The organism is Rhizobium sp. 862_C5_N1_2 (assembly GCF_051811205.1).
GTDB lineage: Bacteria > Pseudomonadota > Alphaproteobacteria > Rhizobiales > Rhizobiaceae > Rhizobium > Rhizobium leguminosarum.
Genome location: NZ_JBPWPT010000001.1, coordinates 1,911,967 through 1,969,160, shown reverse-complemented (window position 1 = coordinate 1,969,160; position 57,194 = coordinate 1,911,967). Strand labels below are relative to the sequence as shown.

Below are 57,194 nucleotides of genomic sequence, written 5' to 3'. Positions count from 1 at the left end.
GGAATCGATTTAAGGAGTCCTCGCTTGGCAGGAACCTACGCTTGATGGGTTCGATCTGTGCCGAATGAATGGTAAGCTTGCCACCGAAGCTCTGCGCGAAAGGCGGCCCGAGACCGCCACACAAGCTCGCCACGCGCAGCCAGCAGCGTCGTTTTCTTGACGCGTACGGCGAAGGTGTGCTCCACCTCGGCTTCGACGTTCCAGAATGCGACGAAGCTGACAAGGCCGGCGCGAAGGGTTGAGGGAAATCATGACGAAAATCGATCTCAATTCTGATCTGGGGGAGGCCTTTGGACCTTGGCGCATGGGCGACGACAAGGCGATCCTTGACGTCGTCACCAGTGCCAACATCGCATGTGGCGGCCATGCCGGAGATCCGGCGACCATGGTGGAGACGCTGGCGCTCGCAAGCCAACGGGGCGTCGTCGCCGGAGCTCATCCGGGCTTTGCAGATCGCGAGGGCTTCGGACGACGCCTGATCCCCTTGAGCGTCCGGGAAGTGGAGCAGCTTGTGGCGACGCAGACAGGGGCGCTGATGGGCGCTGCGGCTCTGGCGGGCGCCCGCATCCGTTACATCAAACCGCACGGCGCACTCGCCAATTGGGCGGCCGACGAACGGCCGGTCGCTGACGCGATCATCCGCGCAACCCGAGCGGTCTCGCCGGAACTTGCCGTACTGGCGATCTCCGGGACGGAACTGGAACATGCGGCCCGCGATGCTGGCATGACCGTCTTCAGCGAGATTTTTGCCGACCGCGGCTACCTCTCCACGGGTCGGCTCGTTCCGCGCAGCTTGCCGGGAGCAATGATCGATGATCCCGCGCAGGCAGCTTCGAGATTGATCGAGTACCTGTCCAGCGGCCTCATGCCGACGGTCGACGGCGTTCCGATCCCTCTCGATGCGCACTCGATCTGCGTTCACGGGGACAGCCCAGGAGCGCTCGCCATGGCCGTCCACGTGCGAAGGGAATTGCAAAAGGCAGGCATCGAGGTGGCACCATTCCTCCAACCGACACAGGAAAACAGGTGATGGCCAAAGGCTATCTTATCGCCCGGGTTACCGAGCCGGATGCCTACGGGACCTGCGCGCGAGCCGCGGATGCGGATTTCATTCTGATCGAAGGCGCCGACTGACGTGTCACAGACCCCGTTCGCAGCGTCCGGCACCGGTCCGAACTACCGTCCGGTGGGCGGCCACGCGGTGCTCGTCGAATTCGGCGCGACCATCGATAAACGGATCCACGATCGGGTCGTCAAGTTGGATGCCGCCTTGAAGGCGGCACCCTTTCAAGGATTCGTCGAAGCTGTACCGGCCTATGCCAGCATTCTCGTATGCTTCGATCCGCTCGTGGCCGATCACCGCACGACGGAGGCGGCCATTGCCGAGCGTCTGGGAGCTGAGGTTCCAGCGACGATTGGAGCGATGCGCGAAGTCGAAGTCTGCTACGATCCTGATCTTGCGCCCGACCTTGCCGCCGTCGCCGAGGCAAGCGGATTATCGCCGGAAGACGTTATATCCGCCCATCTCTCGGGCGACTACAGCGTCTTCTTGTACGGCTTCGCTCCGGGATATGCATATCTTGCAGGCGTGCCCGAAGCCATTCAACAGCCGAGGAAGCCGGCGCCCATTCGCGGCATAGCTGCCGGAAGCGTGCTGATCGCGGGGCCGCAGTGCCTGGTGAGCACGCTCACCATGCCGACCGGCTGGTGGATCATCGGCCGCTCGCCGACGAAGATCCTCGACGCCGCGTCCGACGACCGTCCGTTCCTTTTCGACGTCGGCGACGCGGTGCGTTTCCGCCGCATATCGAGAGCCGAATTCGACGCGAGGTGCCCCGAATGAGCGAAGCCGTCCTTGCAATCGACTTCGCGGGTCCTCACGTCGCGGTCCAGGACGGAGGACGTCACGGATTGATGCGGTATGGCGTTCCGGCCTCCGGTCCGATGGACAGGACCTCGTTTGCAGCCGCCAACGCCGCCGTCGGCAATCCTGCTGGTCAGCCAGCAATCGAAGTCTCCATGGGCGGCCTGGTTCTCGACTGCCTGTCGGGAGAGGTTACATTCGCCGTCGCGGGAGGAGGCTTCATCATAGAGCATGCCGGCGACAAGCGCGGCGCGTGGATGGTCGCCACCTTGAAGGCCGGGGAACGGCTGGCAATCCGTCCGGGACACTGGGGAAGCTGGACCTATCTGGCCTTCGCCGGTCATATCGAGGCGAAGACCTGGCTGGGCAGCATGTCGACTCACAGTCTCTCCGGCCTCGGCGGCGGGCGCCTTGCAGCCGGTCAAACGCTCACTCTCGCCGATCCGGAAGTGCGAAATGATCGAAATGGTCCGATCACATGTCCGGTCATCGCAAGACCGCGATCCGAGCTGCGTGTGGTGGTTGGTCCACAGGATAGGTTCTTCTCGAAAGAAACCTTGTCGAATTTCCTATCGTCGCCCTTCCGCCTGAGCGACGCCTATGATCGCATGGGAGTACGCCTCCAAGGTCCGTCGCTTGCGCCAAGCGTCGCGTTGGACATGCCATCGGAAGCGATCGTCCGGGGCTCGGTGCAGGTGGCCGGAGATGGCGTCGCCACCATTCTGCTGGCCGATCACCAGACGACCGGAGGCTATCCCAAGATCGCAACGGTGGTGGATTCGGATCTGGACGCTTTCGTCCAGCTCCGCCCACGCGACCATGTCGGTTTCCTGGCCGTGACACCCCAACAGGCGGTCGAGCACATTCGACTTCGGGCTGCGACGATGTCCCGTTACCTCGCGGCAGTCCGCGACGGACCATGCAACGCCATTATATAGGCGTGTCGATCTGAAGGGCAGGGCGGCGATAGACGCTTGGAGCTGCCGTTAGCTCGAAGTAGTGTTCAGAAAATCCAGATTCAGTTCGGGGGCACCATGGATTTTCTGAATGTCGCGGCGATCGTTTTCTTCATTCTCGTCTGGGTGGCGGTCGAGCCTTTGATGGCAGCAGGGTGGCCGAGGAGGAACGATAGCCTTTCCGTTGATATGGTGCGCGTTCGCGCGGCCTGGATGCGGGAGGTCCTGACGCGAGACAACAACTTCATCGGCGACGCCGCGATCCTGGGACACACGATCAATTCAGCATCCTTCTTCGGATCCGCCAATCTCATCGTCATCGTTGGGCTCAGCGGCGCGCTATTCATGGAGCCGAACTATGGATCGGGTGGCCTGATTGCGATGTTTGCGGCTCAGGACCCGGCATGGTTTTTCCAGTGCAAGGTCCTCCTGATCATGGCCACACTGCTGCGGGGACTATCCGATTTCATCTGGGCGGTCCGGCAGATCAACTACTGCCTGGCGGCGATCGGGGCGAGCCCATCCCGCGATGAAGACCGGGACATCGCCAGCTGGACGAACGCCCTGACCCTGGTTTTGAACCCTGCTCTTCGATCCTTCAGCGTTGGTGTCCGGTCCTACTACTTCACCGTCGCAGCCGCCTTCTGGTTTATCGGGCCAATCCCTTTCGTTGTGGCGACCATCCTCAGCGTCGGCGTGTTGATTTGGCGTCAATCCTGGTCGGATGCTGCAAAAGGGATCATGGCCATACGGAAGCTGCTTGACTAGAGCCAAGCCTTAAGCTGGGCTGAACTGAAGCGATATCTTACTGGCGGTGTCCGATGGATCGTCTAGAAGCGATGCGCATATTACTGGCCGTCGTCGACGCCGGAAGCATCTCTGCCGGCAGCAGGAAGCTGAACGCGCCCTTACCCAGCGTCAGTCGCAAGGTGGCGGACCTTGAACGACATCTTGGGGCGAACCTGATCGTCCGCACCAGCCGCAATCTTCAGCTCACCGATGCGGGGCGCGACTATGTCGACGCCGCCCGAAAGATCATGACGGATTTGGAGGAGGCCGAACGAAGGGCGTCCGGGGAATACCAGACTCCCAGAGGCGTGCTGACGATCACGATGCCGATCGAATACGGGAGCCGCTACGTGCTGCCCGTTGCGCTGAGCTTCATGGACAAATATCCCGAGGTATCGCTGAACCTGCTGTCGCTCGACCGCACGGTCGATCTCGTGTCCGAGCAGGTGGATATCGCGATCCGTCTTGGTAACCTCGCCGACAGCTCGCTCCATGCCGCCAAGGTCGGGGAATTCCGCCTGATGACTTGCGCGAGCCCTGCCTATCTCGAGCGGCATGGCATGCCGGAGCGTCCCGGCGATCTCATCGATCGCGACGGGATCATCTTCAACAAGCGGACATTCTTCTGGACCTTCGACGTCGACGGCACGCCGATTGAGGCGGTGCCCCGCAACCGGCTGGAGGTGAATACCGCGGCGAACTGTGTTGCGGCGGCCGTCGGCGGGGCGGGGATCGCGCGGCTGTTCGATTATCAGGTTCCCGACGAGCTGGCGTCTGGCACGCTCGTTCCCATCCTCCGCAATTTCGACGGCGCGCCGCAGCCTATTCATATCGTCTACGCCCGCCAGGGGCTTCTCGCCTTGAAGGTACGGGCTTTCGTCGACTGGGCATTGCCTCACTTGCGCGCTATCTGAAAACGAAAATAATCAAACATTATCTGAATGATGTGTTGATCTCTTCAACCGTTTGTTTCGAGTTCTGAAGATGCGGAAAGTGGCCGATACCTGACAGGATATCGACTCTTGCACCGATCTTGCCGGCGAACTCGATGCCCATCTCCCTTGCAATGTAGATGTCCTTCTCGCCCCAGATCACCTTCACGGGCGTCTTCAGGCGGGAGAGGTTGGCCTCGAGATAATGCTGATCGCCGGTGAAATTCGCGTAGTAGTGGGCGAAGGCATCCGCTGAAGTCATCCCGTCAAGGCTCCACGAACGGGTCATGTCCCGCTGGACGTCAGCCGGCAGATCGAATTGTTCAGCGGGAGATAGGCCGCGCCTGTGCACGTTCTGGAGGATCTCGTCGCTCGTCTTGTTCATGTAGGCACGGGTCGGCGAGGCGGTCGGCTCGGCTTTAAGGTTCTGCAGGTTCTCCCACATGTAGTGCGGCCGGTCGAACGGCGCGAAGTCTCCGACGATGATCTGCCTGGCGATCATCGGCTCGTCGAGAGCAAGCAGCAGGACGGGGAGGGCACCGATGTCAGTGGCGTAGATCACGAGCTTCGACCGATCGATGCCTGCCCGTTCGATATAGGCCTTCAACACCTGGGCGTACGCCATCGGCGCATAGGAAAACCGTTCCGAAGCCGGGCGCGACGACTGCCCGTAGCCCGGCCAATCGAAGGCATGGACGTCGTAGTCGTGAGCAAGCGTTGTCGCGATGTCGTTCCACACCGTCAGCGTTTCCGGAAACCCATGCAGCAAAAGCACCGTGCCTTTTGGCGCGGGGGCGCGGACAATCATCCTCCTCAGCGTGAGGACCTCATCGATCTCGATGAAGTCGACGGCGTCTTGCGCGGCCTCTCTGGACGCGGAAGTGAAGGCTCCAGCCGCCTGGGAATAGAGAGTTGCTGCGGCCGATGCAGCATTTACGGTTTTGTCCTTAGACATAGGATGTCCTTTCTGAACGGCGGTCAGCCAAAGCCCAAAAGCCGGCTGTCGCCACAAATAATTGAGCACGGCGTCAACCCGCGGTAGCCGGAGAAAGTGAGAGGAACCCTCTCGACGGCGGCACGCCGAAACCCGGCAGCCCAAGGCTGACATCTGAACGAGAGGGTGCCTCTCACTTTGGCGAGGTGCCGGCCGGCCATCGACCCGCCCAAATATCCACCAGCCGCCGATTTGAGACAGCTCGTTGGCGTTTGCGTGCGGAAGGCAGAGCGTCGGCCGCGACAATATAAGGAAGAACTGATATGAACGACATTTCCCAAAGCAGACAAGTTGCGGCCGCCCCCGACAAGGTCCGCAGCCTCCCGGGGCCACGCCACTGTCGGCACGAATGATCTGGATGCCGCGTCGGTATTCTACGACAAGCTTCTGGCCGTGTTCGGGATCGGACGAGTCCTCGTCCAGCCCAACCGAGCCATCTACTACGGTCATCGCACGCTCGAATTCGGCATCATCAAGCCGTTCGATGGCCGCCCTGCCACCGTCGGCAACGGTGGAATGATTGCTTTCGAAGCTCCGTCCCGTTCAAAGGTCGACGAAGCCCATGCAACGGCATTGGCGGCGGGTGGCTCGGACGAAGGAGCGCCTGGCCCACGTGGCGAGAATGGCACGGGTCCTTACTGCGCATATTTTCGCGATCCGGAAGGCAACAAGTTTCTGATCTTTCGTTCCGGAGCTGACGAGACCTGACGTTTTCGGCATTGAAGCGGGGCAGGGCCATCGTTTCCCCTCCCGCCCCAGGAAGACCCTCGATGTCATGAAAGGACACGTGCCATGGCACTGCCGAACTCTTTGAAACACAGGGATATATCGCGACGCTCGCTGTTGTTGGGGGTTGCCGCGGCCGGCATATCCGCCGCTCTCCTTCCACGCACGTCCGCCGCTGCAGATGTCGTCGTCGCCGCATCCGGAGAGATCCGACCGTTCAAGGTTGAGGTCTCCGAGGCGGCGCTTACAGACCTCAGGCGGCGTCTCACCGAGACCCGCTGGCCCGACGGCGAAACCGTGATGGATCGTTCGCAGGGCGTCCAGCCGGACAGGCTGAAGGAACTGGTGCGTTACTGGCAGTCGTCCTATGACTGGCGGAAGGCAGAGAGCAGGCTGAACAGTTTTCCACAGTTTCTCACCAATATCGATGGACTGGACATTCATTTCATCCATGTCCGCTCCCGCCATGAAAACGCGCTGCCGCTGATCATGACCCACGGCTGGCCGGGTTCGGTCTTCGAACTGCTTGACGTCATCGGGCCGCTGACGGATCCGACGGCGCATGGCGGCAGGGCTGATGATGCCTTCCACCTGGTGATCCCGTCGATTCCAGGATTCGGTTTCTCCGGGAAACCACCAGCAACAGGTTGGAACCCCCAGCGGATAGCGGCTGCCTGGGACGTGCTGATGAAGCGGCTTGGCTATGACCGCTATGTCTCGCAAGGCGGCGACTGGGGCGCGATCATCAGCGACGCCCTGGGTCGCCAGGCGCCCGATGGGCTACTCGCGATCCACGTCAACAGGGTCGAGCGTGCGACGACTTTCCCAGCGGACGCAGCGCAGGCTCTTAAAAATGGAGGGCCGGCTCCCGATAGCCTGTCTCAGGATGAGAAGGTCGTCTTCGACGAGGCCCGGGACTTCCTCAACAACGGCTTCGGCTACGCAGCGATCATGAGCACACGGCCGGAGACGGTCGGCTACGGGATTGCGGATTCTCCAGTCGGCCTCGCCGCCTGGCTTTACGACAAGATCGCCGACTGGGTGTATACACGCGGCGATCCCGAACAGGTTCTTGGCAAGGATGCAATCCTCGACAACATCACACTGTATTGGCTGACGAACACCGGCCCTTCAAGTGGTCGGATCTATTGGGAAAACGTCATGTCGGGCGCCAAGCTCACGGCCGTCAAAGTACCGGTCGCCGTCACGGTGTTCCCCGGCGAGGTCTACAAGCCGCCAAGGCATTGGCTGTCGAAGGCTTATCCGAAGCTCATCTACTACAATCGCGCCTCCAAGGGCGGTCACTTTGCTGCCTGGGAGGAGCCGGAACTCTTCAGTCAGGAGATCAGGGAGGCCTTCAGAAGCTTGCGGTCTTAACGCCGCCTGGCCTTTGGTTCGCAGTCAGCGTCCCCGAGACCGGTTCGTCGATTGACGTTGGTCGTGCAACGCTTCACAAAGTCCGAAGTTTCGACCAATCCGGCAAAAGCGACGACACCATCGCGGGGACCACGGCCACATGCGCATCATCGACGACCGTCATCCCCTCCGCAGAGTGCGTGCATTCGTGGCGGTGGTATTTTCAACGCTTCTGCTGGCGAGCGCAAACCCCGCCTCGGCGGCTGAGCCGACCAATTCCTCGGCGCCGATCCGGGTTATTATCGAATTGCCGAATGATGATTCCGGACGAGCGCTGGTCGGCCGGATCGTTCCGGGCAATCAGGAACCGGCGCAGCCGGTGGCAGTCTCGCAAGAGGCGGCACCGACTTCGATTGCCACGTCACTACAGGATTTGCGCCAGAGGTTGCTGACACTCGTCGATGCCGTTCCGACCCTTCCCGGGCAGATCCAGTCGGCGATCCGGGTCTTCCAAACGGATGATCGTATCGAACCTGTCGGCCTGATCTTGGCGGTCATACTCTTCGTCGCAGGCGGGTTCGTTGCGCAGCGCCTTGCCTGGTGGTCAGGGCGAGGGCTGCTCCATTTTGTGCTGAACGCGCCTGCCGACACCGTTCGGCAACGGATCAAGCTCCACGCCGCCCGGCTTTCAATGGGTCTTCTCGCGTTGGTCGGTTACCTGATCGGAAGTCTCGGCGCGTTTATCCTCTTTCCATGGCCTGCCGTGTTTCGCGATATTGCGCTCATCCTGCTATCAGCCGCGCTCATGGTGCGCCTTGGCGTGCTTGTGGGCCGTATTGTCATCGCGCCAGGCGCCCGTCTGCCGCATATGCGGCTTCTGACGCTTGTCACCTCGCTTGCCTGGTTCTGGTACTACTGGCTCCTCGGAATCGTCGCAGTGCTGGCGGCTGGCTGGGCCACCATTGAAGTGATGGGGACGATCGGGGCTTCACCCATCTTGGCCGACCTCTTTACCGCAGCATGGCTTGGTGTCGTTTCAATCGCTTTTATCGTTATGATCTGGCTGCGGCACTTTCGTTCTGACGGGCCGCCCGTGAGCCGGCTGGTCTGTGTCGCCTTCAGCGCGAGCATCCTGCTATCGTGGCTGTTATGGGTATCCGGGCTCCGCGCTGCATTCTGGACGGTGATCATCATTACGCTTCTGCCGCTTACCGTTTCGGTGGCTCATGATATCATTCGTCGCATTATTCAATCCGGGGAGGGGCAGGCGGTCGAAGATCCGGCCATCGTCGGATGGTCCGTTGTCATCATGCAAACGCTGCGGAACGGTCTCATTGTGGTCGCCGCTCTCCTCATTGCCCGCGCGTGGAATGTCAATCTCAGTGACCTCGCCGCAGCCGAAACGGTGACCACGCGCTTGATCCGCGCCGGAATCCGCATCGTTATCGTGCTGCTGGTGACCGACGTTATCTGGAAGCTCGCAAGCACGCTGATCGACAGTCAGATGGCGGTGGCGTCGCGAAGCGTGCGGGAAGGGCATCAGGAAGGACCCGATGCACGCCGGCGTCAACGGTTGAATACCCTCCTGCCCATTCTTCGCAATGTACTGTTCCTGGCGATCGGAGCCGTCGGCTTCCTGATGATCCTGGATGCCGTCGGCATCCAGATCGGACCGTTGCTGGCAGGTGCTGGCGTCGTCGGCATAGCCGTCGGGTTCGGCGCCCAAACACTCGTCAAGGACATTATCTCCGGCGTCTTCTATCTGTTCGACGATGCTTTTCGCATCGGCGAATACATCCAGGCGGCAAAATATAAAGGAACGGTCGAAGGTTTCTCGCTGCGATCGATCCGCTTGCGCCACCATCGCGGTCCGGTCACCATCGTTCCCTTCGGCGAACTGGGCGCGGTGCAAAACCTCAGCCGCGACTGGGTCATCGACATCATTACGCTCACCCTGAACTATGATAGCGACCTTGAGGAGGTCCGCAAGACCATCAAGCGCATCGGCGTTGAGCTTCTGGAGGATGCCGAACTCGGTCCTAACATCATCGAGCCCTTGAAAATGCAAGGGATTGAGCAGATGGCGGACTACGGCGTGCAAATTCGGCTGAAATTCATGGCAAAACCCGGCGAACAGTTCGGCGTTCGCCGAAAGGCGCTCGCCATGCTCAAGAAGACATTCGCGGAAAAAGGTATCCAGTTTGCAACGCCGACGGTTCATGTTTCCGGCGGTCCCGCCGATGCCGCGGCTTCTGCTGCCGCAACGGAGCTGCAAAGACCATCGAAAGTCATCTCGACACTTGAGGAATAGCAACGGTGAGCGGACAGGCGAGCTTTCCGTCGAATACCGTCAAAGCAACTCTCTGACCCGGACGTTGCGGCCAAGCGCGTCGTCCGAGACACGGGTTTCGAAAGAGTTTGTCGGCTGGGATCAGTTGTTCCATGAGGGCACGTTCACCGATGAACTCGTCGATGTGCTGGATCGTCAAGACGCAAATTCGAGCAGGTCGATTTTAAAAGAGTGGGCCTTTGAGATGGATGACGAAGGTATGCCATTGTAATCAAATGGCATCCTTCTGTTCCATAATCTATCTTATGCGATCGATTGATGTAGCCGGGTACATTCTATTTCCAAGTGCGACATGCTTATAAAAACAATGGCTTCGCCTTGGAGATATATGCATGTCCCTTTGCTATTCGCAGCTCACCCTGCCTGATCGCAAGCGTCTTTTTCATCTTAGAGAACGCAAGGTTTCCGTCTCGGAGATTGCCCGCCAACTCGGTCGTCATCGTTCGACGATCTATCGCGAGCTTAAACGCAATACGTTCCAGGATCACGAATTTCCGGAATACAGCGGCTATTACAGCGGTATCGCCAACGACATGAGCAAGGAGCGCCGACGACGGCTGCGCAAACTCAGACGCCATCCGCATCTGCGCGATCTCGTCATCGACCGGCTGAAGGCGCATTGGTCACCTGAGCAGATCGCTGGCCGGCTTCTCGCCGATGGCGTCAGTCCTGTGCGCATTTGCCCGGAAACGATTTATCGTTTCATCTATTGCAAGGAAGATTATCCGCTCGGGCTGTATCAGCACCTGCCGGAACGACGGCGCAGGCGTCGGCGCCGCGGCGCACGCAAACCGCGCGACGGCTTAATCCCGCTCGACTACAGAATCTCCCAACGACCTGATTTTATTGATGATCGATCACAGTTCGGGCATTGGGAGGGCGATCTCCTGATCTTCCGGCGTGAACTCGGAGAGACCAACGTCACCTCTCTCGTCGAGCGCAAGAGCCGCTATACGGTGATGATCAAGAACCGCAGCCGTCACTCGCGACCGATCATGGACAAGATCATCCATGCCTTCTCACCATTGCCGTCTTTTGCACGCCGAAGCTTCACCTTTGATCGCGGCACGGAGTTCTCCGCTTTCAGGGCTTTGGAAGATGGGATCGGCGCCAGGAGCTGGTTCTGCGATCCCAATTCGCCTTGGCAGAAAGGCGCTGTCGAGAACACCAACAAGCGCATTCGACGCTTCATGCCTGGCGATACGGATCTGTCCAATGTCGCTCAGAAGCAACTTGTCGACCTCGCCCATCAGCTGAATTCGCTGCCAAGAAAGTGCTTGGGCTACAAAACACCGGCCGAGGTCTTCATGGCGCATTTGCGTGAATGCGGCTGATCCCCTACCCTTCAAACGCCCATGTTGCACTTGGTGTAGATTCTCCAGGGGTGGGTTCAAGTTTGAAGCGCGACTTGCGAAAGATGCCAATGGGTTATCGCTCGCAAGGAAAGCGCAATGAGACACACCTACTCCCATATCGACCTGGATGAACGCCGCAAGATCGCTCGCTGGCGGATGGCCGGCATCAGCGTCGAGATCATCGCTGAAAAACTTGGACGGCATCGCTCAACGATCTTTCGTGAGCTCAAGCGCAACATGTTCGTCGACAAGCTGATACCGGATCTCAACGGCTATTACTGCGTGACGGCCCATGACATGGCTTGTGAGCGTCGTGCCAAGTTGCGAAAGCTGGCTGAATGCTGCCCTCCTGAAACGGATTATTTCAACGGGGCAAGGTCACGATACTCATTGCCCCATCCACTGACCTAGTCCTGATTGGCAACCACCGGCAAACTGCTTTCGTTCGAAAGACGGGTATCGGTCTGCCGGGCGGCAGAGACAAGGCGGCGCTTTGCGCGGATCGCGTGCCATTGTTGGTCGATCAGAACGCCGATGAGGATCACGCCACCCATGACAGCGAAATTCAACGACGAAGGGATACCAAGTAGATTCACGAGATTCTGCAACTCTTGGAGCAGGACCGTCCCCAGCACGACGCCGACGATCGATCCCTCGCCGCCGCGGAGCGAAAAGCCGCCTAGTACGGCAGCGGCAATCGCGTAGAGTTCGTAGAACTGGCCATGGCTCGCCGGCGAGATCGAGCGTGTGTACATGGCGAAATAAATTGCCGAAAGCGCCGTTAGCAGCCCGCAGATGACATAGGCCGACATGACCATGCGGCCGGTACGGATACCAGAATAGCGGGCCGCCTCCTCGTTCTTGCCGATTGCGTAAAGATAACGCCCGAAGACAGAGCGATGCAGCATGACCCACATGACCACGGCAATGATGACGAGTGCGATGAAAGTGTTGGGAACGCCGTAAAACCGCCCAGCGGTGAGGAATTCGAGGTCTGGGAAATTCTGGCCGAAAGCAAAGCCCGCCGTTCCGTCGGCCGTATAGAAGCGCGCTGCCCCACGATAAATCAGGAGGCCGCAGAGGGTGACGACGAAGGGCTGCAGGTTGAGCCGGGTGATCAGCCAGCCGTGGACGGCGCCTATGACCGCGCCAAGCACGAGAATGAGCGGCAGCGCCAGCATCCAGGACATATCCTGGACCGCGATGAAATCGACGAACAGCACGCCGAGAAGCGCGACGAGCGAGCCCACGGAAAGCTCGATACCGCCGGTAATGATGACAAAGGCTTGGCCAATCGACAGGATGCCGAACAGGCCGATCAGGTTGGCGGTGTTGGCCAGGTTGATCGGTAGCAGGAAGCGCGGATTGATGATGGCGACGACGATGCCGACGACGACGATCAAAAGCAGCAGTCCGAGATCTTTTTTGATCATTCGAGATCCATCCCCGATACTTATTTATATTGGCCGCAGCCACTATTTTACCCGTTTGCCGACAGCAAGCAAAAGGACGCTTTCCTGGCTGATTTCGTCCTCTTCCAATATGCCGGCGATCTGGCCCTCGTGCATGACGGCGATGCGGTCAGAAACGCCGATCACCTCTTCCATGTCGCTGGAGATCATCAGGATCGCCACTCCGGCATCGGCAAGCGCTCGCATCAGGCCGTAGATCTCGTTCTTCGCGCCGATATCGATGCCGCGCGTCGGCTCGTCGAAGATCATCACCCTCGGGCTCATCGACAACCATTTGGCAAGCACTACCTTCTGCTGGTTGCCACCGGATAGAGTGCCGGTTCGCGTCGAAACGGAGGGCGCCTTGATACCGAGGCGAACGCGCTGTTTTTCGGCCGCCGCCTTCTCCTGCTCAGCGGAGAGCATGAAACGGCTGGAGAGCTTGGGGAGATCGGCAAGGGTTATGTTCTGGGCGATCGGGAAATCAAGAAGAATGCCGTTGCGCTTGCGATCCTCCGGCACCAGGAAAATGCCCCGAGCGACGGCGTCCCGGGCAGACCCGATCGCAATTTGCCGCCCGTCCTGAAGAATGGCTCCGCCGTAGCTCCGGTCGATGCCGAAGAGTACTTTTGCAAGCTCGGTGCGGCCCGACCCAACGAGCCCTGCAAGCCCCATGATTTCTCCATACTGGATTTCCAGATCAACGGGACGCCCGGGATAGGCCTCGGTGCGCACGCCGCTTGCCTTCAGCGCCACCGAGCCGGGCGAGCGCTGCGGTTTTGCGGTCCGGGCCGCAAGCACCCGGCCGATCATCAGCTTGACCATCTGGTCGTGGCCGATGTCTTTCTTGGCGAGCGTGCCGACGAGCGTGCCGTCGCGCAGGACTACGACGCGGTCTGCGACGCGCTCAACCTCGTGGAGGCGATGCGAGATGAAAATTACGCTGATGCCATCCGCTTTCAGCGATTTGATAATGCTCAGAAGCCGCTCGGTCTCGGCCAGCGGCAGGCTGGACGTGGGTTCGTCGAAGATGACGAGCCTGGCGTTGATGGACAGCGCCTTGGCGATTTCCACCATCTGCTGCTCGGCAAGGGAAAGCGATGCCACGGGTGTATCGGCGGAAAAATGAGCCCCTACCCGCTTCAAGAGCGGCTTCACCATGTCTCGCAGTCGATCGCGATCGACGAGCTTGAAAGGTCCCGCCTTCAGCGGTTCGCGGCCCAGGAAGATATTGGCGGCAACGTCGAGATTCTCAAAGAGATTGAGTTCTTGGTGCACGAAGGCAATGCCGGATGCGATGCTCGATTCTACAGTGAGGAAACGAAGCTCCGTGCCGTCGAGCAGGATCGTGCCTCGGTCGGGGGCGATCACGCCGCCGAGAATCTTCATCAGCGTCGATTTTCCAGCCCCGTTCTCGCCGACGAGGCCGATGACCTCTCCTGGCATGATGTCGATCGACAGGCCCTCAAGCGCAACGACGCCCGGATAGGTCTTGCCAACGCCGGAAAGCGACAGGAATGGCGTTGCAAGCGCGTCCGGTGACGGGATGTCGGAGCTGTGGTTCATCGCCTGTCCATGGCTGCCAATGGCTGTGTCGGCATGAGACGTCTTTCGCGGCAGCGGCAAGTGCCACCGCCGCGAAGGAGGATTATTTTCCAGACATGGCCTTCAGGCTGGCGGCATACTTGTCGACGTCATCCTTGCCGATGATCACCGTCGGGATGATGATCAAGCCGTTGCTGGGAACGCCTGATTTGTCGCCCTTGAGGTAGGCCGCCATCAGCTTCATGCCCTGATAGGCCCACTCGAACGGCTGCTGCACGACGGTCGCTGCGATCGTGCCTTCCTTGACGCCGCCGAGCGTGATCGGATCGTCATCGAAGCCGACGACGGTGATCTGGCCGAGTTTGCCGGCGTCGCGCAGCGCCTCATAGATGCGCGGCGTATTGTAGGAGTAGAAGCCGACCATGCAGGTGACGTCGGGGCTGGCCACCAGCGCGTCCTCGACGTTCTTCTTTGCGCGCGTCTGGTCGATATCGTCGCCGCGTACATCTGTCAGCTCGATCTTCGTGCCCTTCAAGCCGTCCTTCATGCCCTGGATGCGTTCTTTGGCATTGTCGGCGCCGAGCAGGCCGACGAAGCCGATGCACTTGCCGCCGTCCGGCATCGCCTTCTTGGCGATTTCGGCCGCTTGCAAGCCGGCGTCGATATTGGACGAGCCGATATAGGCAACGCGGTTGGTCTGCGGCGCGTCACTATCGGTCGTGAAGAGAGCAGTCTGCGAGCCGATCTTGTTCAAGCCATCCGTCTGGGTCTTGGGATCGACCGCGGAGACCATGACCCCCTTGACGCCGGCACTGACCAAGTCTTCCATAAGTCGTTGCTGAACGGCGACAGATGCCTGCTCAGGGTACTTCAGCTCCATCTGGTAGTCAGGCATCTCGCCCTGCGCCTTCTTCACGCCCGCTTCTGCGGCTTTCCAGAAGTCGGATGCGCCGTTGACGACGAATGCAAGTGTCGGTTTGTCGGCAGCATGCGATACGGCAATCGGCGCCGCGCTCAGCATCAACCCGGCGAAGAACAAGGCTGCATTGCGTTTCAGCTGTTTCATAGTACACCTCCCGAGGGGCCGCAGTTGCACGGGCCCGTTTCCGATTTACGGCCGGCCGGATGCGCGCCCCCTCCTAGGGCTGTCGCCAAGCGACGAGTGGCATAGGTTCCGATCGCTCCCTGACGGTATACAAGAAATTTAATTAGTAAATAGTATTATCAATGCAGATCAAAACATTTCATCACGCAGTGGCCAGGATGGCTATTTTGTACTGGCAATGGCCAATAACTGATAGTGTTGCAACATTTCATGCAATTGCCAGCGCTTTCAGATAGATGCTAATATTAATTAGCCGAAACGACGATCAATCCACCCGACCCTATTATCCCGAGAGAGACAGTTTCCACGAATGCGAAAACCCAAGACCCAAAATAAGCCTGCGCGCGTGACGATGATGGACATCGCCGCGGCGGCTGGCTGCTCGCAGGCGGCCGTCTCCTTCGTCCTCAACGACACGCCCGGCACCCGTATCTCACAGCAGACGCGCGACCGCGTATGGGAGGCGGCGCGCGCGCTCGGCTACATGGAGAAGACCTATACGACGAAGGCCTCCTATTCGGGACTGGACAACGTCATCGGTTTCGCCGTGGATCAGCTCGCCACCAGCCCGGAAGCGATCGTTGCGATCGAAGGCGCGCGGCAAGCCTCCTGGAACGCCGGCAATGTCCTTTTGGTAACCCAGACGCTCAGTGATCCCGTCATGGAGCCGAAAGCAATCGAGGCGTTGACGAGCGGAGGCATATCGGCGCTCATATATATGACAATCTATACCCGCCAGGTGGAGCTTCCTTCCTATGTCCGCAAGCTTAACATCCCGACGGTCCTGCTGAACTGTTATACGGCGGACCATGCTTTTCCCGCCGTGGTGCCGAGCGAGATCGCGGGAGGGCAGAGCTCCACGCGACATCTGATCATGCATGGACACCATCGTATCGCGACGATCACCGGCGAAATCTGGATGCAGGCTGCGCAGGACCGGCTGACGGGATATCGCCGCGCGCTGGCGACCGCCGATATACCCTTCGATCCGGAATTGGTCATTGAAGGCGACTGGTCGGCCAGTGCCGGCTATGCCTCCACGATGAAACTGCTTGCTTTGAAAGAGCCGCCCACCGCGATCTTCTGCCAGAACGACCGCACCGCCATCGGGTGCTACGAAGCGCTCAAGGATGCAGGGCTTCGCATTCCCCAGGACATGTCGGTGGTGGGTTATGACGACGAAGAAATTTCACGACATCTCGTACCCCCGCTGACGACTTCGGTCCTTCCACATCTTGCCATGGGGCAATGGGCGATCGAACATCTCAACCCGGAAAGTACGCCCGGCAAGCGCTATCCGATTGCGAAGCTCGAATGCTCGCTGGTTAATCGTCACTCCGTAGCCGCGCCGCGGGCCGAGGCGCGGCAAATCCTCGATGGCGCATATACCTCGCCATAGGATTTGGGTTCGCGCCGGGACCGAACGCCGCCGGCTGGCTCGGAACGCCTGACCGGCGCACGTTGGAGGAAGTGGTCGAAATCGCTTCGCGGGCGATAGAACGAGCAGAGTTTGCCTTTGGTCGATAGATTGCGAGCGGTTCGCCCCCTGCCCTTGCGTCGCCACTGACCGAACCACTGATCTCAAAAATTCTCAACCACAGATAAAATCTTCGCAGAGACGTCGTTGACGACGTGTAGATTTGGAGCTAGCTCTATCGGCCATGAAAATCGCAATGGTTCTCGTAGTGGTGATATCGCGCATGGGCAGGACGGTCTGATCGTCCGGCAATAGCCACCCATGCGCCGAAAACAGGTCCCTGACGGGGCCTTTTTTATGCCCCGTCGCACCTATCACTTCACTCACGACGGAACCCAGATATGACCGGCGAGAAAGCCAACTTTTCCCCCAATACCCCTTCAGATCGTCTCCTGAACGGCGGCGAGATCGTTCTGCAGGCGCTGCGCGACAACGGTGTCGAACACATTTTCGGTTACCCCGGCGCCGCGGTGCTGCCGATTTATGACGAAATCTTCCAACAAGAGGACATCAAACATTTCCTAGTGCGCCATGAGCAAGGCGCCGGACACGCAGCCGAAGGCTATGCCCGCTCGACGGGACGAGTTGGCGTCATGCTGGTGACATCGGGACCAGGCGTTACAAATGCGGTCACGGCGCTGCAGGATGCCCTTATGGATTCCATTCCGATCGTCTGCCTCTCTGGTCAGGTGCCGACAAGCCTGATCGGCACGGACGCTTTTCAGGAATGCGATACGGTCGGCATCACCCGTCCCTGCACAAAGCACAATTTCCTGGTCCAACACATCGACGATCTGGCCAAAACGATCCATCTGGCGTTCCGGATCGCGGCGGCCGGTCGAGCCGGCCCTGTTCTCGTCGACATGCCCAAGGACGTGCTCTTCGCCAGCGGCACCTACGTCTCACCTGACGAGGTATCTCCCCTGCCGAGCTACCAGCCCGCAATGCAAGGCGATCAGAACGCGATCCCGGCGGCTGTCGCATTGATGGCCGAAGCCCGGCGCCCCATCATCTATACCGGCGGCGGCGTCATCAACTCGGGGCCGGAGGCGTCGCGATTGTTGCGTGAGCTCGTCGACCTCACCGGCTTTCCCATAACGTCCACCATCATGGGGCTTGGAGCCTATCCCGCCACCGGGCCGAACTGGCTGCGCGTCGCCGGACAGGGCGGCTCGCATGAAGCCAATATGGCAATTGGTGATTGCGAGCTGATGATCGCCATCGGCGCGCGCTTTGACGACCTTGCGACCTCGCGCATCCATGAGTTTTCGCCTCACTCGAAGAAAATCCACATCGATATCGATGCCTCGTCGATCAACAAACGCGTTCCCGTCGATATCGGCATTCAAGGCGACGCCGCGCACGTGCTGGCGGATATCCTCCATGCCTGGCGGTCACTTTCCTCTGTCCCCGACCAGAAGCGGCTGCGGGCGTGGTGGACACAGATCGACCATTGGCGAGCCCGCCATTCGTTTTCCTACGAGCGGCTGGACCATACAATCATGCCGCAACACGCCCTAGAGCGTCTGCATGCGCTGACAAAGCCACACGACCCCATCATCGCCACGGAGATCGGTCAGCAGATGTGGGTGGCGCAGTTCTTCGGGTTCGACAAACCCAATCGCTGGATTACCTCAGGGGGATTGGGGACCATGGGCTTCGGTCTTCCTGCCGCCCTGGGGGCGCAGCTCGCATATCCCGGCCGCCTTGTCATCGACATTGCGGGCGACGCGTCGGTGCAAACGACGATGAAAGAGCTGTCGACGGCGATACAGCATCAAGCGCCGATCAAGATCTTCATCTTGAGCGACGAGCATCCGGGCATGGCGCGAGAATGGGGTCAAGTGCCGGATGGCAATGGTCGATCGCGCCCTTATTCGGCCTCGCTGCCCGATTTCACCAAGCTCGCCGAAGCCTATGGTGCCGTCGGCCTTCGTTGCGAGAGCCCTCGCGAACTCGATGCCAGGATTGAGGAGATGATCAACGTGGACCGGCCGGTGCTCTTTGACTGCCGGGTTGCAAGGCTCGCCGACGCCCATCCGCAGTGACGGCGGATGATCGACACTCCAAAAGCAAGCCGTGCGATCCAGCAGCCGCCGCACGGTAAGTCCATTCGTTCGTGAACGCTCATGACGCCAAGATCGCCGTTCTCGAGCTGCCGAAGCTGTCCCCCGATCCGCCGCTTGTTTAGTGCTTGCGGGCCTGGGGCAGCAGGTTCATGCTTGTCCCCTGTCTGAGGCCTGCTGGTTGCGGCTGAAATAGCCGTACATCGGGGTTTCGTGAGATGCGTCCGATGGAGTGCAGCGGCTGCGGGTTCGATATTCAGAGCGGTTTTGCTTTCTGTCCGCGATGCGGCGCAAAGCAACCACTCTCCTGTGCTGCCTGCGGCCATCCTTGTCAGCCCGATTTTGCCTTCTGCCCCCGATGTGGTGCGTCGATACCAGGCACAGCGCAGCCCGCATCGAAGCCGAAGATCGAGGCGGTCCTGTCGAAATCGGAGGGTGACGCCGACCGGCGGCCGGTGACCGTGCTCTTTGCCGATCTCTGCGGCTTCACGACGCTGAGCGAGCAGATCGACCCTGAAGTCATGCGGGTGCTGCAGAACGAATTGTTCGAAGAGATGACCCAGGCAGTCGAAGCCTATGGCGGCTTCGTCGACAAATTCGTCGGCGATGCGCTGCTGGCGCTGTTCGGCGCGCCGGTCGCTCATGAGGATGATCCCGTCCGGGCGCTCGGTGCCGCACTTGACATGATCGGTCGAGCGACGCAGGTCGGCGAGCGCTGGCATGCACGCGCCGGTGTGCCGCTGCGTCTGCATATCGGCATCAATAGCGGCCCTGTCGTCACCGGTGGCTTCGGTGCGGTCAGTACAAAATCCTATTCCGTGACCGGCGACACGGTGAATACCGCCCAACGCCTGCAGTCCATGGCCGGCGAAAACGATATCCTCGTCGGGCCGCTGACCTATCGCCTCACTCGCCACGCCTTTGCCTTCGAGAGTCTCGGCGCGCAGGCGTTGCGCGGCAAAAGCGGAAACGTCCTTGTCCATCGGCTGACCGGGCTGTCGGAAGCGCCGCATACGGCACGCGGGCTCGAGAGTCTCGGCCTTCAGGCACCGATGATCGGACGGGATACGGAAATGTCGCGGTTGCTGACATGCCTCGACCTTGCCTGCGGCGGCGCGGCGCAGCTTGTCCGGCTGATCGGCGAAGCGGGCATCGGTAAGTCGCGGCTAGTCAACGAATTCGTCGCGATTGCCGGCAGTGCTGCCCGTTTCCAGGGCCTCGCCATCCGCAAAGCGACCTGCTCTCCGCTCGGCGAACAATCCTATGGCACGCTCGGCGCGGTCGTGCGCAGCGCCTACGGCATCGGCGAGCGGGATGATCTCGACAGGGCGCGGCAATTGCTGGCAACGGGGTTCCGCGCGCTCGATCTGACCCAGGATGAGGTCGAGGGACTTTTGCCGCTGTTTCTACATGTCCTCGGCCTCGGCGATCCCGATGGCGCGTTGCGGTACATCGAGCCGGAGCAGTTGCGGCGGCAGATCTTCTATGCCGTCCGCACGGTCTTCGAGCGGCGGCTGGCGCAAGGTCCCCTGCTGCTTGTCATCGAGGATCTGCACTGGGCGGACGCCACCTCTCTGGAAGTGCTTCGCTTCATGATGGACCGGCTGGAGCGCAGCCGGTTGATGCTACTTGCGGTCTACCGGCCGACATCGCAGACCGACCCTCTGGACTCCAATCGTGTCAGCGTCACCGTGCAGCGTCTTGCCCCACTCTTTGTGGCCGACGGGCAGAAGCTGCTTGCTGCGTTTTTTGGCGTGGATCATGGCAAGTTGCCGGCCACGATGCGCAAGCGCATCCTCGACCGCGCCGGCGGCAATCCGCTTTTCATCGAAGAAATCCTTCGGGCGTTGATCGACATGGGCACGTTGCACAATGACGGCCAGCGCTGGCATGTCGCAGCGGAAGACACGGATGTCGATATCCCGGTGAACCTGCAAGCCCTGTTGCTTGCCCGCGTCGATCGTCTGCCACAGGAGATCAGACGGCTGGCGCAAGAGGCGGCAGTGGTCGGCCCGAAGTTCGATACCGCCCTGCTCCGCACCGTCGCCACAGAGCCGGCCGCCATCGATGCTGCATTGGATCATCTCTGCGATGCCAATATCATCGAAGAATTGCGCGGGCCCGATGCGGGGCAATCGCCGGGCTATCGCTTCAGCCAGACGCTGATGCACGACGTCATCTATCACAATCTCCTGCTGCAACGGCGCATGGAACTTCATCGACGGATCGGCCAGGTTCTGGAACGTCAATATGGCGCAGCACCCGACCGGCCCGAGCACCTGGCGCAGCTCGGCCATCACTTCAGCCTGACCACAGAAAGGGCCAAGGGGGCCAGCTATCTGATGGCGGCGGGCGATCTGGCGCGCAAAACCTACGCCAATGACGATGCGATGCGCCTCTATCGTCAGGCCCTTGCCGCCCTCGCAAACGAGGTGGAGGTTACACCAGAGCAACTGGCGCTGCTGGAGCGTCTTGCCGATCTCTGCGGTCCCGCCGGTCTCCGCGACGCTGCCTTGAACCACTATCAGCGAGCGCTTGCGATCCACCGCAACAACAACCCTATCGCCGCAGCGCGGATATTGCGCAAGGTCGGCCGTTTGCATCTCGATGCAGGACGCCGCGATCAAGCGGAGACACATTTGGCCGAAGCCGAAGCAATAATCGCAACAATCGATGCGCCGGTCGAACGTGCACATGTCCTACAGGAGCGCGGCCATCTGGCCTTCCGCATGGGGGATCAGGCCGCTGCCGCCGAGTGGGCGACGCTGGCACTGCAATCCCTGCAAACGCTGCCAATCGACGGGACAACCGAGGCCGGACGGGAGACGGCACGAGCGATGGCGGAGGCGCTGAACACCAAGGGTGCGGCCTTTGCGCGGCTCGGACGTCGCCGCGAGGCCGTGCAGGAAGTAGAGCGCAGCCTCTCGGTCGCCGAAAAGGCCGATCTGCAAAGTGCTGCCTGTCGCGCCTATTCCAATCTCGGCGTTCTCTACACGATTGTCGATCCGGCCAACGCCATCAAGATCTGCCGGCGCGGACTGGAGCTTGCGACCCGTATCGGCGATCTCGGCTTCCAGGCGCGGCTTCTCGCCAACCTCGCAGTTGCCTGCTGCACCTTCACCGATCGCTGCGCTGCCGAGGGTGTACCGGCTGCGGAAAAGGCCGTCGAAATCGACCGGGCACTCGATCAGCGCGACCATCTCTCCGTACCGCTGATCGTGCTGGGCCAAATTCATCAGTGCCACGGGCAGCCGAAGCTAGCTCGTAAGTATTACGAGGAAGCCCTTGAGGTTGCGAAGGAAATTGATGAACCGCAACTGCTCTTCCCGTGCTATGATGGCTTGGCGACACTCAGCCTTGAGCATGACGACATGGACGAGGCGGAACGGTATTTCACCCTGGCACAGGATGTGTGCATCCGCCACAACCTCGATCCTGGCACGCTCGTCGTCCTGCCGTTTCTCGACTGACTTGCCCTCGTTTCAGTGATCGCCGGAGATCGATTAGGCAAATCGATTCAACAATATAAAGGGAGGAACGAAACATGCATGAGAACCACGCCGGAAGACCGCTAAAGCCGGGAGATCGCGCGCCGAACGTGGTGCTGGACGCAATCACCCGCCAGGGCAAGGTCGCCATCGACGATTTTCGCGGCCAGAAACCGGTGCTCGTCGGCTTGTTCCGCGGACTGCATTGCCCGTTCTGTCGCCGGCAGATTGCCGCCATGGCCGAACTCACCGATGCCTTGCAGGAGAAAGGCATCGACAGCCTGACCGTTGTCAACACGCCGATCGACCGCGCTCGCCTCTATTTCCGCTACCATCCGCTTCCCAATCTGCTGGCGGCCTCGGATCCGGAACGGGTATCGCACAAGGCCTTCGGCCTGCCGAACCTTGAGTTTACCGAAGACGAGAATGACTGGCCGCACAAAATCAGCATGAGTGCGGTGACGTCGATGCGCATCGACATGCCGGACGAGCTTCCAGCGCCCATGGACCTGATGGCGGCGGTGGACTACCTCGACAAGGCGGACGGCTATGAATTCACCGAGGACGACAAGCAGATGATCGCCACCGGCCACGGCCAACTTGTCGGCGAATTCCTGCTCGATCGGGATGGAATCGTGCGCTGGTGTTTCACGGAAGTGGAGGAGGATGGTCGCCATATGTTCGGCGGTCCCGCCCCTCGGGAAGTGATGTCGGCAGCGTCGAATATGGCTGTTTGAAGCGAATGATCTGGGACGGCGCGGCGTGCCCGCGCCCATTCCACTTATCTTGAGGAACAAAACTCGCATGTCGATGTTGTCCTTGCGATGGCATGGCCATGGGAGGTACTCATGCGGAAATCACTTCAGTTCATACTCATCGGCTCGGCGGCCTTAACCGGGTTGACGATCTCGCCGACGATCGCGGCGGCGCAAGATTTGGAGTTGCGTGTCGGCCCCGGTGGCCTCGGCGTTTACGAACGTGATCGCGACCCTGATCGATATGACCGATATGACCGGCGCGGACCACGGGGCTGCGATCCTGACGACGCTCTCGACATCGCACGCAGCGAAGGGTTTCGCAGGGCACAGATCGTACGCATGTCTTCCCGCACTATCGTTGTGCAAGGGATGACGCGCCGTGGACCGGAACGAATGACCTTTGCAAACAGGCGAGGTTGCCCGGAAATCTGACCGCTGCGTGAGCAACGAGGTGGACGGCCGGGCCTTCGAGGCCTCATACCAATGCGGACGGCGCGGCCTTGTTTCCAAACCGGCGCGGAACCTTTGAGCACTCAGGACATTGCGTCCTTGCGGCGCGCCGCGCTGCAGGAGCACCATAGGAGGATTCATCATGATGAGCGGTCAATTGAAGGCGCTTCTCGCCGTCCTTGCCGTTGCCGGCTACCAAAACAGAGACAAGATCGGGGAGCTCCTGCGGGGCATCCAGAACCCTCAGCAGGCGGGCGCAGGAAACCAGCAGCCCGGCGGACTTGGGGGCCTTCTTGGCGGACTGGGCGGCTCGGGTGGTCTCGGCGGCCTTCTCGGTGGGCTGACATCAGGCGGTATCGTCAGCGGTGGTCTCGGCGACCTGCTGAAGACGTTTCAGCAGAATGGTCAGGGTGACAAGGTGGAGTCGTGGATACAGCCCGGTCCGAATGCCGACATCGATGACGGCCAGCTCGCGGAAGCACTAGGTCCGGACGTTCTCAACGAGATCGCTGCCAATACCGGCCTTTCGCATCAAGAGATTCTTGGGCGACTGAAGCGCGATCTTCCCAAGGCTGTCGACGACCTGACCCCAAACGGAAAACTGCCCACCGCCGAAGAGGACTTTTTGTCTTCCGCGAGCCAATCAACTGCGCGGCCCGGCACCGTCTAACATCGAGCCGTCTTCGAGGCGCGCCGGCGTCACTCCGGAAGCCCCGCCTTGCGGTAGCCGTCAACGAAATGCTCAAGCGTTCGAGCGTCGCGGAAGGGTTCCGTCGCCGCCCAGTGGCGGGTTGAAAAATGCGGGTTGGCGACGAGGAACAGTTCGGCCTCGGCGCGCGCCTCGTCCAGCCGGCCCAGTTGGGCAAGACTTGCCGCCAGGAAACGGCGTGAGCTTGTCCGATAGGTCTCGTCCCTGCGCAGCGTCTCGACGGCGGCTTCGTATTGGCCGGCGGCATATTGCGCCTGGCCGAGCGCCAGATAGTACCAGCTTGCCGGAAACGGGTTCAGCCGGAAGGCCTTGGCAATATGCTCAAGACCTTCCCCGACCCGCCCGGCCAAGACCGCAATGTCGGATAGTGCCGCAAAGGTGTCGGCCTCGTTCGGGTCGAGTTCGATCGCCTTGGCGAATTCCGCATCCGCCTCGGCAAAGCTGCGCTCATAGGCAAGCAGGTAAGCCAGGATCCAGCGGCAGCCGGCATCATTAGGATCGATCGCGACGGCCTTGCGCACCAGCTCCAAAGCTAGGCTACGGGTGGGTTGCGTTGGTCCGCCGGAATGCACCTCTCCCATCCAGTGGTTCATGGCAAGCCAGCGATAGGCCTCGGCATAGTTGGGATCGAGGGAAATCGCGCGCGTCAGCATCAGATGCGCTTCCCGCGCCGTCTGCGGCGTATCATCCATCAGCCTGCGCGCCCGCACGCAGAGATCGTAAGCCTCGAGATTATTGGGCCGATTGCGCGATGGCGGTGCCCGCAGCCGCCCGAGCAGCGCTTCGACGATCTTGCCAGTCACCTCGTCCTGAACGGCAAAGATATCTTCGAGGCTGCGATCGAAGCGTTCCGCCCATAGATAATCGCCACTTGCCGCATCGACCAGTTGAGCGTTGACGCGCACGTGCCCTGCTACGCGCCTTGCGCTTCCCTCCAGAAGGTAGCGCACGCCGAGCTCCTCGGCGATCTCGCCTACGTCCCTCGCCTTTCCCTTATAGGCGAAGGCCGAGTTGCGGGCGATGACGAACAGGCCCGGTATCCTGGACAGGTCGGTGATCAGGTCTTCGGTCAGCCCATCCGTGAAGGATTCCTGTTCGGGATCGTTGCTGATATTCACGAAGGGCAGCACCGCGATCGATGGTTTGTCAGGCAGCGGCAAAGCTTTTCGCTTCACGCCGCCAAGTTGATTGATGGCGCCTATGAAGCGGTAGCCGACGCGCGGCACCGTGGAGATCCATTCGCCGCCGTCACCGGTCGGACCGAGCAGCTTGCGCAGTTGCGCGATCTGAACGGTGAGGTTTCCTTCCTCGACCGCCCTGCCCGGCCACGCCGCATCCATCAACTCGGCCTTACCAAGGATTTCGCCGGGCCGCCCGACGAGTGCGGCAAGCAGCATTACCCCGCGGTGGCCAACGGCAACGGGATCATCGTTCCGAAGGAGCGTTCCCGCAGCCGGATCAAGCACGAACGGTCCAAAGGCAAAACGCGATCCCTGCATGAGGCGCATTTATAATCCGTTTGGACGTTTTTGAGAACTTTTTGGGAAAGCTTAAGTACGGCACTCCCGGCCTCCTACAGAATTCATCCTCTTTGACGTTGAGGCTCCCCGGCCCCTCACACCATACGGTCTTACGAGGACATCTGCATGACTGCCGAAAGCATCACATCAGCGCGCACTGATCGGATCCCATGGGCCGCCATGGCGGGTATCATCGCGACCGTCACGGTATTCGCCGTGGCACAGGGGCTGACCTATCCGCTGCTCAGCTTCATCCTGGAGCGGCAGGGAACGACATCCGGCCTGATCGGCCTGTCGGCGGCGATGACGCCGTTGGGTTTTATCCTATCCGCGCCCTTCATTCCGGCGCTGTCGCAGTGTCTGGGCGGGGCGCGGCTGGCGATCCTGTGTTCGATCCTGGCTGCCCTCACCCTGATTACGATTGCCTGGATGCAGGACATCTGGGCCTGGATGCCGCTGCGCTTCCTGCTCGGCTTCTTCGCCAATCCGCTTTACGTGATCAGCGAAACCTGGTTGATTTCGATCACGCCGGCGCCGCGCCGGGGCCGGATCATGGGCCTCTATTCATCGATCGTTTCGGGTGGCTTCGCCATCGGCCCACTGTCGCTCGGCCTCACCGGCACCGTGGGATGGCCGCCCTTCATGATCGGCATTACGGCCTTTGTCCTCTGCGGCCTGATCGTGCTTGCCGTCGCCGCTCGCCTGCCCGTGATGCCTAACGAAGGCGAGGCAACCTCGGTCGGAGGCTTCTTCGTACTGGCGCCGCTGCTGCTGTTTGCGGTTTTCACGGCCGCCGCCTTCGAGCAGATTCTGCTTTCCCTGTTCGCGGTCTATGGCTCCGCACTCGGCAGCGCCGAGGGACGCATCGCGTCGCTCATCACCTGTTTCATCGCAGGCAATGCCGCGCTGCAGATTTTGCTCGGGCGGGTCGCCGAACGGTTTGGCTCGACGCGGATGATGTTATTCTGCGTCCTGGCTTGCCTGGCCGGCTGCCTGCTACTGCCGTCGGTCTTCACCACGTGGCTCATCTGGCCGCTGCTTTTCGTCTGGGGCGGGGTCTCGTTCGGGATCTACACCCTGTCGCTGATTCAGCTCGGCGAGCGTTTCGCCGGTCAGGCCCTGATCGCCGGTAACGCGGCCTTCGCCTTGGTGTGGGGCATCGGCGGCATCGTCGGCTCGCCCGCGACAGGACTGGCGATGCAACTGATCGGACATCAGGGTCTGCCATTGTCGCTTGGCCTGCTCAGCTGCGTGCTGGCGGTGTTTCTGATGACCAGGAAATGGCGGGGCTGATAGAGGCACTTGCTCGTGCTACCCTTCCCCTGGTCTCATCTGCCGACCACCTTCGAAGAATTGCAATTTAATGCATAACATGTTATATAACATCCAATGCAAATGGAGAGTCGGCATGGTCGAGGATGTTGTCCGGACGCTGGGGTTTCTCTGCATGGGCAGCCGGCTGCGGCGCATCGGAGAAAGGCTGCAGGCCGATACGCAGCAGGTCATCGACGAGGCCGGTCTCAGCATCCAGGCGGGCCAGTATCCGTTCCTTGCAGCGATCGACCGGGCCGGACCGCTGACGATCGGAGAGCTTGCGCAGGCGGTGGGCATCACCCAGCCCGGCGCAACGCGGACCACCGGCCAGCTTCTCGAACTGGGTTACGTCGACATGCAGCCGGCGCCGGACGATCAGCGTCGCAGGCTGGTCTCGCTGACCGACAAGGGACAGGAGCTCGTCGATCATTCGAAGAAGGTGATCTGGCCGCGCATCGCCGCCGCCGTTGCCGATCTCTGCGGCGATCTCGACGGGCCGATCCTCGAACAGCTGGCCGCCATCGAGGACGGGCTTGCGGTGGCGCCGCTTGCGCGCCGCAGCCCTGTCAAGGAGGAAGGATGATGAAACATATTCTCGACCGGCCGATCTGGAGCGCACTAGAAACCGCACACGCAGATCTCGCAGAAGGCAATGAGAAGGCACGGCGATACCCGCCGTCGATCGTCCCCTTCGCGGCGTCCGCCGACGATGCGCCGGAAAGCCTCGACGCCCTGGAGGAACTGCCGGCGCCGGAGGAGAGCATGATCCTCGTCGAAGCCGGGCCGATCGCCATTCCACCGAGCCTGGCTATCGTCACAGAGGCATCGGTGGTCCAGATGGTGGCCGAGCGGCCCCATGAGAGGATTTCAGATCCCCGCATCGAGCCCCTGACGGAGACCGATGCCGCCGACATGCTGGCGCTGGCGACACTGACCAAACCCGGGCCGTTCACCCTGCGAGCCCAGAGCCTCGGCAGCTTCTGGGGGATCAGAAGCGAGGGCCGCCTGGTGGCGATGGCCGGGCAGCGGATGCGGCAGACTGGCTTTACCGAGCTTAGCGGACTTTGCACCCATCCCGATTTCCAGGGGCGCGGCCTCGGCACCCTGCTCTTCCGTTTCGTCGCCGGCGAAATCGCGTCCACCGGCGACACGGCCTATCTACATGCCTATGCGGCGAATACCTCGGCCATTTCCCTCTACGAAACCCAGCGCTTCGCTCTTCGCTCGGAAATGAACATGCGCGTGGTCAAACGCCGTTCGTGAGCGGAGCTCACGACCTATCGTACCGCCGCCGGCAGCACCTCGAATTTCCAGAATTTTTCAGGGCTGAAATAGGCCGTGGCAAACGCGCGGATATCCCCGGCAGTGACCTTGCCGTAGCCGCTGAGACTATCGCGTATCCGGTCTAAACGACGAGAATCCTCTTGGGCGTGGTGCAGGTATGCGATCCAATATTCGTTGCTCTGCTGCTGATGCTTCAATGTCTCGATGATGGGTTCCCGGGCGCGCGCGAGCTCGTCTTCGGAGACGTCATGCGACCGCAGATCATTGGCGGTCTCGTCGACAAGTGCATAGAAGCGCGCAACCTTTGCCGGGTCGGTCTCGACGTAGAAATATGCGTAGCCGTAGCCCGGGATTTCCCTTGACAGGTCAACGTCGCCCTGCACGGCATAGCTTGAGCCTTCTGCAATGCGAAACTGGTCGATCAGCCTGTTTTGGATAATCTGGGTGGCAATATTGGCGGTGAAGGACCGCGGCAGATCGGAGAGCAAATCGCCGATGGAAGCTCCTACCGCGGCGGCGGCGTTATCCGCCCTGCCGTTATGGGTCTGCAAGACGGGCTTCTCGGTCGTCGCCGGAAAGCGCACGTCGTCCCGATCGTTGCTCAAGGCCGCCTCCGGGCGCGGCGGTAAAGCGCCAAAGGTTTCAGCCGTCAGCCGGATTGCGTCGTCCACGGTTACGTCGCCGACGATGGTGATGTCGATCGGGCCATTGGAAACCATAGGCCGGAACAGCGTCGCGAATTCGTCTGGCTTGGCGGCGGACAACTGCGCGCGGTCGGGGAAGGTCCAGCGCGGGTCGCCGGAATGCAGGAGACCTGCGAAATCGCGGCTGAAAACGCCGCCGGGCGACGCGTCATACTGATCGAGGCCGCTCAAATAGGCCTGCTGCACACGCTTGAACACCTCGGGGCGATAGGCGGGATCGGAGGTGTATGCGCTCATCAGCTGCAACTGCGTCGCAAGATCTTCAGTCCGTGTACGACCGTCGAACCTGAAGGAACTGTCGCCGACCGAGAAGTCGACGCCGACAATGTTGGCCGTCAGCGCTTTCTGTATATCCTGGTAATCCATAGCCTTTACGCCAGACAGCACGACGGCCGGAGATGCCCAGATCGCGGCGGAACGGTCGTGCGGCAGGTCCAACCGACCGCGGCCGATATCTTCGCGCACCAGCACTTCATTGGCACGCAGCTTGGTTGGCTTGACGGTAAGCCGTACGCCGTTGGAAAAGCGCAACATGGTCAAGCCGAGATCTTCAACCGCACGACGCTCGACCACAGCGCCCGGTAAGCCGAAGTGGGTGTAGGGCCAGGCCACGTCAGTTGCACCGGATGGTGCCGAGACGGCAATGGCCTTTGAAGCGTCATAGACCTGCCGAACCGTGTCGGCTCCGCCCTCAGGTGATTGGTCCGCCTGCAGCACGACCTGCGGACCGGTGCCGGAGAAAGCACGCTCCAGGGCCTGATTGACCTCATCCGCCGTGACGCCGTTCGTCATCGTCTCGAACATCGAGAGGTCTTCGGCGGGTGAGGTGAAGACTTGATCGTCATCGACGCTGCGAGCCAGCATGGAAGCAATGTCGGTGGTCATCCGCGTCGCGGCTCCGGCCGCAGCAGCTTGCAGGGCCGAGCGATATTCGCGGATTTCGCGATCGATCTCTGCCTGCGCAACGCCGAACTCCTGGATCCGGCGCTGTTCCTGGTCAATGGCCGTGAGCGCCGCCTGCCATTTGTCCGGCTCCGAATTTGCCGCGATCAGGACGACATGGGCGGAATCGAGGAGATCCTGGGAGCCGACGTCCGCGCTGATGAAAGGGGCATCCGCCTTGCTGGCGATGGCGCTCACCCGACGTTTGAGCACCAGGAAACCGAGATCCTCGATAAGCCCAGCGCGGCGCTTGGCGAAGGTGTCAGGCGCGGCGTCATAGGGACGCGTCCAGGCGATCTGTATGCTGGTCATGCCGCCGGGGACGACGATGACCTCGGCGCTTTCGCTTTTCGTCACAAGCGTGCCAAGATCCGGTTTTGTCGGCGCCGGACCCACGGCATCCCAGTCGCCGAAGCGCTGCCGGATTTCGACTTCCATGGCGGCGGGGTCGATATCGCCCACCACTATCAGCGTTGCCCGATCGGGTCGGTAATTGGCCCGGTAATAATCACGGACGAGGTCTACGGGCGCATTGCTGATGATGTCGGCTTTGCCGATCGGCGCGCGCATGGTCGCGCGCTGGCCGGCGAGCAGCGAATTCATGATTCCGAGTGATGCGCGATACTGCGGCGTGTCGCGCAACCGCTCCTCCGACAGGATGACGCCGCGTTCGCGATCAAAGGCGCTGGCATCGAGGGTCAGCTCGCTCGCCGTGTCGCGCATCAGCATCAGGCCCGTCGAAATTGTGTCTGCATCGACCTCGGGCAGATCGAGCGCATAGACGGTCTCGTCATAAGAGGTATGGGCGTTGGTGTCCGGTCCAAAGGCCAAGCCCTTGCGCTGCAAGATACGGACCATCTCCCCTTCGGCGACATGTGTCGAACCCTTGAAGGCCATGTGCTCGAGAACATGCGCCAGGCCCTGCTGGTCGTCGTTTTCGTCGAGCGAACCGGAGCCAATGCGAAAGCGGATAGCTGCCTGTCCGGGCGGCGTGACATTGCGCATGATCGCAAACCGCATACCGTTGGCGAGCGTGCCAAAATGCACGTCGGACTCGGCTTGGATGTCGCTTTGCGTTTGCGGCCAGGGCACGGACGGGGTGTCCGCATAGGCTGGCAACGCGAAGTTTGCGACAAACGAGGCCGTCGCTAAAATCCGCCACGCCGTGGAGCATTCCATTTTTTTGTAAGACATTCTTGTCCAGGTGATGAGAATGAAGTGGGTAGATGGCGTAAACTTGACTATTCCACAGGTTGCATTCCCCAGCAACTTCCTTGTGTGTGAATAAATAAGAAGTCGATAATTCTGCCTAGAACAGGATGATTTTAGGCCCGGTCGGCCTAAATCTGAATCCTGTTCTCAATTAAAGAGTTAAGCATGATGTCGTCCGAAAACCGTTCACACTTTTCGGCATCATGCTCTGGGTGTCAGATCATTGTCATCGAACCCGCCTAAAGGATTGCGCCTCGATGCTGTCACCAGGAGGCGCTTTCGATGGCGACATTGGAGCAGGTCGCATTCCGGGCAGGCTGCTCGCTGGCGACCGCAAGCCGTGTTCTCAACCGCAACGGACCAGCCAGCGATTTGATGGTGCGCAAGGTGCGCCGCGCGGCCGCGGAACTCGGTTATCACTCCGCCGGCCGGCTGGGGCGCAGGCCGGTGGTCGGCGTGCTGATCCCGAGCATCACCAATCCGGTCTTTGCCTCGTCGCTGTCAAGCATCCAGAACCGCATGCTGGTGGCCGGCCACGGCGTCTTGATCGCCCAGTCGAATTACGATCCGGCGCGCGAGGCCGATGCCGTCGCCGCACTCTTGAACGACCGGCCGACCGGGCTGATCCTCACTGTCTGCGATCCATCGACCAGCAAGGCGCTGCTTGCGAAGCTGCCGCCGACCGTGCTGCTCAACAACCTGCCGACGGCGCAGTTTCCGGCGGCTGTTACCGCCGACAATCGCGGCGCGGGCCGCGAGATCGCAAGCTTCCTGATCGGCATGGGCCATCGCCGCATTCTCTTTCTCTCCGGCAATTTCGCCACCTCCGACCGCGCCCATCTTCGCTACCGTGGTTATCTCGACGCGATGGCCGAGAACGGGCTGACACCCCTCGATGCGGTGCAGATCCCCTTTGTCAGCGGTTATGACCAGCTCGATCTTGGCGTCGCGATGAGCGCCCTTGCGCCGACGGCGATCATCGCCTCCAATGATCTCCTGGCACTCGGCGTCATCGGTGCGCTGAAGCGCGAGGGGCTGTCGGTGCCTGGAGATGTTTCAGTCGCCGGCTTCGACGGCATCGCCATCGGCCGGCTGATCGATCCGCCGCTGACGACCATCGAAATGCCGGATGCCAGCATGGGCGCGACAGCTGCCTCGCTGCTGCTCGACATGGCGGAGAATGCCGCGCCCGCCCGCCATCTCGACGTCGCCTATACGCTGCGCCGCGGCGGCACGGTGCGCGCCATCTGACGCTTGCAAAACAGGAAGGCCGCCACAAGCTCGGCGTGGCGGCCCTGCCCTATTCCCAGTAAGTAAAGGCGATCAGCTGCGCGGCAGCATGTCCTCGACGTCAGCAGCTGCGTCGTCGAGTGCTTCCTTCGGTTCGGCCGACTGGTCGACGATGCGCGAGAGGTTGTCGACGATCGTCTGCGTGACCTTGACGCCGTTCGAGCCGGGGAAGGCATACCACGGGGTCATCACCGGCATCTGGCTGAGGCCTGCCTGGAACAACGGGTTCTGCTTGTAGAAGTCGCCGAGATAGTCGACAGATTTCGCGGCGAGTTCGTTGTTCGGGACATAGCCGGTGCCGGGGACGACGACGGAGGCGCCGTAGGGGCCGGCAGCGAATTTGGCAAACTTCCAGGCAGCATCCTGCTTGGCGGCGTCATGCGTCAGGATGACGACGGCGTTGCCGCCGGTCGGCAGATGTCCGTTCACCGGATCGATCAGCGGGATCTTTGCCGTGCGCAGATCGAACTTGTTGCCGACATTCTTGATCGTGTTGCGCAGCGCGCCTGTTGTCTGGAACTCGAAACCGACCTTGCCGGCTGCAAAAGCCTGTTCGCCGGCGGCCTTGGTGAACACAGGCATGCCGCCTTCGGTAACCAGGCGATGCAGGACCTCGACGGCCTTCTGGCCTTCCGGACCGTTGAAGGCGACCTTGCTTTCGTCATCGCTCAGCATCTTGCCGCCGGCGCCGAAGAGCAGGGCCGAAAACATCCAGTCATCGCCCTGCCAGCGGAAATCGATGCCATCGACACCATTGCCGAGCGCCTTGATCTTGCCGCCGAGCGCGATGACCTCATCCCAGGTTTTCGGCGGGTTTTCAGGGTCGCCACCGGCCGCCTTCACGAGATCGGCGTTGTAATACATGATCGGGTTCGAGGTCGCGAAAGCCAGGCCCACCTGCTTGCCCTTGACCTGGGCGAGCTTGAGGATCGTGTCGGAGAAGCCCTGCTCCGCCATGTTGCCGTCCTTCTGGACGAGCGGGCCGAGGTCGACGGCGACGTCGCGTTCGTCGAGCATGCGCAGGCGGTTGAGGCCGATGAAGGTGATATCGGGCATTTCGCTGGTGCCGACCTGGCGAAGGATCGTCTGGATGCCTTCCTCATAGGTGGCCGACGGGCTGGCGAACTGGATCTTGATATCGGGATTTTCTTCCATGAACTTCTTCGAGATCGTGTCCATCACGTCCTTGAAGAAGCCCGGCATCGGGTAATGAACCGTCAGCGTCGTCTCGGCATGCGCGGGAAGCGCGATTGCCATCGAGACGGCCGCTGCGGCGAGAAGCTGGGTGATATGTTTCATCGCTCGTTCTCCTGGGTTGAAACCGGTCAGCCTTTGAGACCGGTCATGGTGATGCCCTCGACGAAGCGCTTCTGCGCAAGCAGGAAGGCGATGACGAGGGGAAGGGTAATGATGAGGGTCGCCGCCATCAGCGCGCCGTAGTCGTCGCCGGCCTCGGCGGCGCGGAAATACATCAAGCCCAGCGGCGGCGTGGCGTAATCCTGCTTGCTGATGACGATCAGCGGCCAGTAGAGATCGTTCCAATGGGCGACGACCGAAAAGATGGCGAAGGCGGTGACAGCCGGCCAGGCATTCGGCACGATGACGCGGGCGACAATGCCGAGTTCCGACATGCCATCGAGACGCGCGGCATGGATGAGGTCATCAGGCATGGCGCGGAAGAACTGCAGGAACATGAAGATCGCGAAGACCGAAATGGTGAAGGGCGCGACAAGGGCGGCATAGCTGTTGAGCAGCGCGGCGCGGTCGAAGGCGACATAAAGCGGCAGCGCGGTCGCATGAATCGGCACCAGCAGACCGAGCATGACAAGCACCATCATGGCGCGGGCAGCGCCGAAGCGCAGCTTTGCCATGGCGTAGGCGCAAGGGATCGCCACCAGCACCTGGAAGAAGGAGATCAGCCCGCAGACGACGACACCGTTCCACAAGAGCTGCGCCATCGGCACCCGGCTCAAGGCCTTGGTGAAATTCTCGACATAGGTCAGGTGCGCCGGGAACAGCGACAGCGACGAGGTGAAGATGTCGCTTTGGGCCTTGCCTGCCGTCGAGATCATGAAGACGTATGGCGACAGGAAGATCATTGCGCCGAGGGAAAGCAGTGTCAGCCGGATGATCCTGCCGAGGGAAAGAGCGCTCGTCATCATGTGTAATGCACCCGGTGATCGAGAACGCGGTACTGCAGGAACATCAGCACCACCAGGATCAACAGAAAGACCACCGTCATCGCCGAGGCATAACCGACGCGCAGATAGACGAAGCCTTCCTGGTAGATCGTGAAGAGCAGCACTTCCGACGCCTTGTTCGGGCCACCCTCGGTCAGCGTCTTCACAGTCTCGAAGACCTTGACTGAATTGGTGATGCTGATGGTGATGACGAAGAGCGTCGTCGGCCCGAGCATTGGCCAGGTCACGAGCAAGAAGCGGTCGAGGGAGGATCTGGCCCCATCCACTTCGGCCGCCGCGTAAAGCTCGCGCGGGATCGCCGTCAGTCCGGCGAGGAACAGCACCATGTTGAAGCCGGCCGATTGCCAGACGCCGATGATCGAGAGGCTGTAAAGCACCGTGCCGGAGCTGCCGAGCCAGTTCGGGCCGGGAAGGCCGACGAGGGCCAGCAGCGCGTTGAGCGGGCCGATTGTGGGGTGGAACATATATTGCCAGACGGTCGCCATGGCGACGATCAGCGAGGCGACCGGCAGGAAATAGGCAGTGCGGAAAAAGCTGCGCGCCTTCGTCTCGCTCTCGATCAGCATGGCGATGCCGAGGCCGAGAAGGATCGAGACGGGTGCGACGATCGCCGTGTACACTGTCGTATTCCACAGCGACTTGCGAAACGTGCGGTCGGTGATCAGATGCGCGTAATTCTCGAAGCCGACGAAACGGAACTTGCCGTAGCCGAGTTCGAAATCGGTGAAGCCGAGCACGATGACTGATACAACCGGCAAAAGCACGAAGAGGAACAGCAGAACCATCGCCGGCATCACCAGCATCCAGGCGATGCGGGCCTCGCTGCGCCGATGCGCAACGGCGGCATCCTGCGGCACGGCCATGGAGACGATGCTAGCCATGCGCCCTCTCCCGCTGAGCATCGCTATCGGCGAGCCCGGCATCGCTTGCAGCAAGCCCGGCATCGCTTGCAGCAAGCCCGGCATCGCTCTTGGCGAGCCCGGCATCACCCATTGCAACGCCGCCGGCCAGCCGGCTGCCGTCCTCGGCAAAGATCAGCGTCCGGCCGGGCGAAAGCCGCAGCCCGACCGGATCTCCGGCCACAAGGCCGGAGGCTTCGGCCGGTTGAACTTTGGCGACGATAGTCTCGCCGATCGCTTCGAGCCGGCAATGGAGGATGACTTCGGAGCCCAGGAATTCGACGCGTTCGGTCCGGGCGGCAAGGCCGTCATGCCGGCTCTTGGAAAGAAAGACGAATTCGGGGCGAATGGCGATCGTGACCGGCATCTTTCTGTCAGGTGCATTTTCGAGCGTCAGGCGCAGGCCGCCGCAGAGAATGACGCCGCCTTCGGCAAAGGCCGGCAGCAGATTGATGCGCGGCTGGCCGATGAAGCGGGCGACCTCGATATGGGCGGGATCGTCATAGATCACCTCGGGGCTGGCAATCTGCAGCAACTTTCCGCCCATCATCACAGCGACCCGGTCGGCCATCGACAGCGCTTCCGCCTGGTCGTGGGTGACATAGAGCGTCGGCACGCCGGCGCGGCGATGCAGGTCAACGATCTCGCCGCGGGCGTGGACGCGCAGATTGGCGTCGAGATTGGAGAGCGGTTCGTCCATCAGGAAGATGCTCGGCTGGCGCACCATGGCGCGGGCAAGCGCCACGCGCTGGCGCTGGCCTCCCGACATCTGGCCGGGCTTGCGGTCGAGCAGGTGATCGATCTTCAGCGACGTAGCCATATCCCTGACGTCGCGGGCGATCGCCCTGCGGGTGGCGCGCTGGCCCGGATTCAACGACCCGATGAAGGGCAGCCGCTGCATCCTCGACAGCCGGCGCATCGCTAATGGCACGGCGATATTCTCAGAGGCAGTCAAATGCGGATAGAGCGCGTAGGACTGAAAGACCATGGCGATGTTGCGGTCGGCGGCCTGAACGCCAGACATGTCCTGCCCGCCGATCAGGATCTCGCCGCGGTCGGCATGATCGAGGCCGGCAAGGACGCGCAGCAGCGTGCTCTTGCCGCAGCCGGAAGGGCCGACCAGCGCGATGAATTCGCCGGCGGCGACATCCAGGCTGACGCCATCGAGGATCTGGTTGCCGCCGAAAGCCTTGGTGATGCCGCGAAGCGAGAGCGCGCTCATTCGACGGGCTCCCGCTGCTTCACCGCCTGGGGATAGACCTCGTGCACGACATCGTCGAGCACATATGCGGTCATGCCGGGAACGGCAACGATCATGCTTTCGACTGTCGTATCGAATTCGTGGACGACTGCGCCGATCAGGCGTTCGCCCGGCATCTCGCGCTCCATCTTGTCGATGATGAAGGCGGCCGACGGACCCCATGTCAGCTGGGTATTGTCAAAGCGCCCCTGCCAGGCCCAGTGAAGATGGCCGCTCGCAAACAGCGCCACGTCATGAGCCGCGATCAGATCATAGAGCCGCCGGCGCTGAGCCGGGCGAACGCTCCAATATCCAGTATCGCCTTCGTCGGGGGCATCGACGAAGAGCGGCTTGTGCGCGAACAGCGCCACGCGCCGCCCTGCCCTGTCGGAGAGCGCCTGATGGAGCCATTCGAACTGAGCCTCCTCCTCGTCATCCTCATGACCGAGAAGCAGCGAGTTCAATCCGATGAACCGCCAGCCGGCCGCATCCTCCAGCCAGCGGTCGTCGCCGGCAAGGCTGCGCCAGCGGGACAGCCGCTCGGCATTGACGGGCTGGTCCGATCCCTTGAGGTGGCCGACATCATGATTGCCGGGCACGATCAGCATTGGGATCGATACCTGGCGCATCAGATCCATCGAGAAGGTGATATCCGCGTCCTTGTCGGCGCCGTCGACGGTGAGATCGCCGGTATGGACGATCAGGTCTGCGCCGGTCTCTTCGATCCAGGTCAGAAGCGGCGCCCAGTTACCGTTGAAATGCGGCTTGTCTGGGCTGAAGTGGGTGTCGGTGATCTGAATGATTTTCATGGGCGCGTCTCCGAGACGTCGGCAGCGCGTCACCCGCGCCCCTTCTCGTGCCCTCTCTAGAAGGCTCCCATGTCAATCACACAGCTGAAGTTTTCAGCTGTTTTTCAGTTTTGACATCAATCTGTCATGCAAGAAGAAGGCTGCCCGCGGGAACCGGGGCAGCCTTCGCCTGCATCTGGAATTGAGATCGCGGCGAAATCAATGCCGTGGTGCGTTGGCGGGAATGGACGACACCGTTGCCGAGACCGGGTCGCTTGCAGGAAAGCTGTCCTCAAGGCCCTCATCGAGTTCCTCTTCCAGCGTTTGCTTGTCGCCGGCCGAGCGCGCGCTCGGCTGACCGATCAAGCCCTTACTGCCTTCGTCGAAATTGCCGTTGCTCAAGGCATCGTAGCGATTGATGCTGCCGTCTGCTTCCGCGCCGGCAAATGCGGTCATCTGAACCATCATGACCTTGGCGCGGTCGACCGCCGTCGTATTGTCGAGCTCGCCGTGGGAGTTGTCGATTTTGACGGAAATCGATTCTCCTCCCTCGCCCAGGAATTCGACGGTGAAGATGTCGCCGGCCTGTGTCACTCGCGTATCGATCAGCTGCATGGAAACCTCCTGTGTTCATGCACTCAACGGCCATCCAGGTCCGGAGTTCCACGGCAACGCCATTTCCGCGCAAGGCGATGGGTCACCGAGCAAATGGGCCAGCTCGGAACAAAAAACGCTTATGCGAGTTCACAGGCAGTTCAACAGGTCGCATCCATGCCGAAATCGCCGCTATCGCCTTCGGAGAAACGCTCGTTCTCCAATATTCCAGCAGACCAGAAACTCGCTTTGATATCGAGCTATTCGGAGGCACTGCGTAAGCTCGCGAGATCGACTGAGGCGGTCGGACGCGCCGATATGCTACCGAAACTGATCCAGGTGGCGGACGGACTGGACGGAATGGCAACCGCGATTGCCGAGACGGAGGCCGGAACCGAGGTGATGGCGCGTACAGCGCGGCTGATCCGGGCGACCGAGGGGATGCTGGCATCGATGTCCTCGTCATCAATCGTCCACTAATGTCAGCCCTTGCGAGGATGACGGGATCGATAAGGCGATACCCTTGCCCTTAAGCTTTATGGTTAATTTATTAATAATTCGGGGTTTATAAACGGAACCAGACGGCCTTTTCGAGTGTTGATGGTGCGCCGTGGAGGAACCCGGATGATCCTGAAAATTCTTGCCCCCAAGCTCGATGCCGATTGCCATGACACCGGCACCTGGCCCGACGGGATCTTCGCCGAAAACCGGATCGATCTGTCCGCTCGCGGCGACAGCCGTCGTCGCTCGCCGCATGAGCGCGATTACGGCAATGACAGGAAAGTCGAAAATCTGCCGCTCGGCTTCGTCTGACCGTTCCGGGCGTGGCGCGTCACAGCCTGCGAAAGACCAGAACGCCTGATGCCGGCAGCACGGCATCGAGCACTCCTGCTGTCGCTCTAATTCTTCCGCCGCCGTTGCCGACGTTCCAGCCGCCATATTTGTGAGCATCGGTATTGAAGATCTCCTCCCAGAGATCATCCCCCAGACGTTCGCTGTGCAGCCGGTAGCCGTGTTCGAAGGGAGCGTCGTTCAGCGACCCCACGACAAGGAAATCCTCGCCGTCGTCCCATCGATGAAACGCGATCACCCGATTTTCGTCGTGAACCAGGGGAATGGCGATATTGCGCGAGCGAATGGCGTCCTGGTGGATGCTGAGCGCAATCAGATCGCGATAACAGCTGATCATCCCTGCCCCGTCACCATCCGATTCGCCGAGAATATTCTCCCGGTTCTCGAGGAAATCATTGTAGCGATAGGGCTTCTGGGCGCCGATTTCCTCGCCCATGAAAAACATCGGCGTCCCAGGTGACAGCAGCGTCATCGCCGCTGCGAACCTCGATCTCGCCTCCGCCCATGCCCGGGTCTCGCCGACAACAGGCGCGAAGTTGACCGCAATAACCGCCGTTCGTGCCGATCCTTCACGATTGCCGCAATCGTCATGCGACTGGTTGTAGACCACCTTGGATCGCGCGCTCGTCTGCAATGCGCCGGCAAAAGACGACATGGTCAAAGCCCGCTTGTCTCCGAAACCGGCATTCTTCAACAGCTGCGCCTGTGCGCCGCCGTGATATTCGACGAGGTTGTGATGAAAATCGCCGTACCAGGTCGCATCGAAGCCGAGTCCGTCGCCGGTCAGGCTTGGTTCCGTCATCGCCGACCAATCCGAATAGTCTTCGGCCGTCAGGAAAAGCTGTGGCTTGATCAGCCGCATCGTGCGGGTCCACTGCTTCAGGAATTTGGCGCCGAAGGCGGCAGCCCGATCGGCGCGCCGGCCGTCGGCATGCAGGACCGGATATTGATGGATCGAACTCGGCTGATCGAGCCGGAAACCATCGATATGGCAGACGGAGACGAGGAATGCAGCGCTCGAGATGAAAAGCTGGCGGACGGCTTCCTCATCGAAGCGAGGCGCCCACCCCGTGGAGATGTTGTCGATGTAGCCGCCTCTGGGATCGGCGTAGTCGCCGGGATTTCCCTCATACCAATAGTAGATATTGCGGGTGTGATCGTTGGAATCATAGGCCCATTGCGCCCGCTCGCCATCCGGATCGAAGTGATTGTAACAAACATCGAGGATGACGGCGATGCCGCGCTGGTGGCAGACCTTGACGAACATCTTCAGGCGGTCGGTGCCGCCAGCACCCTGGTCGGCGGCAAAGAAATGCGAGGTGCCGTAGCCCCAGTTGGCCCGGGTCTCGAATTCCGCAATCGGCAGCAATTCCACGGCGTTGACGCCGAGCGCTGAGAGATGCTCGACGAAGGCGATGGCATCATCAAGCGTGCCGGGCGCGGCCTTGCCGAAACCGAGGGCGCCGACGTGCAGTTCATAGATCACCAGATCCTCGAGCCGATCGGGAAGCTTTCGGCCAGCAATGAATTCGTCAGCCCAGAAGGCCTCGGCGGCAAGCTCCTGCCCGGACGGGAGCACCACCCGCTTCGGGTCGCAGACGACCGAACAGCTTTGCGGTCCGTCCAATGCCGCCGGCGATCCGTGATAGGTTGCTCCATCGGGATCGAAGTCTCCGGCGCCAATCTGCATGAGGGACCAGATATCGGTGCGGTAGGCGAGCGATCCATCATCCTTGGTAACGCGGTACATGTACGGCGTGCCGACCATGCTGTCGAAATCTAAACGGCCATCATCGTCGCCGGTTTCGGCGATCCAGAATCCGTCGACGGTTCTTCGCATTTTGATGGTTGCGACCGCCCCGGTGCCGTCATCGGCGATATAGCCGATGGCCGGATCGGCCAGGACCAGCAAGACATCCTGGGCGTTCGGCGCCCAGACCGAAAAGCGGATGCCATCGGCAGCGTCGCGCTTTTCAACCCGGTTCGCTCCCAGGCGGCCGATCCATGTCAGATAATAGGTCTGCGGCCCGATCCCCTGCTGGAGATCGAACGAGCGTTCGCGACGCGACGAGGCCTCGTCGTCCAATTCGCCGGCGATCGCCCACAGGCTTGAAGCGCCGGGTCGACCCAGTTCGATCCCCCATCGAAAATGCGTGCCGATCTCGTCATCGGGAAAGGGAACCCTGATGACAAAGATATCATAGCCATCCTCGTCACGAGAGCACTGCATAGGAACAGACGTCCAATCATTCGAGGGGTGACCTTGCTCGTCCCAACTTCCGGAGACGGACATTGTCGAACGCCAGTAATGGCAAGCCGCTGCGAAACCGGAATTGAACATTGACGGTCATCGCATCCTCCAAAACCATGTCGGATTTCGCCAGACTCTGCCTATGGGCCGCCCCACTCGCGCATGATCAGCCGGCCGAACGAAAAAATGCAAGCGCAGATTACATAATAAATACAATCCGAATTGAGCCACATTCGCAACAATATATCATGGATAACGAGTCATCGCCGCACGACTCCTCGTGTATTAAATCGAATTGGCGCCAACAAATGGGGATTCATTCCCATTGCCACTTCCCTCGTAAACCGGGAGAAAAGCTTATGGCTCAAGCCGTTAGAATAAACGATATTATTCGTTCCTTTGGAATTGATACGCATATCGACTACACCGACGGAAAATATTCCAATGTCGGAGAAGTTGTTAAGGCTCTCGATTATCTTGGCCTTGATACGGTTCGCGATCACGCCCCCAACTCCGCTTCCGATCCCAACGGCCAAACGCATCTCGGCGATGCGGCAGAGGCAGGCGTGCAATTCGTCTTCAGCGCCCAGCGGGAAGTCGACCCCGCCACTGTGGCCCAGCGGCTGCATGATTTCGTGCAGGCCCATCCCGGGTCGGTCGTCGGCATCGAAGGCCCGAACGAAGTCAACAACTGGCCGGTCAGCTATCACGGCCTGAGCGGGCAGGCAGCAGCGGTCGCCTATCAGAAGGACCTCTCAGCCGCCGTCAACGCCGATCCCTTGTTGAAAAATATCCCGGTGCTCGGCTTTACCGGATATACCGTCGCTTCCGCCTCGGACTACACGACGATCCATACCTATGCGAAGGATGGCGACCAGCCGTACTCGTGGCTTTCCCGAGAAGCCGGCGTTCAGCGCGCTGCCGATCCGGGCAAGCCCCTGGCAATCACCGAGACCGGTTACCACACCTCGCTGACTGCCGACACCAATGGCGGCTGGGAGGGCGTCAGTGAAGCGACGCAGGCAAAGCTCCTGCTCAACACGCTGATGGACGGCGCCGCACTCGGATCGAAAAATACATTCATCTACGAGCTGCTGGACGCCTATTCCGATCCGCAAGGCACCAATCAGGAAAAGCATTTCGGCCTTTTTCATCTCGACTATTCGGCCAAGCCGGCTGCGACGGCGATCCATAATCTAACGGAAATCCTTGCGGACGACGGCGCTCAGAAGGCAAGTTTCAGCGCGGGGACCCTCAATTATTCGGTCGACGGCATGCCGTCCTCGGCCCGCAGCCTGCTGACGGAGAAATCGGACGGAAGCTACCAGATCATCATCTGGAACGAGCCCGATATCTGGAACCAGTCCACCGACACGGCCATCCAGGCCGCGACGACAGGCGTCAAGGTCAATCTCGGCGCATCCTTCGGCTCCGTGAAGGTCTTCGACCCTCTGACCGGAACGACGGCGATCAAAAGCCTCAGCAACGTCTCGTCCCTGACGCTTGACGTCGTCGACCATCCCCTCATCATCGACATCGGAGGCGGCAGTGCCAGCACGCCGCCGGCAACCAACCATATCTATGGCGGCACCGGCAACGACATATTCACCGTGAGCAACCCCGCGCAAATCGTCGACGAAAGCCGGGGTGGCGGGACGGATACCGTCATGTCGTCGATCAGCTTCAGCCTCAAGGATACGACGCACACGATCGGAAACGTCGAGAACCTGACGCTGACCGGCACGGCCAATCTGAACGGCACGGGAAATGGCCTGGCAAACACTCTCGTCGGTAATTCCGGCAACAATATTCTCGACGGAAGCACCGGCGCGGACCATATGTCGGGGCGCGCCGGCAACGATACCTATGTGGTCGACAATGCCGGCGATTTCGCCGATGAGACAGGCGGGGCCGGCAAGGACACCGTCAAGGCTTCGACCTCGTTCAACCTGGCCGACCAGAAGCACACCGCCGGAACGATCGAAAATCTCGCCTTGACCGGCACGGCCAATCTCAGCGCGACAGGCAACAACACGGCCAACGTTTTGACCGGCAACGATGGAAGCAACACGATCAATGGCGGCAAAGGCGCCGACCAACTGACCGGCGGTCTCGGCAATGACAAGCTGTTCGGGAAAGCCGGTGCAGACACGCTCACCGGTGGCGGAGGAGGCGATACCTTCGTCTTCGATGTGAAGCCCGACAATGTCAGCGTCGACAAGATCCGGGATTTTTCCTCCGCGGCGGGCGACAAGCTGATGCTCGATCATTCGATTTTCGCCGCGCTCAGCCTATCCGGATTTTCGGATGAGAATTTCGTGCTGGGAACGAAAGCGCTGGAGGCTGATGACAAGCTGATCTACGATCAGGCGAGCGGCATTCTATCCTTTGACGCAGATGGAAGCGCAGCGGGCGCGGCAATCCATGTCACGGATCTCGATAATTCCGCAGCACTTCACTTCAAAGACATCCTGCTTGTCTGACCCGGTCGGCCCGTCGCCTTTCAGGCGTCGGGCCTGCAGCGTCACGGACAGTCGCGCCTCCTCCTCTTGCCGGAGCCGAAATCCCGGCCACATTCTCCGTTGACGCCACCCGTGCAGCTCAGGAGAAGCCTTTGCCCTGGATCGCCTATATCGCCCATCTCATCGCCGCAGCATTTCTGACCAACGGCGTCCCACATTTCGTCAACGGCGTCAGTGGCAGGCCGTTCCGCATCCCATTCGCGCAAGGGGCAAAGCTTGGCTCGCCGACGGCCAATGTCATCTGGGGCTGGGCGAATTTCCTCGTCGCCTTCCTGCTCTTTGCCAATGTCGGGCCGCTCTATATCGGCACGCCGGGCGATACGATCTTCGTGGCGGTCGGCATGCTCGTCACCGGAATTCTGCTCGCCCGCATTTTCGGGGGCGACGCCAGATAGTAACTTGCATGATGATAGTCACTGCTATAATGACAGCAGCCATGCAGCGAACAAGCTTCAGCGATTTCAAATGCCCGGCGGCGCGCGCGCTCGACAGCGTCGGCGACTGGTGGAGCATGCTGATCCTGCGTGACGCCTTCCAGGGGCTTTCGCGCTTCGACGAATTCCAGAAAAGCCTAGGCGTGGCGCCGAACATCCTGACGCGGCGGCTCAAACATCTGACGGAAAAGGGGGTGTTCGAACGGCGGCTCTACCATCAGCGCCCTGCCCGCTACGAATATCTGCTGACGGACAAGGGCCGTGATTTCTTTCCTGTTCTGATGACGCTGTTTTCCTGGGGAAGCCGGCACATCCCCGCAGAGGACCTGGCCTTTCTCTTGAGCGATGCCGCTTCCGGCAGAGAGCGCGAGACGATGCTGGTCGATGCGCGGACCGGCGAACAAATGACACCCGAAAACACCAGCCTGCTTGCAGGCCCCGCCGCCGATGATGAAGTGCACGAGCGGATCGCCCGCATGCGCGCCTGGTATCTCGGCATCGACGCCTGATGCATCATTTCATCCTCAAAATCGGAAGCGATTTGCGGATGAAATGATGCATTAATTCAAAAAGTTACAGCGTCCTTTGCGCGTCTGAAAGACGCGTGGCGCTGTCGGAGGAAAATACAATGGATCGCATCGTTGTCACCGGCATGGGACTTGTCTCGCCACTCGGGACCGGCGTCGAGCCCGCCTGGAAGCGCCTTCTCGACGGCGGTTCCGGGCTGAGGGTGCTGGCGGAGGATATCGTCGGCGACCTCTCGGCCAAGGTAGGTGGTATCGTTCCCGACATCGCTGAGGATGCAGAGGCTGGCTTCGATCCGGACCGTTACATCACGCCGAAGGACCAGAAGAAGATGGACCGCTTCATCCACTTCGCCATGGCGGCGACGGAAGAAGCGGTAAAGCAGGCCGGCTGGATGCCGACCGACGAAGGCGAGCGTGAACGCACGGCAACGATCATCGCTTCGGGCGTCGGCGGCTTTCCGGCGATCGCCGAAGCGGTGCGGATCGGCGAAACGCGCGGCGTGCGGCGGCTGTCGCCCTTTACGGTGCCGTCCTTCCTCGTCAACCTTGCCGCCGGCCAGGTCAGCATCCGCTACGGCTTCAAGGGGCCGCTCGGCGCTCCGGTGACGGCGTGTGCGGCCAGCGTCCAGGCGATCGGCGATGCGGCGCGGCTGATCCGCTCCGGCGAAGCGGATGTGGCGATCTGCGGCGGTGCCGAGGCCTGCATCGACAAGGTGAGCCTCGGTGGCTTTGCCGCTGCGCGTGCGCTTTCCACCGGTTTCAACGAGACGCCGGAGCTGGCATCACGCCCCTTCGATACGGCGCGCGACGGTTTCGTCATGGGCGAAGGCGCCGGCATCCTGGTCATCGAAACACTGGAGCATGCGCTTGCCCGCGGCGCGACGCCGCTCGCTGAACTCGTCGGCTACGGCACGACGGCGGACGCCTACCACATGACCTCAGGCCCCGAAGACGGCAACGGCGCCCGCCGGGCGATGGAGGCAGCACTCAAGCAGGCGAAGATCCCGGCTTCGGAGGTCAGGCATCTGAACGCACATGCGACCTCGACACCGGTCGGTGACAGGGGCGAGATCGCGGCGATCGGCACGGTGTTCGGCCGCAATAGCGGCATTGCCGTCAGCGCGACGAAATCGGCGACCGGCCACCTGCTTGGCGCCGCCGGCGGGCTGGAAGCGATCTTCACCATCCTTGCGCTGCGCGACCAGATCGCGCCGCCGACCCGCAACCTGGAACATGCGGATCCGGCCGCCGACGGCATCGATATCGTCGGCAAGACAGCGCGGCCGCTGGCGATGGACTACGCGATAACCAACGGTTTCGGCTTCGGCGGGGTGAATGCCAGCGCCCTCTTCCGGCGCTGGTCGTAAAGTCCGCTTTTCTTGCGCCAGAAATCGCCTACACTTCTGCCCGTCGGGGGATCGTTTCCCTGACGGAGCCGGAGATCAATCCATGCGCGCCTTCTTCGCAGTTCTCATCCTGTGTGCCGCATCCGCCCTCTCCCCCGTATCGGCCAGCGCCGAAGATCCGATCGACACGACGCGGACGATGATCGAGGAACAGATCAAGGCCTTCCTCAAGGACGATGCCGAGACCGCCTATTCCTTCGCCGCCCCCGGCATCAAGGCGATGTATCCCGACAAGAACCTGTTCTTCGCCATGGTGAAGAAGAGCTACGAGCCGGTCTATCATCCCGGCAACTACGCCTTCGGTCGCAGCCGCTCGATCGACGACGGCGCGCTGATCTATCACGAGGTGCTGATCTCAGGCCGCGACGGCAAGGACTGGACGGCGATCTACCAGATCATGCGCCAGCCGGACGGCAGCTACAGGATCAACGGCGTGCAGATCGTGCCGGACGCGGACAGCAAGGGTATCTAAACGGGTTGGAGATCACCCCTCGCCCATTCCTCCTGTGTTTCCGCCATGAAATCGGCGAAGCGGCTTTCGGCGATCGCTTTACGGATGCCCTGCATCAGTTCCTGGTAATAAGCGAGATTGTGCCAGGAGAGCAGCATGCCGCCGAGCGCTTCGTTGGAGCGCACGAGATGGTGCAGATAGGCACGCGAATAGTCGCGTGAGGCCGGGCAGTTCGACTGTTCGTCGAGCGGGCGCATATCTTCGGCATGGCGGGCATTGCGGATATTGACCTTGCCGCGGCGGGTGAAGGCCAGGCCATGGCGGCCGGAGCGGGTCGGCATGACGCAGTCGAACATGTCGATGCCACGCGCAACCGATTTCAGGATATCGTCAGGCGTACCGACGCCCATGAGGTAACGCGGCTTTTCGCTGGGGAGTACCGGCAGTGTCGTCTCCAGCATCTGCAGCATGACGTCCTGCGGCTCGCCGACGGCAAGTCCGCCGATCGCATAGCCCTTGAGGTCGAGCTGGCTCAACGCCTCGGCCGAGCGGATGCGCAGTGCTGGAATGTCGCCGCCCTGGACGATGCCGAACATCGCCTTCCCGGGCTGCTCGCCGAAGGCGACCCTGCAGCGTTCGGCCCAGCGCAGCGACATTTCCATGGCGCGCTCGATCTCTTTCGACTCGGCCGGCAGCGCCACGCATTCATCGAGCTGCATCTGGATATCGGAACCGAGCAACCCCTGAATTTCTATGGAGCGCTCCGGCGACATGTGATGCAGGCTGCCGTCGACATGCGACTTGAAGGTGACGCCCTGTTCGTCGAGCTTGCGCAGGCCCGACAGCGACATGACCTGGAAACCGCCAGAGTCCGTCAGGATAGGATGTTCCCAGCGGATCAGCTTATGCAGGCCGCCAAGGCGGGCGACGCGCTCGGCCGTCGGGCGCAGCATCAGGTGATAGGTATTGCCGAGAATGATGTCGGCGCCGGTCTCGCGCACCTGGTCTAGATACATGGCCTTAACAGTGCCGACGGTGCCGACCGGCATGAAGGCCGGCGTGCGGATCTCGCCGCGCGGCATGGAAATCTGGCCGAGGCGGGCGCCGGCATCGGTCTTGTCAAGGGTGAATTGGAAGGTCTCGGTCATCTAGTCTTTCCGGAAGAGAAGGCTGGCATCGCCATAGGAATAGAAGCGGTAACCCGTCTGGATGGCGTGGTCATAGGCGGCGCGCATGGTATCGAGGCCTGAAAAGGCCGAGACCAGCATGAAGAGCGTCGAGCGCGGCAGGTGGAAATTGGTCATCAGCATGTCGACAGCCTTGAAGCGGTAACCCGGCGTGATGAAAATGCCCGTGGCGCCACTCCAGGCGCGGATTTCGCCGCTCTCTTCCGCTGCACTTTCGATGAGACGCAGTGAGGTCGTGCCGACGCAGACGATGCGCCCGCCGTTCGCCTTGACGGCGTTCAGCCGTGCAGCCGTCGCAGCGCTGACGGTACCGCTTTCCAGATGCATCCGGTGATCGGCGGTATCATCAGCCTTGACGGGCAGGAAGGTGCCGGCGCCGACATGCAGCGTGACGAAATGGCGTTCGATGCCGGCCCTATCAAGCGCCTCGAACAGGCCAGGCGTGAAGTGCAGGCCGGCGGTGGGTGCAGCAACGGCGCCCTCCTCGCGAGCATAGATCGTCTGATAGTCCGCGCGGTCGCGTTCGTCCTCGGGGCGCTTGGCGGCGATATAAGGCGGCAGCGGGATATGGCCGACGGCGGCGATCGCCTCGTCGAGCGCCGGGCCGGAGAGATCGAACAGCAGCGTCACTTCGCCGGCCTCGCCCTTCTCCTCGACAGTGGCATCGAGCGAGCCGAGGAAGCAGCTTTCGCCGGAATGGCCGAAGGAGATGCGGTCGTCCTGTTTGATGCGCTTGCCCGGCTTGGCGAAGGCCTTCCAGCGGTTGGGGCCGATGCGCATGTGCAGCGTGGCAGACACCTGCTGGCCACCGGCGCCGTCGCGATGGCGGATACCCTCGAGCTGGGCGGGAATGACCTTGGTGTCGTTGAAAACCAGCGCGTCGCCAGCCTGCAGGAAGGACGTGAGATCGCCGACGCGATGATCCGACAGGTGGTTTTCCGAACTCGGATCGACGACGAGCAGGCGCGCGCTGTCGCGCGGCTCGGCGGGCCGTAACGCAATGCGTTCATCCGGCAGATCGAAGTCGAAAAGGTCTACGCGCATCAGGGCACTTTCAGGCAAAGCGAAACCCGCCCCCGCGCGGTTGACACGCAAGGGCGGGTTTCAGCAGAAATCACAATCAGACGTCGGCGGCAACCCGCATGGAGACGATCGAATCCGGATCGGAAACCGGCTCGCCGCGCTTGATCTTGTCGACGTTGTCCATGCCTTCGATGACCTGACCCCAGACAGAATACTGCTTGTTCAGCCAGGGCGCGTCAGTGAAGCAGATGAAGAACTGCGAATTGGCCGAGTTCGGGTTCTGCGAACGGGCCATCGAGCAGGTGCCGCGCGTATGCGTGGTCGCGGAGAATTCGGCCTTCAGATCCGGCTTCGACGAGCCGCCCATGCCGGCGCGGCCGGGATTGAAGGTTTCCGAGCCCTTCTTGCCGAATTCGACGTCGCCCGTCTGGGCCATGAAATCCTGGATGACGCGGTGGAAGACCACGCCGTCATAGGCCTTCTCGCGGGCCAGTTCCTTGATGCGGGCGACATGCTCCGGGGCGACCTGCGGCAAAAGCTGAATGACAACCTTGCCCTTCGTGGTTTCCAGAATGACGGTGTTTTCGGGATCCTTGATCTCGGCCATTATCTTCTCCTCTAGTTTTCTCTCTTAACTTACTTCTTGCCCAGGGTGACCTTGATCATCCGGTCGGGGCTTTTAACTTCGCCGTTCTGGCCTTCGCCGCGCTTGATCTTGTCGACGTTCTCCATGCCGGAGACGACCTTGCCGACGACGGTGTACTGGCCGTTCAGGAAAGAGCCGTCGGCGAACATAATGAAGAACTGCGAATTGGCGGAATTCGGATCCTGCGAGCGAGCCATGCCGACCGTGCCGCGCACGAACGGGGTCTTGGAGAATTCGGCCGGAATATCCGGCATATCCGAGGAGCCGGTGCCGGCGAGGCTCGCATCGAAGCCCTTTTCCATATTGCCGTATTTGACGTCGCCGGTCTGGGCCATGAAGCCGTCGATGACGCGGTGGAAGGCGACGTTGTCGTATTCGCCCTTCTTGGCCAGCGCCTCGATCTGGGCGACATGCTTCGGCGCCACCTCAGGCATGAGCTGGATGACGACAGGGCCGTTCTTCAGCTGGACGGTGAGATAATGATCGGCCGACTGGGCGAAGGCATCCCCCGCGAAGGAGGCGAGGTACAACACGCCGGCAAATGCGAGATAGAAGAGTTTCATATGAGCTCCATTGCGGCGGGTTCCGCCTGGTCTTTGCGCTTGCTAGTCTTTGTTCTTACTAGTTTGGGCGCTTGGATGTGAGGGCTTGCAAAACGGCGGCCGGCACGAAAGCGCTGACATCGCCGCCCATGGCGGCGATCTGGCGGACCAATGTGGCGGTAATGGGCCGCGAGGCCGTACCCGCCGGCAAAAAGATCGTCTGGAGATCGGGCGCCATCGTCCGGTTCATGCCGGCCATCTGCATTTCGTAATCGAGATCGGTGCCGTCGCGAAGACCGCGGATCAACAGCGTGGCGCCATGGGTGCGGGCGGCATCCACGACCAGATTGTCGAAGGCGACGACGGTGATATCGCCGGTCTTGCCAGGCAGCGCTTGCGCCAGAGACCGGCGGATCAGCTCGGCTCTCTCTTCAAAGGAGAAGAGCGGCGCCTTGCCGGGATGGATGCCGATCGCGACGATCACCTTTTCGGCGACGTTCAGCGCCTGGACCAGAACATCCACATGCCCATTGGTGATCGGGTCGAAGGACCCCGGATAAAAAGCTGTCGTCATGTGGTCCGGCCGTTGGTTTGACGCCTTTTGTCACGGATGACGCCTTCTCGCAAGTGATTTACCCAGCTCCGGCTAGAGCGCCGCGCGTCTTTTCAGGCACGGAAAGGACGTTATGCGTCGGGCGGTTAAACGGCGGATGAATGGTCCGTTCAAGGCCGTTTCAGATGCGATCTGCTTAATTCTTGTCATTCACGCAGCCGATGCCATTCCGGCATCAGGCGCTCCCCGAAAGACCAGGTCCATGCTGATCGTGCTCGTTGCAGTTGCCGTCGTTTTCTCCCTCGCCGCCGAGATGGCCTATGGCTATTTCGCCGATCGATACGAGGTGAACTGGGTGCGGCCAGAGCTTGCCGAACATGCGGCAATCGTGCGCGCCCAAGGCCGGCTGCGCGAAAACGGACTTCGAATCTGAACGCCAGATGAACGAGACATTCAAGGAGGCTTCAGATCGCCATTGATAAACACCCCTCAACATCCGGCGGAACCATTTTCAAACGGATGCGTTCATTCAACCGACCCCATAGATGCGATTAGCGCGGCAGGAAGGACTAAAGATGCCCGGTAAGATTACGATGATTAACGTGCTCTGGATGGTAATGGTCACGGGCATGCTGACCGCAACTGTCGCTCTCTATGATCAGAAGGTCGAAACATCCAAGGTTTATGGTCCCTATGCTTCGGCCCGGACGGCCGTGCTGGGCCAGTACTGAGGGGCGAGAACGCAACTCCCCAGGAAAGGAATGCCTATGTTCACGATCTTGACAGTGCTCACCGCCCTCATCAGCGTGATGTTCATCGTGTCTGTGGCCTCGACGATTTCAGCGCTACGGCGCGAAGGCGAAGAGGTGAAGGCTCTGAACGAAAAACATAGAGCGTTCTGACGTTCCTTCTCTCCTCTTCCCACCCTTGAGCGGCACCCTTCCGTCGCCAGGGCCATTCAAAGCCGGATGCACCCAGCGTCCGGCTTTTTTCTTTGGGCGTGATCTCAATCCGCCTCGGATTTGAGAAAAAGGGCGTCTGAAAAGAAAAGGGCGGCTCGAAGCCGCCCCGTTCATCTGATCATTCCTCGGCTGGCCCGGCCGGATCGCCATCGGCAATCGGCGCCTCGTCGCCGCCACCTTCGTCGGCAGCACCTTCCTCGATTGCAGCAGCAGTACCTTCGGCGACCTCGACAGTCTCTTCCGTCTCATCCTCCTCCGGCTCGCTGATGCGTTCGACCGAGACGACCTTTTCGTCCTTGGCCGTCGAGAAGATGGTGACGCCCTTGGTGGCGCGGCTGGCGATGCGGATACCGCCGACCGGCACGCGGATCAGCTGGCCGCCATCGGAGACCAGCATGATCTGGTCGCCGTCATCGACCGGGAAAGCCGCCACCAGTTCGCCGATCTCGCCTGTTTTCGACGTATCGGTGGCGCGGATACCCTTGCCGCCGCGGCCGGAGATGCGGAAGTCGTAGGAGGACGAACGCTTGCCGAAGCCCTTTTCGGAGACGGTCAGGACGAACTGCTCCAGCTGCTTCAGCTCTTCGTAACGCTCGTCGCTCAGCTGTCCCTCCTCGGTGACTTCCTCGCCAACCAACGCGATCTCCTCGGCCTCGCCCGTCGTCAGGCGCCTGTCGTTGGCGGCGCGCTTGAGATAGGCAGCACGCTCCCAAGGTTCGGCATTGACATGGCGCACGATGGTCATCGAGATGATGCGGTCGCCGCCGGCAAGCGTGATGCCGCGTACGCCGATCGAGTTGCGGCCGGCAAAGACCCGGACGTCGTCGACGGAGAAGCGGATGCACTGGCCGAGCGCCGTCGTCAGCAGCACGTCGTCATCTTCGGTGCAGGTCTCGACGGAGAGGATTTCGTCGCCCTCCTCCTCGAGCTTCATGGCGATCTTGCCGTTGCGGTTGACCTGGACGAAATCCGACAGCTTGTTACGGCGAACCGTGCCGCGCGTCGTCGAGAACATGACGTCGAGATTGTCCCAGCTCGTCTCGTCCTCAGGCAATGGCAGGATGGTGGTGATACGCTCGCCGGGTGCGAGCGGCAGCATGTTGATCAGCGCCTTGCCGCGCGAGGTCGGCGTGCCGATCGGCAGGCGCCAGACCTTCTCCTTGTAGACGATGCCGCGCGAGGAGAAGAACAGAACCGGCGTATGGGTATTGACGACGAATAGCCGGCTAACAAAATCCTCGTCGCGGGTGGTCATGCCGGAGCGACCTTTGCCGCCACGGCGCTGGGCGCGATAAGTGGTGAGCGGCACGCGCTTGATATAGCCGAGATGCGAGACGGTGACGACCATGTCTTCGCGGGCGATCAGATCCTCGTCGTCCATTTCAAGGCCGCCATCGACGATCTCGGTGCGGCGCGGCGTGCCGAACTCGTCCCGGACGGCGAGAAGTTCGTCCTTGACGATGGTCTGGATGCGGACGCGTGAGGAGAGAATATCGAGGTAGTCCTTGATTTCCTCGCCGATCTTGTTGAGTTCATCGCCGATTTCGTCGCGACCAAGAGCCGTCAGGCGGGCCAGGCGCAGTTCGAGGATGGCGCGGGCCTGCTCTTCGGAGAGGTTGTAGGTCAGGTCGTCATTGATGCGATGGCGCGGATCGTCGATCAGGCGGATCAGGCTTTCGACATCTGCCGCCGGCCAGCGGCGGGTCATCAACTCTTCGCGGGCCGACTGCGGATCGGGCGCCTGGCGGATGACGCGGATGACCTCGTCGATATTGGCGACGGCAATGGCGAGACCGACCAACACATGGGCGCGGTCACGCGCCTTGCGCAGCAGGAATTTCGTTCTCCGGCTAACGACTTCTTCGCGGAACGAGACAAAAGCGCGAAGCATGTCGAGCAGCGTCAGCTGTTCGGGCTTGCCGCCGTTCAGCGCCACCATGTTGCAGCCGAAGGACGTCTGCAGCGGCGTATAACGATAAAGCTGGTTGAGGATGACTTCGGCATTGGCATCGCGCTTCAGCTCGACGACAACGCGATAACCCTGGCGGTCGGATTCGTCGCGCAGGTCGGAGATGCCTTCGATGCGCTTGTCGCGCACCAGCTCGGCCATCTTCTCGATCATCGTCGCCTTGTTCACCTGATAGGGAATCTCGGTGATGATGATCTGCTCGCGGTCACCGCGCATCGGCTCGATGGCGGCTACGCCGCGCATGATGACGGAGCCGCGGCCGGTCTCATAAGCCGAGCGGATGCCGGCACGACCGAGGATCTTCGCGCCCGTGGGGAAATCGGGGCCGGGAATGATCTGGATCAGTTCCGGCAGCTCGATTGCCGGATCGTCGATCAGCGCGATGCAGCCGTCGATAACTTCCGACAGATTGTGCGGCGGGATGTTGGTCGCCATGCCGACGGCGATGCCGCCGGCGCCGTTGACGAGCAGGTTCGGGAACTTGGCGGGCACCACGACCGGCTCGGAGAGCGTGCCGTCGTAGTTGTCGCGGAAATCGACGGTTTCCTTGTCGAGATCGTCGAGCAGCGAGTGGGCAGCCTTTTCGAGGCGGCATTCGGTATAACGTTCGGCCGCCGGCGGATCACCATCGACCGAACCGAAATTGCCCTGACCGTCAATCAGCGGCAGCCGCAGCGACCAGGGCTGCGCCATGCGGGCGAGCGCATCATAGATTGCGGAATTGCCGTGCGGATGGAATTTACCCATCACGTCACCGGTGACGCGGGCGCACTTGACGTATTTCTTGTTCCAGTCGATGCCGAGCTCGGACATGCCGTAGAGGATGCGCCGGTGCACGGGCTTCAGGCCGTCGCGCACGTCGGGCAGCGCGCGGCTGACGATGACGCTCATGGCGTAATCGAGATACGACCGCTGCATTTCCTCCATGATGGAGATGGGCTCGATGCCTGGCGGGAGCTTCCCGCCGCCGGGGGGTGTTTGCTCAGTCAAAACAGATCACGATCTCTTCTAGAATCACTTGAAGATTTATAGCGGAAAGCCTGTTCCCGCGCCAATTTCACAGCGCGTTTTGAACAGGCTTTTGCGGCTTAAAGACGGTAAAACATGCAAGTTGCGCGGCCGGACCGGACAAATCCGCCGCGGGCCGCTGCGGGATATTTGCCAAATCGGAATCCCCGCTTCACAATCATAAAAACCACGCACTCATATGGGGTTCCGGAGAGCCGATGGCAAGCGCCGACCAATTGATCAACGCCTTCACGACGCTTCTCGTCACCATCGATCCGCCGGGGCTCGCACCGATCTTTCTGGGGCTGACGACAGGCATGAGCCGCAGTGAGCGCACGCAGGTGGCGCTGCGTGGCTCGACCATCGCCTTCATCATCCTCGCCGTCTTCGCTCTGTTCGGCGCCGGCGTGCTCAGCGTGCTCGGGATTTCGATCGGCGCCTTCCGCATCGCCGGCGGGCTGCTGCTGTTCTGGATCGCCTTCGAGATGGTGTTCGAAAAGCGCCAGGACCGCAAGGAGAAGGCGACCGAGGTGGCGATCACCAAGGATCACATCGAGAATATCGCCGTCTTTCCCCTCGCCTTGCCGCTGATCGCCGGCCCGGGCGCGATCTCGGCGACGATCCTGCTTGCCGGCACGCTGGCGACATCCGTCGGAAAGGCGCAGCTGATCGGCGTCCTTGCCGCCAATCTGTTGCTGACCTTCCTCATGCTGCTCGTCGCCGAACGGCTGGACCGTTTCCTCGGCGTCACCGGCCGGGCGATCCTCACACGGCTTCTCGGCGTCATCCTCGCCGCCCTTGCCGCACAATTCGTCGTCGACGGCGCAAAATCGGCGCTCAATCTCATCAGCGCGACGCCGCACTGAAAAAACTTGAGCGCCCTCCAATCTAAACTTCGAGAAGTGCGAACGCCTCATCCGGCGTTTCAGGAACCTGCTCCATAGCCAAAGCGCGCACGATAGCTCTCGTCAACTCGCGAAAAATATCTATCGACGAACCTATGTCCGAATGTGCCATGCGATCAAAAGAGAGAATTCCAAAACTAGGTAATGCACCCTCACTAAGATCCTCTATCCCCTTGAAAAGGCCCGGCATGTATTCCGCGGCAAATCCGGTAAGCACTTTGTCGTAACTTGGAGCAAGTGATAGGGACCAACTCTCTCCTTTGGTACGTTCAATTGGGACATTCACCTGCAGACCTTGCGTTTTAATGGACTGATCCAGGGTGACTGACAGCAGACCATATACAGTTAGGCCTCCAACCGGCCGAGCTATTTCCGCAGCAACACTCTTCCGATGAGGAGTGCCTTCTCCGCTGGCGAAAACTTTACTCTCCCACAGATAGCATCGAGTTGAATCCATCGACGGCGGGGCCTCGTCCAACCAAAGTCGGAGGCGCGTACCGGAAGCTTTCTTAAAGATGTGGCAGCTCATTGAGAAATTCCTCAAAATGGTGCGAGATCATTCAGGCGGATGTGGTCTGAAGCATTTGCCGCGAGATCAAAGAAAAAGAGCATGACGCCATCCAAGGCATCATGCTCTCTCACCTCTTTCACAAAGCCAGCAAAGGCTATCGATCAGAACGGGATATCGTCGTCGAGATCCCGCGAGAAGTTGCCACCGCCGCCACCGCTGCGGCTCGGCGATGAGGAGGGAGCCGGGGCGCCGTAGTCGTCGCCATAATCATTGCCGCCAGCGGCACTGCCACGGCCGCCGCTCGCGCCGCCGCCTTCACCACGGCCGTCGAGCATCGTCAGCGTCGAACCAAACCCCTGCAGCACCACTTCCGTGCTGTAACGATCCTGGCCCTGCTGGTCCTGCCACTTGCGGGTCTGCAGCTGGCCTTCGATATAGAGCTTGGCGCCCTTCTTCACATATTGCTCGACGACCTTGCAGAGGCCCTCGTTGAAGACGACGACAGTGTGCCATTCGGTCTTCTCACGGCGCTCGCCGGAATTGCGATCGCGCCAGGTCTCCGAGGTCGCGATACGAAGATTGGCGATCGGCCGGCCATCCTGAGTGCGGCGGATTTCGGGGTCTGCACCGACGTTTCCAACCAGAATTACCTTATTCACGCTACCAGCCATACTTCTCACCCTGCCTGCCGCCCTGCCCGGCGGCGTTTAATCGATCGGCGCACCTTAAACCATCACGGACCGCCGATGCGCATGGGCGGCATTTAATCCACATGTTTATCCCATCAGAAAGCCGCATGCATTCATCAGGAATTTTGTTCTTTATTTGTTCTAGTTTATCCGTATGATCCTGTCAACAGAATCGAAAACCTTGAGCCCTTGCGGATATTCAGCCTCGACTCGCCCGTCGGCATCACTAAATAAGGGCTGTCATCCAGAAAACCAAAGCAGAGACGATGAGCGAACTGAAGACGATCTCCATCCGCGGCGCGCGCGAGCATAATCTCAAGAGCATCGATCTCGATCTGCCGCGTAACAAGCTGATCGTCATGACCGGGCTGTCGGGTTCCGGCAAATCCTCGCTCGC

The 57,194-nt window shown here is 60.9% G+C and carries 51 protein-coding genes and 2 pseudogenes (1 of these 53 running past the window's edge); 32 read left to right on the top strand and 21 right to left on the bottom strand.

Going from position 1 to position 57,194, the window contains the following annotated elements; genetic code table 11:
- Positions 1-250 precede the first annotated feature (250 nt).
- The 5 genes from ACD590_RS09960 (at position 251) to ACD590_RS09940 (ending at position 4,523) form a co-directional block, all read left to right on the top strand.
- Positions 251-1,030, top strand: a complete 780-nt coding sequence (locus ACD590_RS09960; RefSeq protein ID WP_130652412.1) for a LamB/YcsF family protein — start codon at positions 251-253, stop codon at positions 1,028-1,030.
- Positions 1,031-1,135: 105 nt separating this feature from the next.
- Positions 1,136-1,843, top strand: a complete 708-nt coding sequence (locus ACD590_RS09955) for a 5-oxoprolinase subunit B family protein (protein ID WP_026188393.1) — start codon at positions 1,136-1,138, stop codon at positions 1,841-1,843.
- The gene (locus tag ACD590_RS09950; RefSeq protein ID WP_130652411.1) at positions 1,831-2,802 is read left to right on the top strand and encodes a biotin-dependent carboxyltransferase family protein; all 972 of its coding nucleotides are present in this window, start codon (positions 1,831-1,833) and stop codon (positions 2,800-2,802) included. The genes ACD590_RS09955 and ACD590_RS09950 overlap by 13 nt, the downstream gene beginning before the upstream one ends.
- Positions 2,803-2,898: 96 nt before the next feature.
- Positions 2,899-3,588: a DUF599 domain-containing protein gene (locus ACD590_RS09945; RefSeq protein WP_112903117.1), complete on the top strand. Its 690-nt coding sequence runs from the start codon at positions 2,899-2,901 to the stop codon at positions 3,586-3,588.
- Between the two features lie 53 nt (positions 3,589-3,641).
- Positions 3,642-4,523 carry a LysR family transcriptional regulator gene (locus ACD590_RS09940; protein ID WP_130652410.1) on the top strand — a complete coding sequence of 294 codons (882 nt, stop codon included), beginning with the start codon at positions 3,642-3,644 and terminating at the stop codon, positions 4,521-4,523.
- A gap of 19 nt (positions 4,524-4,542) precedes the next feature.
- Here the strand turns inward: ACD590_RS09940 and ACD590_RS09935 are convergent, their stop codons facing one another.
- The gene (locus ACD590_RS09935) at positions 4,543-5,496 is read right to left on the bottom strand and encodes an alpha/beta fold hydrolase (protein WP_130652409.1); all 954 of its coding nucleotides are present in this window, start codon (positions 5,494-5,496) and stop codon (positions 4,543-4,545) included.
- A gap of 302 nt (positions 5,497-5,798) precedes the next feature.
- Between ACD590_RS09935 and ACD590_RS09930 the strand changes: the two are divergent.
- The 5 genes and pseudogenes from ACD590_RS09930 to ACD590_RS09910 all read left to right on the top strand — a co-directional run.
- A pseudogene (locus tag ACD590_RS09930) lies at positions 5,799-6,243 on the top strand (VOC family protein).
- Between the two features lie 84 nt (positions 6,244-6,327).
- Positions 6,328-7,638: an epoxide hydrolase family protein gene (locus ACD590_RS09925; protein WP_130652408.1), complete on the top strand. Its 1,311-nt coding sequence runs from the start codon at positions 6,328-6,330 to the stop codon at positions 7,636-7,638.
- Between the two features lie 139 nt (positions 7,639-7,777).
- Positions 7,778-9,928: a mechanosensitive ion channel domain-containing protein gene (locus ACD590_RS09920; protein ID WP_130652407.1), complete on the top strand. Its 2,151-nt coding sequence runs from the start codon at positions 7,778-7,780 to the stop codon at positions 9,926-9,928.
- A 371-nt stretch (positions 9,929-10,299) separates the two neighbouring features.
- Positions 10,300-11,301 (top strand): IS30 family transposase, encoded by a 1,002-nt coding sequence (locus ACD590_RS09915; protein WP_115156408.1) that lies wholly within the window; start codon positions 10,300-10,302, stop codon positions 11,299-11,301.
- A gap of 117 nt (positions 11,302-11,418) precedes the next feature.
- Positions 11,419-11,658, top strand: a pseudogene (locus ACD590_RS09910) (helix-turn-helix domain-containing protein); the annotation flags it as partial.
- 71 nt (positions 11,659-11,729) lie between these two features.
- On the opposite strand, the gene ACD590_RS09905 reads toward ACD590_RS09910, so the two are convergent.
- From ACD590_RS09905 to ACD590_RS09895, 3 genes are all read right to left on the bottom strand, one after another.
- A complete protein-coding gene (locus ACD590_RS09905; protein WP_028731901.1) occupies positions 11,730-12,755 on the bottom strand; it encodes an ABC transporter permease in 1,026 nt (341 codons plus the stop codon).
- Positions 12,756-12,797: 42 nt separating this feature from the next.
- Positions 12,798-14,339, bottom strand: coding sequence for a sugar ABC transporter ATP-binding protein (locus ACD590_RS09900; protein WP_026188391.1), 1,542 nt, complete (start codon positions 14,337-14,339; stop codon positions 12,798-12,800).
- A gap of 82 nt (positions 14,340-14,421) precedes the next feature.
- Positions 14,422-15,384, bottom strand: coding sequence for a sugar-binding protein (locus tag ACD590_RS09895; protein ID WP_018242042.1), 963 nt, complete (start codon positions 15,382-15,384; stop codon positions 14,422-14,424).
- Positions 15,385-15,733: 349 nt separating this feature from the next.
- Between ACD590_RS09895 and ACD590_RS09890 the strand changes: the two genes are divergently transcribed.
- The 6 genes from ACD590_RS09890 (at position 15,734) to ACD590_RS09865 (ending at position 24,332) form a co-directional block, all read left to right on the top strand.
- The gene (locus ACD590_RS09890; protein WP_018242041.1) at positions 15,734-16,822 is read left to right on the top strand and encodes a LacI family DNA-binding transcriptional regulator; all 1,089 of its coding nucleotides are present in this window, start codon (positions 15,734-15,736) and stop codon (positions 16,820-16,822) included.
- A 419-nt stretch (positions 16,823-17,241) separates the two neighbouring features.
- Positions 17,242-18,948 (top strand): biosynthetic-type acetolactate synthase large subunit, encoded by a 1,707-nt coding sequence (gene ilvB / locus ACD590_RS09885; RefSeq protein ID WP_439002500.1) that lies wholly within the window; start codon positions 17,242-17,244, stop codon positions 18,946-18,948.
- A 245-nt stretch (positions 18,949-19,193) separates the two neighbouring features.
- Entirely contained in the window at positions 19,194-22,436 is a 3,243-nt protein-coding gene (locus tag ACD590_RS09880) for an adenylate/guanylate cyclase domain-containing protein (RefSeq protein WP_439002499.1), read from the top strand.
- Between the two features lie 74 nt (positions 22,437-22,510).
- A complete protein-coding gene (locus ACD590_RS09875; protein WP_018242038.1) occupies positions 22,511-23,191 on the top strand; it encodes a peroxiredoxin-like family protein in 681 nt (226 codons plus the stop codon).
- A gap of 111 nt (positions 23,192-23,302) precedes the next feature.
- Positions 23,303-23,644: a hypothetical protein gene (locus ACD590_RS09870; protein WP_026230521.1), complete on the top strand. Its 342-nt coding sequence runs from the start codon at positions 23,303-23,305 to the stop codon at positions 23,642-23,644.
- Between the two features lie 160 nt (positions 23,645-23,804).
- Positions 23,805-24,332 (top strand): YidB family protein, encoded by a 528-nt coding sequence (locus ACD590_RS09865; RefSeq protein WP_018445331.1) that lies wholly within the window; start codon positions 23,805-23,807, stop codon positions 24,330-24,332.
- A gap of 29 nt (positions 24,333-24,361) precedes the next feature.
- Here the strand turns inward: ACD590_RS09865 and ACD590_RS09860 are convergent, their stop codons facing one another.
- Entirely contained in the window at positions 24,362-25,870 is a 1,509-nt protein-coding gene (locus ACD590_RS09860) for a winged helix-turn-helix domain-containing tetratricopeptide repeat protein (RefSeq protein ID WP_439003524.1), read from the bottom strand.
- Positions 25,871-26,017: 147 nt separating this feature from the next.
- Between ACD590_RS09860 and ACD590_RS09855 the strand changes: the two genes are divergently transcribed.
- From ACD590_RS09855 to ACD590_RS09845, 3 genes are all read left to right on the top strand, one after another.
- Positions 26,018-27,184: an MFS transporter gene (locus ACD590_RS09855; protein WP_439002498.1), complete on the top strand. Its 1,167-nt coding sequence runs from the start codon at positions 26,018-26,020 to the stop codon at positions 27,182-27,184.
- 115 nt (positions 27,185-27,299) lie between these two features.
- On the top strand, positions 27,300-27,788 hold the full coding sequence (locus ACD590_RS09850) for a MarR family winged helix-turn-helix transcriptional regulator (RefSeq protein ID WP_112903097.1): 489 nt from the start codon (positions 27,300-27,302) through the stop codon (positions 27,786-27,788).
- The gene (locus ACD590_RS09845; protein WP_113544163.1) at positions 27,788-28,468 is read left to right on the top strand and encodes a GNAT family N-acetyltransferase; all 681 of its coding nucleotides are present in this window, start codon (positions 27,788-27,790) and stop codon (positions 28,466-28,468) included. The genes ACD590_RS09850 and ACD590_RS09845 overlap by 1 nt, the downstream gene beginning before the upstream one ends.
- A 14-nt stretch (positions 28,469-28,482) precedes the next feature.
- On the opposite strand, the gene ACD590_RS09840 is transcribed toward ACD590_RS09845, so the two are convergent.
- Complete coding sequence (locus ACD590_RS09840; protein ID WP_439002497.1) at positions 28,483-31,329, bottom strand: M16 family metallopeptidase; 2,847 nt, start codon at positions 31,327-31,329, stop codon at positions 28,483-28,485.
- A gap of 300 nt (positions 31,330-31,629) precedes the next feature.
- On the opposite strand from ACD590_RS09840, the gene ACD590_RS09835 reads away from it, so the two are divergent.
- Positions 31,630-32,598, top strand: coding sequence for a substrate-binding domain-containing protein (locus tag ACD590_RS09835; protein ID WP_439002496.1), 969 nt, complete (start codon positions 31,630-31,632; stop codon positions 32,596-32,598).
- Between the two features lie 72 nt (positions 32,599-32,670).
- Here the strand turns inward: ACD590_RS09835 and ACD590_RS09830 are convergent, their stop codons facing one another.
- From ACD590_RS09830 to ACD590_RS09805, 6 genes are all read right to left on the bottom strand, one after another.
- Positions 32,671-33,936, bottom strand: coding sequence for an ABC transporter substrate-binding protein (locus ACD590_RS09830; RefSeq protein ID WP_439002495.1), 1,266 nt, complete (start codon positions 33,934-33,936; stop codon positions 32,671-32,673).
- A gap of 26 nt (positions 33,937-33,962) precedes the next feature.
- Entirely contained in the window at positions 33,963-34,799 is an 837-nt protein-coding gene (locus ACD590_RS09825; RefSeq protein WP_439002494.1) for a carbohydrate ABC transporter permease, read from the bottom strand.
- Positions 34,796-35,719 (bottom strand): carbohydrate ABC transporter permease, encoded by a 924-nt coding sequence (locus ACD590_RS09820; RefSeq protein WP_130652398.1) that lies wholly within the window; start codon positions 35,717-35,719, stop codon positions 34,796-34,798. The genes ACD590_RS09825 and ACD590_RS09820 overlap by 4 nt, the downstream gene beginning before the upstream one ends.
- Positions 35,712-36,959: an ABC transporter ATP-binding protein gene (locus ACD590_RS09815; RefSeq protein ID WP_130652397.1), complete on the bottom strand. Its 1,248-nt coding sequence runs from the start codon at positions 36,957-36,959 to the stop codon at positions 35,712-35,714. Before ACD590_RS09815 ends, ACD590_RS09820 begins: the two co-directional genes overlap by 8 nt.
- The gene (locus ACD590_RS09810) at positions 36,956-37,786 is read right to left on the bottom strand and encodes a metallophosphoesterase family protein (RefSeq protein ID WP_130652396.1); all 831 of its coding nucleotides are present in this window, start codon (positions 37,784-37,786) and stop codon (positions 36,956-36,958) included. The genes ACD590_RS09815 and ACD590_RS09810 overlap by 4 nt, the downstream gene beginning before the upstream one ends.
- Positions 37,787-37,984: 198 nt before the next feature.
- The gene (locus ACD590_RS09805; protein WP_427148117.1) at positions 37,985-38,380 is read right to left on the bottom strand and encodes a hypothetical protein; all 396 of its coding nucleotides are present in this window, start codon (positions 38,378-38,380) and stop codon (positions 37,985-37,987) included.
- Between the two features lie 156 nt (positions 38,381-38,536).
- Here ACD590_RS09805 and ACD590_RS09800 point away from each other — a divergent pair, with 156 nt between their 5' ends.
- The gene (locus ACD590_RS09800; protein ID WP_193442466.1) at positions 38,537-38,839 is read left to right on the top strand and encodes a hypothetical protein; all 303 of its coding nucleotides are present in this window, start codon (positions 38,537-38,539) and stop codon (positions 38,837-38,839) included.
- Between the two features lie 144 nt (positions 38,840-38,983).
- The gene (locus tag ACD590_RS09795; RefSeq protein WP_130652393.1) at positions 38,984-39,172 is read left to right on the top strand and encodes a hypothetical protein; all 189 of its coding nucleotides are present in this window, start codon (positions 38,984-38,986) and stop codon (positions 39,170-39,172) included.
- Positions 39,173-39,191: 19 nt separating this feature from the next.
- Here ACD590_RS09795 and ACD590_RS09790 read toward each other — a convergent pair whose 3' ends face one another.
- Positions 39,192-41,441 carry an alpha-amylase family glycosyl hydrolase gene (locus ACD590_RS09790; RefSeq protein ID WP_439002493.1) on the bottom strand — a complete coding sequence of 750 codons (2,250 nt, stop codon included), beginning with the start codon at positions 41,439-41,441 and terminating at the stop codon, positions 39,192-39,194.
- A gap of 380 nt (positions 41,442-41,821) precedes the next feature.
- Between ACD590_RS09790 and ACD590_RS09785 the strand changes: the two genes are divergently transcribed.
- The 5 genes from ACD590_RS09785 to ACD590_RS09765 all read left to right on the top strand — a co-directional run bounded on the left by ACD590_RS09785 (position 41,822) and on the right by ACD590_RS09765 (position 46,823).
- The gene (locus ACD590_RS09785; protein WP_439002492.1) at positions 41,822-43,945 is read left to right on the top strand and encodes a calcium-binding protein; all 2,124 of its coding nucleotides are present in this window, start codon (positions 41,822-41,824) and stop codon (positions 43,943-43,945) included.
- A 131-nt stretch (positions 43,946-44,076) separates the two neighbouring features.
- The gene (locus tag ACD590_RS09780) at positions 44,077-44,379 is read left to right on the top strand and encodes a hypothetical protein (RefSeq protein ID WP_027684706.1); all 303 of its coding nucleotides are present in this window, start codon (positions 44,077-44,079) and stop codon (positions 44,377-44,379) included.
- A 41-nt stretch (positions 44,380-44,420) separates the two neighbouring features.
- Complete coding sequence (locus ACD590_RS09775) at positions 44,421-44,927, top strand: winged helix-turn-helix transcriptional regulator (RefSeq protein ID WP_018445343.1); 507 nt, start codon at positions 44,421-44,423, stop codon at positions 44,925-44,927.
- A 119-nt stretch (positions 44,928-45,046) separates the two neighbouring features.
- On the top strand, positions 45,047-46,312 hold the full coding sequence (gene fabF, locus ACD590_RS09770; RefSeq protein ID WP_439002491.1) for a beta-ketoacyl-ACP synthase II: 1,266 nt from the start codon (positions 45,047-45,049) through the stop codon (positions 46,310-46,312).
- A gap of 82 nt (positions 46,313-46,394) precedes the next feature.
- Positions 46,395-46,823, top strand: a complete 429-nt coding sequence (locus tag ACD590_RS09765) for a DUF4864 domain-containing protein (protein WP_439002490.1) — start codon at positions 46,395-46,397, stop codon at positions 46,821-46,823.
- On the opposite strand, the gene tgt is transcribed toward ACD590_RS09765, so the two are convergent.
- The 5 genes from tgt to coaD all read right to left on the bottom strand — a co-directional run bounded on the left by tgt (position 46,820) and on the right by coaD (position 50,774).
- Positions 46,820-47,950: a tRNA guanosine(34) transglycosylase Tgt gene (tgt, locus tag ACD590_RS09760; protein ID WP_427148113.1), complete on the bottom strand. Its 1,131-nt coding sequence runs from the start codon at positions 47,948-47,950 to the stop codon at positions 46,820-46,822. The genes ACD590_RS09765 and tgt overlap by 4 nt on opposite strands.
- Positions 47,951-49,033, bottom strand: a complete 1,083-nt coding sequence (gene queA, locus ACD590_RS09755; RefSeq protein WP_439002489.1) for a tRNA preQ1(34) S-adenosylmethionine ribosyltransferase-isomerase QueA — start codon at positions 49,031-49,033, stop codon at positions 47,951-47,953.
- A gap of 76 nt (positions 49,034-49,109) precedes the next feature.
- A complete protein-coding gene (locus tag ACD590_RS09750; RefSeq protein ID WP_003559389.1) occupies positions 49,110-49,619 on the bottom strand; it encodes a peptidylprolyl isomerase in 510 nt (169 codons plus the stop codon).
- A gap of 29 nt (positions 49,620-49,648) precedes the next feature.
- Positions 49,649-50,221 (bottom strand): peptidylprolyl isomerase, encoded by a 573-nt coding sequence (locus tag ACD590_RS09745; protein ID WP_113544178.1) that lies wholly within the window; start codon positions 50,219-50,221, stop codon positions 49,649-49,651.
- Between the two features lie 58 nt (positions 50,222-50,279).
- Positions 50,280-50,774 (bottom strand): pantetheine-phosphate adenylyltransferase, encoded by a 495-nt coding sequence (coaD, locus tag ACD590_RS09740; protein ID WP_018445348.1) that lies wholly within the window; start codon positions 50,772-50,774, stop codon positions 50,280-50,282.
- Between the two features lie 136 nt (positions 50,775-50,910).
- Here coaD and ACD590_RS09735 point away from each other — a divergent pair, with 136 nt between their 5' ends.
- From ACD590_RS09735 to ACD590_RS09725, 3 genes are all read left to right on the top strand, one after another.
- Positions 50,911-51,186, top strand: coding sequence for a hypothetical protein (locus ACD590_RS09735; RefSeq protein WP_439003523.1), 276 nt, complete (start codon positions 50,911-50,913; stop codon positions 51,184-51,186).
- A gap of 142 nt (positions 51,187-51,328) precedes the next feature.
- Positions 51,329-51,484, top strand: a complete 156-nt coding sequence (locus ACD590_RS09730) for a hypothetical protein (protein ID WP_164736875.1) — start codon at positions 51,329-51,331, stop codon at positions 51,482-51,484.
- A 36-nt stretch (positions 51,485-51,520) separates the two neighbouring features.
- A complete protein-coding gene (locus ACD590_RS09725) occupies positions 51,521-51,655 on the top strand; it encodes a hypothetical protein (RefSeq protein ID WP_018445350.1) in 135 nt (44 codons plus the stop codon).
- Between the two features lie 178 nt (positions 51,656-51,833).
- Here ACD590_RS09725 and gyrA read toward each other — a convergent pair whose 3' ends face one another.
- On the bottom strand, positions 51,834-54,674 hold the full coding sequence (gene gyrA, locus ACD590_RS09720; RefSeq protein ID WP_026230525.1) for a DNA gyrase subunit A: 2,841 nt from the start codon (positions 54,672-54,674) through the stop codon (positions 51,834-51,836).
- 236 nt (positions 54,675-54,910) lie between these two features.
- On the opposite strand from gyrA, the gene ACD590_RS09715 reads away from it, so the two are divergent.
- On the top strand, positions 54,911-55,558 hold the full coding sequence (locus ACD590_RS09715; RefSeq protein ID WP_018242015.1) for a MarC family protein: 648 nt from the start codon (positions 54,911-54,913) through the stop codon (positions 55,556-55,558).
- 22 nt (positions 55,559-55,580) lie between these two features.
- On the opposite strand, the gene ACD590_RS09710 is transcribed toward ACD590_RS09715, so the two are convergent.
- A complete protein-coding gene (locus ACD590_RS09710; protein ID WP_168299540.1) occupies positions 55,581-56,126 on the bottom strand; it encodes a hypothetical protein in 546 nt (181 codons plus the stop codon).
- A gap of 143 nt (positions 56,127-56,269) precedes the next feature.
- Entirely contained in the window at positions 56,270-56,779 is a 510-nt protein-coding gene (locus ACD590_RS09705) for a single-stranded DNA-binding protein (protein WP_439002488.1), read from the bottom strand.
- Between the two features lie 284 nt (positions 56,780-57,063).
- Between ACD590_RS09705 and uvrA the strand changes: the two genes are divergently transcribed.
- Positions 57,064-57,194, top strand: the start of a protein-coding gene (gene uvrA / locus ACD590_RS09700) for an excinuclease ABC subunit UvrA (protein WP_018242012.1). It continues 2,791 nt past the right edge of the window; the window shows 131 of its 2,922 coding nt (coding positions 1-131); it begins with the start codon at positions 57,064-57,066; its stop codon lies off the right edge, out of view.

Excerpts from the sequence above, each read along its gene's own strand:
- ACD590_RS09960 (WP_130652412.1), top strand. The coding sequence starts at position 251 with ATGACGAAAATCGATCTCAATTCTGATCTGGGGGAGGCCTTTGGACCT.
- ACD590_RS09945 (WP_112903117.1), top strand. The coding sequence starts at position 2,899 with ATGGATTTTCTGAATGTCGCGGCGATCGTTTTCTTCATTCTCGTCTGG.
- ACD590_RS09940 (WP_130652410.1), top strand. The coding sequence starts at position 3,642 with ATGGATCGTCTAGAAGCGATGCGCATATTACTGGCCGTCGTCGACGCC.
- ACD590_RS09935 (WP_130652409.1), bottom strand. The coding sequence starts at position 5,496 with ATGTCTAAGGACAAAACCGTAAATGCTGCATCGGCCGCAGCAACTCTC.
- ACD590_RS09925 (WP_130652408.1), top strand. The coding sequence starts at position 6,328 with ATGGCACTGCCGAACTCTTTGAAACACAGGGATATATCGCGACGCTCG.
- ACD590_RS09920 (WP_130652407.1), top strand. The coding sequence starts at position 7,778 with ATGCGCATCATCGACGACCGTCATCCCCTCCGCAGAGTGCGTGCATTC.
- ACD590_RS09915 (WP_115156408.1), top strand. The coding sequence starts at position 10,300 with ATGTCCCTTTGCTATTCGCAGCTCACCCTGCCTGATCGCAAGCGTCTT.
- ACD590_RS09905 (WP_028731901.1), bottom strand. The coding sequence starts at position 12,755 with ATGATCAAAAAAGATCTCGGACTGCTGCTTTTGATCGTCGTCGTCGGC.
- ACD590_RS09900 (WP_026188391.1), bottom strand. The coding sequence starts at position 14,339 with ATGAACCACAGCTCCGACATCCCGTCACCGGACGCGCTTGCAACGCCA.
- ACD590_RS09895 (WP_018242042.1), bottom strand. The coding sequence starts at position 15,384 with ATGAAACAGCTGAAACGCAATGCAGCCTTGTTCTTCGCCGGGTTGATG.
- ACD590_RS09890 (WP_018242041.1), top strand. The coding sequence starts at position 15,734 with ATGCGAAAACCCAAGACCCAAAATAAGCCTGCGCGCGTGACGATGATG.
- ilvB (WP_439002500.1), top strand. The coding sequence starts at position 17,242 with ATGACCGGCGAGAAAGCCAACTTTTCCCCCAATACCCCTTCAGATCGT.
- ACD590_RS09880 (WP_439002499.1), top strand. The coding sequence starts at position 19,194 with ATGGAGTGCAGCGGCTGCGGGTTCGATATTCAGAGCGGTTTTGCTTTC.
- ACD590_RS09875 (WP_018242038.1), top strand. The coding sequence starts at position 22,511 with ATGCATGAGAACCACGCCGGAAGACCGCTAAAGCCGGGAGATCGCGCG.
- ACD590_RS09870 (WP_026230521.1), top strand. The coding sequence starts at position 23,303 with ATGCGGAAATCACTTCAGTTCATACTCATCGGCTCGGCGGCCTTAACC.
- ACD590_RS09865 (WP_018445331.1), top strand. The coding sequence starts at position 23,805 with ATGATGAGCGGTCAATTGAAGGCGCTTCTCGCCGTCCTTGCCGTTGCC.
- ACD590_RS09860 (WP_439003524.1), bottom strand. The coding sequence starts at position 25,870 with ATGCAGGGATCGCGTTTTGCCTTTGGACCGTTCGTGCTTGATCCGGCT.
- ACD590_RS09855 (WP_439002498.1), top strand. The coding sequence starts at position 26,018 with ATGACTGCCGAAAGCATCACATCAGCGCGCACTGATCGGATCCCATGG.
- ACD590_RS09850 (WP_112903097.1), top strand. The coding sequence starts at position 27,300 with ATGGTCGAGGATGTTGTCCGGACGCTGGGGTTTCTCTGCATGGGCAGC.
- ACD590_RS09845 (WP_113544163.1), top strand. The coding sequence starts at position 27,788 with ATGAAACATATTCTCGACCGGCCGATCTGGAGCGCACTAGAAACCGCA.
- ACD590_RS09840 (WP_439002497.1), bottom strand. The coding sequence starts at position 31,329 with ATGTCTTACAAAAAAATGGAATGCTCCACGGCGTGGCGGATTTTAGCG.
- ACD590_RS09835 (WP_439002496.1), top strand. The coding sequence starts at position 31,630 with ATGGCGACATTGGAGCAGGTCGCATTCCGGGCAGGCTGCTCGCTGGCG.
- ACD590_RS09830 (WP_439002495.1), bottom strand. The coding sequence starts at position 33,936 with ATGAAACATATCACCCAGCTTCTCGCCGCAGCGGCCGTCTCGATGGCA.
- ACD590_RS09825 (WP_439002494.1), bottom strand. The coding sequence starts at position 34,799 with ATGATGACGAGCGCTCTTTCCCTCGGCAGGATCATCCGGCTGACACTG.
- ACD590_RS09820 (WP_130652398.1), bottom strand. The coding sequence starts at position 35,719 with ATGGCTAGCATCGTCTCCATGGCCGTGCCGCAGGATGCCGCCGTTGCG.
- ACD590_RS09815 (WP_130652397.1), bottom strand. The coding sequence starts at position 36,959 with ATGAGCGCGCTCTCGCTTCGCGGCATCACCAAGGCTTTCGGCGGCAAC.
- ACD590_RS09810 (WP_130652396.1), bottom strand. The coding sequence starts at position 37,786 with ATGAAAATCATTCAGATCACCGACACCCACTTCAGCCCAGACAAGCCG.
- ACD590_RS09805 (WP_427148117.1), bottom strand. The coding sequence starts at position 38,380 with ATGCAGCTGATCGATACGCGAGTGACACAGGCCGGCGACATCTTCACC.
- ACD590_RS09800 (WP_193442466.1), top strand. The coding sequence starts at position 38,537 with ATGCCGAAATCGCCGCTATCGCCTTCGGAGAAACGCTCGTTCTCCAAT.
- ACD590_RS09795 (WP_130652393.1), top strand. The coding sequence starts at position 38,984 with ATGATCCTGAAAATTCTTGCCCCCAAGCTCGATGCCGATTGCCATGAC.
- ACD590_RS09790 (WP_439002493.1), bottom strand. The coding sequence starts at position 41,441 with ATGCAGTGCTCTCGTGACGAGGATGGCTATGATATCTTTGTCATCAGG.
- ACD590_RS09785 (WP_439002492.1), top strand. The coding sequence starts at position 41,822 with ATGGCTCAAGCCGTTAGAATAAACGATATTATTCGTTCCTTTGGAATT.
- ACD590_RS09775 (WP_018445343.1), top strand. The coding sequence starts at position 44,421 with ATGCAGCGAACAAGCTTCAGCGATTTCAAATGCCCGGCGGCGCGCGCG.
- fabF (WP_439002491.1), top strand. The coding sequence starts at position 45,047 with ATGGATCGCATCGTTGTCACCGGCATGGGACTTGTCTCGCCACTCGGG.
- ACD590_RS09765 (WP_439002490.1), top strand. The coding sequence starts at position 46,395 with ATGCGCGCCTTCTTCGCAGTTCTCATCCTGTGTGCCGCATCCGCCCTC.
- tgt (WP_427148113.1), bottom strand. The coding sequence starts at position 47,950 with ATGACCGAGACCTTCCAATTCACCCTTGACAAGACCGATGCCGGCGCC.
- queA (WP_439002489.1), bottom strand. The coding sequence starts at position 49,033 with ATGCGCGTAGACCTTTTCGACTTCGATCTGCCGGATGAACGCATTGCG.
- ACD590_RS09750 (WP_003559389.1), bottom strand. The coding sequence starts at position 49,619 with ATGGCCGAGATCAAGGATCCCGAAAACACCGTCATTCTGGAAACCACG.
- ACD590_RS09745 (WP_113544178.1), bottom strand. The coding sequence starts at position 50,221 with ATGAAACTCTTCTATCTCGCATTTGCCGGCGTGTTGTACCTCGCCTCC.
- coaD (WP_018445348.1), bottom strand. The coding sequence starts at position 50,774 with ATGACGACAGCTTTTTATCCGGGGTCCTTCGACCCGATCACCAATGGG.
- ACD590_RS09735 (WP_439003523.1), top strand. The coding sequence starts at position 50,911 with ATGAATGGTCCGTTCAAGGCCGTTTCAGATGCGATCTGCTTAATTCTT.
- ACD590_RS09730 (WP_164736875.1), top strand. The coding sequence starts at position 51,329 with ATGCCCGGTAAGATTACGATGATTAACGTGCTCTGGATGGTAATGGTC.
- ACD590_RS09725 (WP_018445350.1), top strand. The coding sequence starts at position 51,521 with ATGTTCACGATCTTGACAGTGCTCACCGCCCTCATCAGCGTGATGTTC.
- ACD590_RS09715 (WP_018242015.1), top strand. The coding sequence starts at position 54,911 with ATGGCAAGCGCCGACCAATTGATCAACGCCTTCACGACGCTTCTCGTC.
- ACD590_RS09710 (WP_168299540.1), bottom strand. The coding sequence starts at position 56,126 with ATGAGCTGCCACATCTTTAAGAAAGCTTCCGGTACGCGCCTCCGACTT.
- ACD590_RS09705 (WP_439002488.1), bottom strand. The coding sequence starts at position 56,779 with ATGGCTGGTAGCGTGAATAAGGTAATTCTGGTTGGAAACGTCGGTGCA.